This window comes from Rhizobium sp. R711, from assembly GCF_002211365.1.
Taxonomy (GTDB): Bacteria; Pseudomonadota; Alphaproteobacteria; order Rhizobiales; family Rhizobiaceae; genus Rhizobium.
Map to the genome: position 1 here is coordinate 111,143 of NZ_LOKZ01000003.1, position 54,640 is coordinate 165,782.

A 54,640-nucleotide genomic window follows, 5' to 3' on the forward strand; every position below is an offset into this window, starting at 1 on the left:
GTAAGGAGCAAGGCACATGAAAGCCGAAGAAGTACGCGGCCTCACGGCCGACCAGCTTAAGGACAAGCTCGCCGACCTGAAGAAGGAGCAGTTCAACCTGCGCTTCCAGAAGGCTACCGGTCAGCTGGAAAAGTCCTCGCGCATCAACGAAGTCCGCAAGGACATTGCCCGCGTGAAAACCATTGCCCGCCAGAAGGCGGCAGAAGCAAAGGCGTAAAGGAAGAATAACATGCCGAAGCGCATTCTGCAGGGCGTTGTCGTTGGCGACAAGAACGAGAAGACTGTCGTAGTTCGCGTTGAGCGTCGTTTCGCTCACCCGCTGCTTCAGAAGACTGTTCGTCGGTCCAAGAAGTACAAGGCCCACGACGAAAACAACCAGTACAAGATCGGCGATGTCGTATCCATCGAGGAATGCGCGCCGATCTCGAAGGACAAGCGCTGGACGGTCGTTTCCGCCCAGGCAAAGTAAGAATTTCTCGCGAGGCCTTGCGTCTCGCGAAAATTTCTGTATGAAGCAGCGTCAGAACGCTCGAAAGACGGGCGTTCTTTTGCTTTGAGCGCACGGAAGGTCCCCTTGGGGAAACCACCCTGGCACGATTTTCCCGCGCTATTCAAGCTATTGCCGTATCTGTGCCTGTCTTCGAGATGGGTTCGGTCGGCTGACAGATTTTCATATGCCGGGAAAGGGGGCTCAAAGCCCAACCATTCCGGTAAAACAAAAAGGCGACCTGATATGATTCAGATGCAAACAAACCTCGATGTGGCGGATAATTCCGGCGCACGTCGTGTCATGTGCATCAAGGTGCTGGGCGGCTCGAAGCGCAAGTATGCCGGGATCGGCGACGTTATCGTCGTTTCGATCAAGGAAGCGATCCCGCGCGGCCGCGTGAAGAAGGGTGACGTGATGAAGGCGGTGGTTGTTCGCACCGCCAAGGAAATCCGTCGCGTTGATGGTTCCATCATCCGCTTCGACACCAATGCAGCAGTCCTCATCGACAACAAGAAAGAGCCGATCGGCACCCGTATCTTCGGACCGGTTCCGCGCGAACTTCGCGCCAAGAACCACATGAAGATCATCTCGCTGGCTCCCGAAGTACTGTAAGGAGCGCGAACGATGCAAAAGATTCGTAAGGGCGACAAGGTCGTCATGCTCGCAGGCAAGGACAAGGGCCGCACTGGCGAAGTCCTCCAGGTTCTGCCTAAGGAAGATCGTGCCGTTGTTCGTGGCATCAACGTCGTAAAGCGCCACCAGCGCCAGACGCAGAGCCAGGAAGCCGGCATCATCAGCAAGGAAGCCGCTGTTCACCTCTCTAACGTTGCAATCGTCGACAAGGACGGCAAGCCGACCCGCGTCGGTTTCAAGGTTGTTGACGGCAAGAAGGTCCGTGTGGCCAAGCGTTCCGGTGAGGTGATCTGATGGCTGACGCAAAGTACGAGCCGCGGCTCAAGAAGGAATATGTCGAGCGCATTCGTGCGGCGATGCAGGAGAAGTTCTCCTACGCCAACGAAATGATGATCCCGAAGCTCGACAAGATCGTAATCAACATGGGTGTTGGTGAAGCGACGGCTGATTCGAAGAAGCCGACTGTTGCTGCAGCCGACTTGGCCGCTATCGCTGGTCAGAAGCCGGTCATCACCCGTGCCCGCAACTCTATCGCTGGCTTCAAGGTCCGCGAAAACATGCCGATCGGCGCGAAGGTCACCCTGCGCGGCGCTCGCATGTACGAGTTCCTGGACCGTCTCGTGAATATCGCGCTTCCGCGCGTTCGCGACTTCCGCGGCCTAAACCCGAAGAGCTTTGACGGCCGTGGCAACTTCGCCATGGGCATCAAGGAGCACATTGTGTTCCCTGAGATCAACTACGACAAGGTTGATCAGATGTGGGGCATGGACATCATCGTTTGCACGACGGCAACGAAGGACGACGAAGCACGGGCTCTGCTGACAGAGTTCAACTTCCCGTTCCGTCAGTAACCGTAACGACGAGCGTAGAAAAGGAACCGCACATGGCGAAGACAAGCGCAGTTGAAAAGAACAAGCGCCGCCGTACTACGGTCGCTAACCAGGCTGCCAAGCGCGCAGCTCTGAAGGCGATCATCATGAACCAGGCTCTTCCGATCGAAGAGCGGTTCAAGGCATCGATCAAGCTGGCATCCCTGCCGCGCGATGGATCCAAGACCCGCATTCGCAACCGTTGCGAAGTATCGGGCCGTCCGCGCGCATACTACCGCAAACTGCGCATGTCGCGTATCGCGCTGCGTGAACTCGGCAATCTCGGCAAGGTGCCGGGCATCGTCAAGTCGAGCTGGTAAGGAGCAGGTTAGATGACAATGACTGATCCGTTGGGCGATATGCTCACTCGCATCCGCAACGGCGCTTCTCGCCGCAAGTCGTCGGTTTCGACGCCTGCTTCGAAGCTCCGTGCACGTGTTCTCGATGTTCTGCAGTCTGAAGGCTACATCCGTGGCTATTCCGTTGTCGATTTCGGCAATGGCAAGTCTGAGCTCAACATCGAACTCAAGTACTACGAAGGCGCATCGGTGATCCGTGAGATCGGCCGTGTGTCCAAGCCGGGCCGCCGGGTTTATGTCTCGGTCAAGTCCATTCCGCAGGTCGCGAACGGCCTCGGCATCACCATCCTTTCGACCCCGAAGGGCGTGATGGCCGATCACCAGGCTCGCGAACAGAACGTTGGTGGCGAGGTTCTTTGCTCAGTCTTCTAAGACAGGGCAGGGATCTCCATAGCGAACAGACAGGATTGAAAAATGTCTCGTATCGGTAAAAAGCCCGTTCAGGTGCCTGCTGGGATCACGGCTACGGTCGATGGCCAGAAGGTTACCGCTAAGGGCCCGAAGGGTGAGCTGTTCTTCGTCGCAAACGACGAAGTCGGTGTGAAGCTCGAAAATAATGCGGTCGTCGTGACGCCGCTCAGCCAGACGAAGGATGCTCGTGCAAAGTGGGGCATGTCCCGCACGATGATCGAGAACATCTTCAAGGGCGTTAAGGACGGCTTTGAGCGCAAGCTCGAAATCAACGGCGTTGGTTACCGTGCGTCGCTTCAGGGCAAGAACCTGCAGCTGGCACTCGGCTTCAGCCATGACGTTGTTTATGAGCCGCCGCAGGGCATCACGATCGCTGTGCCGAAGCCGACGGAAATCGTCGTCACCGGCATCAACAAGCAGCAGGTCGGCCAGGTTGCCGCTGAAATCCGCGAATACCGCGGTCCTGAGCCTTACAAGGGCAAGGGCGTCAAGTATGCCGAAGAGCGGATCGTCCGCAAAGAAGGCAAGAAGAAGTAAGGATCACGCGAAATGGCTAGCAGGAAAGAAGCACTTGCACGTCGCGCCAACCGCGTGCGTCGTCACCTCAAGTCGGTGGCCAACGGCCGTCCGCGCCTGTCGGTTCATCGCTCGTCGAAGAACATCTATGCCCAGGTCATTGACGATGTCGCTGGTAAGACGCTTGCGTCTGCCTCGACCCTCGACAAGGATCTGCGCGGTTCTCTGAAGACCGGTGCTGACACGGCAGCAGCTGCCCTCGTAGGCAAGCTTGTTGCTGAGCGCGCCTCGAAGGCAGGCGTCAAGGACGTCGTATTCGACCGTGGCGCCTTCATCTACCATGGCCGCATCAAGGCCCTGGCAGAAGCAGCCCGCGAAGGCGGCCTGTCCTTCTAATAAAGTTTCCGGCCGGCGGCTCTAAAGGCACCGGCCGGATCTCACCGGACCGCAGGCGTCCCGAAAAAGGGAGGCCGATGCGGTCCTCGTTTGTTTGCCGATTGCACCCGGAAAAGAAAAAGGAAGAGGACAATGGCACAGGAAAGAAGGCCGCAGCGGGAAGACCGCCAGGCCCGTGAAGAGCGCGATAGCGAATTCGTCGACAAGCTGGTTGCGATTAACCGCGTTGCTAAGGTTGTTAAGGGTGGCCGCCGTTTCGGTTTCGCCGCTCTCGTCGTCGTTGGTGACCAGAAGGGCCGCGTTGGCTTCGGTCACGGCAAGGCACGCGAAGTGCCGGAAGCAATCCGCAAGGCGACTGAAGCTGCCAAGCGCGAACTGATCTTCGTACCGCTGCGTGACGGCCGTACGCTGCATCACGACGTTCATGGCCGCCATGGCGCCGGCAAGGTTTTGCTTCGTTCGGCCAAGGTCGGTACCGGTATCATCGCCGGTGGTCCGATGCGCGCCGTTTTCGAAACGCTCGGCGTTCACGACGTTGTCGCCAAGTCGACCGGTTCCTCGAACCCATACAACATGGTTCGCGCTACCTTCGACGCTCTGAAGCACCAGGTTCACCCGAAGGACATCGCAGCTCAGCGCGGCATCAAGTATGCAACGCTCCAGGCTCGCCGTGCCGCTTCTGGCAATGCCTCTGAAGAATAAGAGGAGTCTGACAGATGGCTAAGGCTACCAAGAAGACTGAAGCGAAGACGATTACTGTCGAACAGATCGGCAGCCCGATTCGCCGTCCGGACGTCCAGCAGCGCACGCTGATCGGCCTCGGACTCAACAAGATGCACCGTCGCCGCACACTGGAAGACACCCCTTCCGTTCGTGGCATGATCCGTGCTGTCCAGCATCTCGTTCGCGTCGTCGACGAGAAGTAAGCCGGGAGATTCGCTATGAAACTCAATGAAATCAAAGACAACGAAGGTTCGACCCATAGCCGCAAGCGCCTCGGCCGCGGTATTGGTTCGGGCTCGGGCAAGACCGGTGGTCGCGGTGTGAAGGGTCAGAAGTCCCGTTCCGGCGTCGCTATCAACGGTTTCGAAGGCGGCCAGATGCCAATCTACCGTCGTCTGCCGAAGCGCGGCTTCAACAACATCTTCAAGGCCGACTTCGTTGTCGTGTCGCTTGAGCGTGTTCAGGCTGCGATCGACGCTGGCAAGCTCGACGCCAAGTCCACGGTTGATGCAGCTGCTCTCAAGGCTGCCGGCGTTATCCGCCGCGTCAAGGACGGTGTACGCGTTCTCGCCGACGGCGAGCTGAAGGCAAAGGTCAAGTTCGAAGTTGCTGGCGCTTCCAAGCCGGCGATCGAAAAGATCGAAAAGGCTGGCGGTTCCGTCACGCTTCTTTCTGCCGCAGCTGCAGAATAATTAATCTTATGATAAGTCGCCCGGGGTGCTTCACACCGGGCGATTTTGCTCCCATATGTGAGCCTCACAAAAACCGGCTGGACGCACGTGCGTCATAAACGGTAGGAACGAACACAAGGGTGAGGCATAGGTTGCTCCCGCAATCCGTCCGAAGCCCGCTTTTGAATAATTCAGAATGCTGATTCCGGGTCCTGCACCTCGCTTGGCTTGTGCCCGAAATTGGTAGCGCGGAGAATCGCATGGCGTCTGCAGCGGAACAGTTGGCTTCCAACCTCAATTTCTCGACCTTCGCCAAAGCCGAGGATCTCAAGAAGCGCCTGTGGTTCACACTGGCAGCTCTCCTCGTGTACCGGCTCGGTACCCACATTCCGCTCCCAGGCCTTAATCCAGAAGCTTATGCGCAGGCCTTCCGCGGCCAGGCAGGTGGCATTCTCGGCCTCTTCAACATGTTCTCGGGCGGCGCCGTCCAGCGCATGGCAATCTTTGCGCTCGGCATCATGCCTTACATTTCCGCTTCGATCATCGTGCAGCTGATGACCTCGGTCGTCCCGGCGCTCGAGAACCTGAAGAAGGAAGGCGAGCAGGGCCGCAAGATCATCAACCAGTACACGCGCTATGGCACGGTGCTACTCGGTGCGCTTCAGGCCTACGGCATTTCCGTCGGTCTTGAGAGCGGCAACGGCCTTGTTGTCGATCCCGGCATATTCTTCCGTATTTCGACGGTCGTCACCTTGCTCGGCGGCACAATGTTCCTGATGTGGCTCGGCGAGCAGATCACCTCGCGGGGTATTGGCAACGGTATTTCGCTGATCATCTTCGCGGGTATCGCCGCCGGCCTTCCGCAGGCGCTCGCCGGCACGCTTGAACTCGGTCGTACGGGCGCTCTGTCGACGACGCTGATTCTCGCGGTTATCGTCATCGCCATCGCTGTCATCGCCATCATCGTTTTCGTTGAGCGTGCGCAGCGTCGCCTGCTGATCCAGTATCCGAAGCGTCAGGTCGGCAATCGGATGTTCCAGGGCGATACCTCGCATCTACCGCTGAAGCTCAATACCTCGGGCGTTATCCCTGCGATTTTCTCATCCTCGCTTCTGCTGCTGCCAGCGACGCTCGCGGGCTTCGCGAACACGACAGCGTTGCCGGCATGGGCGACCTCTGTTATTGCAGCCCTTGGCCATGGCCAGCCGCTCTACATGCTGCTGTACGGCCTGCTGATTGCCTTCTTCGCCTTCTTCTACACGGCGATCGTCTTCAATCCGAAGGACACAGCCGACAATCTGAAGAAGCATGGCGGCTTTATTCCGGGCATCCGTCCGGGCGAGCGGACCGCCGAATATATCGATTACGTGTTGACCCGCATTACGGTGATCGGCGCGATCTACCTCGTCTTCGTGTGCATCCTGCCGGAAATTCTTGTGTCGCAAACGGGCATTCCGTTGTCCCTGGGTGGCACTTCTCTCTTGATCGTGGTTAGCGTAACTCTCGATACGGTGGCGCAGATTCAGGGTCATCTGATCGCACAGCAGTACGAAGGCCTGATCAAGAAATCGAAGTTGCGCGGAGGAAAGAGGGGGCGATGAGACTCATACTGTTAGGGCCGCCGGGCGCGGGTAAGGGGACCCAGGCTCAGCGGATCGTGGAGAAGTACGGAATTCCGCAACTCTCCACGGGTGACATGCTCCGTGCTGCTGTTGCGGCTGGCACGGAGGTAGGCAAGCGGGCAAAGGCCGTCATGGACGCCGGCAAGCTTGTCTCCGATGAGATCGTCAATGCCATCGTCTCCGAGCGTCTGGATGCTCCAGATTGCGCCAAGGGTTTCATTCTCGACGGTTTCCCACGCACGCTGGTTCAGGCCGACGCCACGGAAGCCATGCTGAAGAGCAAGGGCCTGGAACTCTCGACCGTGATCGAGATCCAGGTTGACGACAAGGTTCTCGCGGACCGCGTTTCCGGTCGCTACACCTGCGCGAACTGCGGCGCGGGCTACCACGACACGAACGTCAAGCCGAAGGAGGAAGGTGTCTGTGACCGTTGCGGCTCGACTCACTTCAAGCGTCGGCCCGACGACAATCGCGAAACAGTCGTTACGCGCCTGCAGGCCTACTACAAGGAAACGTCTCCGTTGATCGGCTACTACTATGCCAAGGGCAAGCTGAAGTCGGTGGACGGCATGGCTGAGATCGATCACGTCACCGGCGAGATCGATAAGATACTTTCGAAGCTTTAGTCTTTGAAAATAAACTTGGCGGAAGCGGTTGCTTTTAAGCGCTGATTCCGCTAAACACCGCGCCAACTCGCGATATCTCATGCGATCGGCGCGGACTTCCCAAGGGAATTCCGGGTTCGATCGTTTTGACTTGTTGAGAACCTGAATTGTAATTGCGACCTCTCTGGGTCGTGTAACGAGACACCACTTGCCGGATGGCAACTGGAACGCAAGGAGAATAGGCGTGGCACGTATCGCTGGCGTCAACATCCCGACTGCAAAGCGCGTTGTAATCGCGCTGACGTATATCCACGGGATCGGTCCAAAATTCGCGCAGGAAATCATGGAAAAGGTTGGCCTGCCGGCCGACAAGCGCGTCCATCAGCTGACGGACTCCGAGGTTCTGCAGATCCGCGAAACCATCGACCGTGACTATCAGGTCGAAGGTGATCTGCGTCGCGAAACCTCGATGAACATCAAGCGTCTGATGGACCTCGGCTGCTACCGCGGCCTGCGTCACCGCCGTGGCCTTCCGGTTCGCGGTCAGCGCACGCACACCAATGCTCGTACCCGCAAGGGCCCGGCAAAGGCCATCGCTGGTAAGAAGAAGTAATTTCCGGGAAACCGGAGGTGAGGGGGCTGGCGGTCTGCGCCGGCCTCTTTTGAGTTTGGGGCAGGGCCGTAAGGTCTCGTTCCGGTGTAGCCGCTGGCATTACGGCGGTGCAGAGATCCAAGAAAGGGATTTAAATGGCCAAGGAAGCCGTCCGCGTTCGTCGTCGCGAACGTAAGAACATTTCGTCGGGTGTTGCCCACGTCAATTCGACCTTCAACAACACGATGATCACCATCACCGACGCTCAGGGCAACGCGATTGCCTGGTCGTCTGCTGGCGCGAAGGGCTTCAAGGGCTCGCGCAAGTCGACCCCCTTCGCTGCTCAGATCGCTGCTGAAGACTGCGCCAAGAAGGCCCAGGAACATGGCATGAAGTCGCTGGAAGTCGAAGTTTGCGGTCCAGGTTCGGGTCGCGAATCCGCTCTGCGCGCCCTCCAGGCTGCTGGTTTCATGATCACGTCCATCCGCGACGTGACGCCGATCCCGCACAATGGTTGCCGCCCGCGCAAGAAGCGCCGCGTCTGATCATCGCCATTCACAACACCGGTGGGCGGATCTTCGCTCCCGGTGCTTCTCAAGCTCGGTTGTCACGATTGGATGGTGGCAACGAACGGAAGGCAAAAATATGATTCAGAAAAACTGGCAGGAATTGATCAAGCCGAACAAGGTCGAGTTCTCTTCGAGCTCGCGCACCAAGGCGACGCTCGTAGCAGAGCCGCTGGAGCGCGGTTTCGGCCTCACCCTCGGCAACGCGCTGCGCCGCGTTCTATTGTCCTCGCTGCGCGGTGCCGCAGTGACGGCCGTGCAGATCGATGGTGTGCTGCATGAATTCTCGTCGATCCCGGGCGTCCGCGAAGACGTCACGGACATCGTCCTCAACATCAAGGAAATCGCCATCAAGATGGATGGCGATGACGCAAAGCGCATGGTCGTGCGCAAGCAGGGCCCGGGCGTTGTAACGGCTGGCGACATCCAGACGGTCGGTGATATCGAAATCCTCAACCCCGACCATGTCATCTGCACGCTCGACGAGGGCGCCGAAATCCGTATGGAATTCACCGTCAACAACGGCAAGGGCTATGTTCCGGCCGATCGCAATCGTGCGGAAGATGCTCCGATTGGTCTCATCCCGGTCGACAGCCTTTATTCGCCGGTCAAGAAGGTGTCCTACAAGGTGGAAAACACCCGCGAAGGACAGGTTCTCGACTACGACAAGCTGAACATGACGATCGAGACCGATGGTTCGATCTCCGGCGAAGATGCCGTCGCTTTCGCGGCTCGCATCCTCCAGGATCAGCTTGGCGTGTTCGTCAACTTCGACGAGCCGCAGAAGGAAACCGAAGAGGAAGCGGTTACCGAACTCGCTTTCAACCCGGCGCTCCTCAAGAAGGTGGACGAACTCGAACTGTCTGTTCGCTCGGCAAACTGCTTGAAGAACGACAACATCGTCTACATCGGCGACCTCATTCAGAAGACCGAAGCAGAAATGCTCCGCACACCGAATTTTGGTCGCAAGTCGCTGAACGAAATCAAGGAAGTTCTCGCTTCCATGGGCCTGCACCTCGGTATGGAAGTGCCGGCATGGCCGCCTGAGAACATCGAAGATCTCGCCAAGCGTTACGAAGACCAGTACTAACCATCAAACGGCGGGCAAGATGCCTGCATGTGAAGGAGAATAGCCATGCGCCACGGTAAAGCCGGCCGCAAGCTGAATAGAACCGCTAGCCACCGCAAGGCAATGTTTGCCAACATGGCGGCTTCGCTCATTACCCATGAGCAGATCGTGACCACCCTGCCGAAGGCAAAGGAAATCCGTCCGATCGTTGAAAAGCTCGTAACGCTCGGCAAGCGCGGCGACCTGCACGCTCGTCGTCAGGCGATCTCGCAGATCCGCGACGCTGCTGTTGTTTCGAAGCTGTTCGACACGATCGCTTCGCGCTACGCAACCCGCAACGGCGGCTACCTGCGTATCATGAAGGCAGGCTTCCGCCAGGGCGACAACGCTGCTCTCGCAGTCATCGAATTCGTTGACCGCGACACCTATGCGAAGGGCGCAGCCGACAAGGCTCGCGTTGAAGCCGAAGCTGCTGCAGCTGAAGCCGCTTAATCCTTTCCGGCTCGCCGGAAGCAAAACAGCCGGGCTGCAAAGCCCGGCTGTTTTCGTTTTAGGGATCAGCCTTTGGCTCGCCACGCTTCGGCCGTTCGCGTCGCTTGTTGAAATGGATCAGACGGGCAGGTGGCGGCTCCCCGATGACAACGATATCACCGACACTTCGCAGCGCTGCTCTGAAGCGTGCGGTGTTCCGTCTCCCCCATACGCCAAGGAAATACTGCCCGGTGCCTTCCTGCTTGAAGACGGTCGCTCGCCCGAACGCCCTACTGAGCCCGCCTTCGCCGACAAGGCCATCACCGCCATAGACGGAAACGACCTCCCTAGCGGTGCTGCTGCAGCGAAGGTGTCGCCTAACGCTGAAAAATTCGGGTCGCGGTAGAGATAGACTGGGCAGGGTGTTTCCATCGGCACACGGTGGCGGATTTTGCTATCGATGACAATTCGGTCAGCCGGGAACCCGCTGGCGAATGGCCGTTTGTTGTCCCTGTCTTCCGCAACCATTCTTGGCCTTCCTGCTGCGCGCGATAGGTCGGTAGGACCGGTAGAGGATCAGGAGGATCAGCAGACTGATATAGACGGATTGCTCGAGGCCAAGGACCTTCGTCGATAGCGCAAAGTGTACGGCGCCAGCAGCAGCGACGATATAGACGAGGCGGTGCAGCCGCACCCAATTCGGTCCGAGCCGCCGGATCGAGAGGTTGTTCGAGGTGAGAGCAAGCGGTACCAGTAGAGCTAGGCCGGCCATACCGAACATGATGAAGGGCCGCTTCAGCACGTCGCTTACGACCATCGAAATGTCGAGCGCCTGGTCCAGCACCATGTAGACCGTGAAGTGCATCAGGGCATAGTAGAAGGTCAGGAGCCCTAGCGCTCGGCGATAACGAAGATAGTTCCAGCCGAGAAGGTCCCGGGCAGGGGAGACGGCCAGCGTCAGGATGAGGAAGCGGATCGTCCAGAGGCCGAGGAACAACTCGAAGGTCTTTACCGGGTCGGCGCCGAGCTGATCCGTGGCGCCGAGATAAAAGGTCCAAGCAGCGGGCAGCAGCCCCACGGTATAGAGAGCCCAGATGGAGGCCGACTGCCAGCGCTTCGGGAGACTGAACGAGAGGGCCGCCATCAGAAGTTCTTCCGGAGATCCATGCCGCTGTAGAGGCCTGCCACCTCGTCGGCATAGCCGTTGAACGGCAGAGTGGGATGGCGGCTGGCGCCAAAGAAGCCGCTTTCGCCGATACGCCGCTCCGTCGCCTGGCTCCAGCGTGGGTGATCGACCTCCGGATTGACGTTAGCGTAGAACCCGTATTCCTGCGGATTGGTCACTTGCCAGGTGTTTTTCGGTTCCTTGTCAGTCAGCGTGATCCGAACGATCGACTTGATACCCTTGAAGCCATATTTCCACGGTACGGCCAGTCGGATCGGCGCACCATTCTGGTTCGGCAGAGTTTCGCCATAGAGGCCAACGGCAAGCAGCGTTAATGGGTGGCGCGCCTCATCGAGCCGAAGGCCTTCGACATAAGGCCAGTCGAGTGATTGGAAGATGCCCTTCTGGCCAGGCATCTGGTCTGGCCGCACGACCGTTTCAAAGGCAACGTACTTGGCGCTGCCAAGCGGCTCCACCTTGTTGAGGAGAGAGGCAAGCGGAAAACCATCCCACGGAATGACCATCGACCACGCCTCGACACAGCGCATGCGGTAGGTGCGGCTCTCGATCGGGAATTCCTTCATCAGCGCTTCGACATCGAACGTGCCGGGCTTGTTGACCATGCCGTCGACCTTGATCGTCCAGGGCAGCGGCTTGAAGTCGCCGGAGAGCGCGGCGGGGTCGCCCTTGTCCAGGCCGAATTCGTAGAAATTGTTGTAGGTCGTCACGTCCTTCAACGGCGTGGCCTTCTCGCCGACCGTGTATTTGCTGTCGATGACCGACAGTGCGGCGGCGCTGGCCTTGCTGGCTCCGTAGAGCGCCATGGCGCCCAGTGTCGCGACCCCGAGGAACTCGCGACGCCTGAGATAGAGCTGCTGCGGCGTGATCTCTGAAGATGCGATCTTGGGTGGACGATAGGCTGGCATCGGAAACCTCCTGAGCATCAGAGCTCGGTATAAACCTTCAACGCATCAAACACGTCTTTGGATCATTGTTTATGCCCACCGGCATGGCTGCGGAAAGCCAACTTTTTGTGTACGGTGTTTGATGGAATAGTCTGTAACAAAAACACTGCTGCGACCGTATATGGTCGACGCACCCAAGAGCCCAGGCGTACCGGTTTCGGCTTTCGCGGTAGTGACAGCCCACAGCGTTTGGATTAGGACAATTCCAAAAAACAGCGATAGCCCGGTCGCTTAGATCATTGCGCCCCCGCATCGCCGACAATTTCCGACACGCAAGGAATACACCAATGCCATCCTATCGTTCGAGAACCACGACTCACGGCCGCAATATGGCGGGTGCGCGCGGCCTTTGGCGCGCAACGGGCATGAAGGACTCGGATTTCGGCAAGCCGATTATTGCGGTGGTGAACTCCTTCACCCAGTTCGTGCCCGGTCACGTCCACCTCAAGGACCTCGGCCAGCTCGTTGCCCGCGAAATCGAAGCCGCCGGCGGCGTTGCCAAGGAATTCAATACGATCGCGGTCGACGACGGTATCGCCATGGGCCATGACGGTATGCTCTATTCGCTGCCCTCGCGCGAATTGATTGCCGACAGCGTCGAATACATGGTCAACGCTCACTGTGCCGACGCCATGGTCTGTATTTCCAACTGCGACAAGATCACTCCCGGTATGCTGATGGCGTCGCTCCGCCTCAACATTCCGACGATCTTCGTTTCCGGCGGCCCCATGGAAGCCGGAAAGGTGGTCCTGCACGGCAAGACACACGCGCTCGATCTCGTCGACGCGATGGTTGCCGCCGCCGACGACAAGATCAGCGACGAGGACGTCAAGGTCATCGAACGGTCCGCCTGTCCGACCTGCGGTTCGTGCTCGGGCATGTTCACCGCCAACTCCATGAACTGCCTGACGGAGGCGCTTGGTCTGTCGCTGCCTGGCAACGGCTCGACGCTCGCAACGCATGCCGACCGCAAGCGCCTGTTCGTCGAGGCTGGCCACCTGATCGTCGATCTCGCCCGTCGCTACTACGAACAGGACGACGTCAAGGCTCTACCCCGCACGATTGCCTCCAAGCAGGCATTCGAGAACGCCATGGCTCTCGATATCGCCATGGGTGGCTCGACGAACACCGTTCTGCATATCCTTGCAGCGGCGCATGAAGGCGAGGTCGATTTCACAATGGCCGACATCGACGCGCTGTCGCGTCGCGTTCCCTGCCTCTCCAAGGTCGCGCCGGCAAAGAACGACGTCCACATGGAAGACGTTCACCGGGCGGGCGGCATCATGTCGATCCTGGGCGAACTGGACAAGGGCGGTTTGCTCAACCGGGAATGCCCGACGGTCCATGCCGAAACCCTCGGCGACGCAATCGACCGTTGGGACATCACCCGCACCAACAGCGAGACCGTCCGCAATTTCTACCGGGCGGCTCCCGGCGGCATCCCGACCCAGGTTGCCTTCAGCCAGGAAGCGCGTTGGGACGAACTCGACACGGACCGCGAAAAGGGCGTTATCCGCTCGGTGGAGCACCCCTTCTCGAAAGATGGCGGTCTTGCTGTCCTCAAGGGCAATCTCGCGCTCGATGGCTGTATCGTGAAGACGGCAGGCGTCGATGAATCCATCCTGAAGTTCTCCGGTCCGGCCAAGGTTTATGAAAGCCAGGACGCGGCAGTGAAGGCCATCCTCTCGAACCAGGTTGTTGCCGGCGATGTTGTCGTCATTCGCTACGAAGGCCCGAAGGGCGGGCCCGGCATGCAGGAAATGCTCTATCCGACGAGCTACCTGAAGTCGAAGGGCCTCGGCAAAGCCTGCGCGCTGATCACGGACGGTCGCTTCTCCGGCGGCACCTCCGGCCTCTCCATCGGTCACGTTTCACCGGAAGCGGCAAACGGCGGCACGATCGGCCTGGTCCGTGAGGGCGACATGATCGACATCGACATCCCGAACCGCGTCATCAGCCTGCGCGTCGACGACAAGGAACTGGCAAACCGTCGCGCCGAGCAAGAGGAGAAGGGCTGGCATCCGTCCGAGCAACGCAAGCGCAATGTCACGACCGCGTTGAAGGCTTACGCCGCCTTCGCAACCAGCGCCGACCGCGGCGCCGTCCGGGATCTCGGCAACCGCTAAGTCTCAGATCAAAAACGAATGTGAAATGGACCGGTCGCTAAAGCGGCCGGTTTATTTTTTTGTAGGTTTCATCCAGCTGTTTCAAGCGCTCGTCATAGGCGGCCTTGATGCAGGCGGCATCTGAGCCGCATTCCTGGCGCTTCTTGAGCCAAGCCGTTTGTTCGTCTTGCAAGGTGCCGCGCGAACCCATCGCCATCAGCCCGGACAGCAGGTCGAACGTCGTTACCATCTTCACATCGGCATCGTTCAGCGCGCGGTTCTCGCAGATCACCTTTTCGTCCGGCTTCAACTCTTTGGCCTCGCAGTCGAAGCTGGCAGAATGGGAAGCGCCTGTCAGGCCTACAAAAAGGATAGATGTCGCGAAAATGCGAAGCGTGCGGCGGAAACGTCTCATGCGTGAGTTCCTGTTCGATTGGCGGTGGGTGCCCTTCGGTAGATGATGCACGCCACTGCTTCGGCAAGAACAGAGCCATCCGCGAAGCGCTAGGTCTTGCGCTGCCATCCGTAGAGTCAGGATGTCTCCCATAGGTGACTTTGATCTTCCTTTACCTTTAGATATCAGCCGCATGGAGCTTGTTTCTGAATCAGTTTGAGAGGCATGTTCAGCAGTTCGTGAGCTGCCCTATTCTTCCATGCTTCCGCCCTCTTTCCTTTCTAGCGTCCGACGCTACAACGTTTTCACAAGAGAATTTTAGAAGGACTCCCCATGCATGACCTGTTGAAGCGCACAGCCCTGCCTTTCGTGGCTTTGATGCTCGCGCTACCGGTTTCCGCCAACGCTCAGACGGCCAAGACTGTGCCGCAGAGCCAGATGGAAATGCAGCTTTCCTTCGCGCCGCTGGTCAAGCAGACGGCCGGCGCTGTCGTGAACGTCTATGCCGAGAAGACGGTCCGCAGGCAGTCTCCCTTCGCCGGCGATCCCTTCTTCGAAGAATTCTTCGGTCAGCAGATGCCGAATCGCAGCCAGAAGCAATCTTCGCTGGGATCCGGCGTCATCGTCGAATCGAACGGAACGATCGTCACCAACAACCACGTCGTGGAAGGCGCCGACGATATCAAGGTTGCGCTTTCGGACGGGCGTGAGTTTCCGTGCAAGGTCGTCCTGAGGGATGACCGCGTCGATCTCGCCGTTCTCAAGGTCGATACGAAGGAAAGCTTCCCGACGCTCGCGCTCGGCAATTCCGATGCGGTTGAAGTCGGCGATCTCGTGCTGGCGATCGGCAACCCCTTCGGTGTCGGCCAGACAGTGACGAGTGGCATCGTCTCGGCGCTGGCGCGCAATCAGGTGGTCAAGAACGAGTTCGGTTTCTTCATCCAGACGGACGCATCGATCAACCCGGGCAATTCCGGCGGTGCGCTGATGAATATGAAGGGCGAACTGATCGGCATCAACACGGCGATCTTCTCGCGCGGCGGCGGCTCGAACGGTATCGGCTTTGCGATCCCTGCGAATCTGGTGAAGGTGTTCCTCGCCTCGGCCGATGCCGGCGTGAAATCTTTCGAGCGGCCTTATGTCGGGGCAACGTTCGATGCGGTAACATCGGAGGTTGCCGAAGCGCTCGGGCTCAACAAGGCGCGTGGCGCTCTCATCGTCAAGGTGACTGACGGTGCTCCAGCCGCAAAGGCCGGATTGAAGGCAGGTCAAATCGTGACCGCCGTCGATGGCATTCCGGTCGAGCATCCGGATGCGCTTCTCTATCGCCTGACAACGGCTGGGCTTGGCAAATCGGTCCAGTTGACTGTGCTCGAGAACGGCCACGAGCAGCAGATCGCGCTCGCACTCGCCAGAGCGCCCGAGACGGCGCCACGTGATCAGCGCACGATCGGAGGCCGCACACCCTTTACCGGTGCCGTCGTCGAAAACCTGTCGCCTCGCGTCGCCGACGAGCTTCGTATGCCCTCCGAATCCACCGGCGTCGTTGTTTCCGAGGTGAAGGAGGATTCTCTTGCCGCTCGCCTTGGCTTTGAGCCGAAGGACATCATCGTTTCGATCAATGGCACGGAAGTGAAGACGACTAAGGAACTTGCCGGGATCGCCGACGAGGATCCCAGCTTCTGGCGTGTCGAGATCGAGCGCGACGGCCAACGCATTAGACAGTTCTTCCGATGAGTGACGATCTATTTGCACCGCGTATTCCCGAGGAGGTCGCCAATCGGCGGCCTCTTGCCGATCGCCTGCGGCCACGCACGCTTTCGGAAGTGACCGGTCAGGACCATCTTACCGGTGAAGACGGCGTGTTGCGGCGCATGATCGACAGTGGCTCGCTCGGCTCGATGATTTTCTGGGGTCCGCCAGGAACCGGCAAGACGACCGTTGCCCGATTGTTGTCGGGTGAAGCCGGTCTCGCGTTCGAACAGATATCAGCGATTTTCTCGGGCGTGGCCGATCTCAAGAAAGTCTTCGAGGCAGCCCGTCTGCGCCGGATGGACGGCCGGCAGACGTTGCTTTTCGTCGACGAAATTCACCGTTTCAACAGGGCGCAGCAGGATAGCTTTCTCCCTGTTATGGAAGACGGCACTGTTATTCTCGTCGGCGCCACGACCGAAAATCCGTCCTTCGAACTGAATGCGGCTTTGTTGTCACGCGCGCGCGTCTTGACCTTCAAGTCGCACGACGATGAGAGCCTTGAAGAGTTGTTGAAGCGTGCGGAGACGACCGAAGGCAAAGTGCTGCCGCTGACCGACGATGCGCGTGCAAGCCTGTTGCGAATGGCGGACGGCGATGGCCGTGCCGTGTTGACCCTGGCGGAAGAGGTTTGGCGTGCCGCGCGGGAAGGGGAAACCTTCGACACTGAGGGGCTGACACGGATCGTGCAGCGCCGGGCGCCTGTCTATGACAAGGCTCAGGACGGGCATTACAACCTTATCTCGGCACTGCATAAATCCGTCCGCGGCTCGGATCCCGATGCTGCGCTCTACTATCTCGCCCGCATGTTCGACGCTGGCGAAGATCCGCTCTACCTGGGCAGGCGCCTTGTCCGCATGGCCGTGGAAGACATCGGCTTGGCCGACCCGCAGGCGCTCGTGATCTGCAATGCCGCAAAAGACGCCTATGACTACCTCGGTTCTCCCGAAGGCGAACTGGCATTGGCGCAAGCCTGCGTCTATCTCGCGACCGCGCCGAAATCGAACGCCGTCTATACCGCCTTCAAGGCCGCGACGATGGCCGCCAAGCAGAATGGCTCTCTACTGCCGCCGAAGCACATCCTGAACGCGCCGACGAAGCTGATGAAGGGCGAGGGTTACGGCGAAGGCTATCGCTACGACCACGACGAGCCGGACGCCTTTTCCGGCCAGGATTATTTCCCGGAGAAGATGGGTCGCCAGACTTTCTACGATCCGCCGGAGCGCGGCTTCGAGCGGGATATTCGCAAACGTCTTGAATGGTGGGTGAAGCTCAGAAAAGAACGCAACCAGCGCTGATCAGGATGCGCGCATCTGTCCCGCGGGTGCGACGAGCTTGACGGCAGATTCCGCAAGTCCGTGATGGCCTTCCATATCCACGACGAGATGCCAGTGGCCGCTCTCGGGAATGGAAAGACGGATAGGAGATTTCCGCGCGACGCCGCCGACGTACTTGAAGTCGAGGACCTCGGTGAAGCGCTGATAGTTCGGCGCCGTCATCAGGCGCACATTCGCCACCGCGTTCAACGTCACCTCGATGATCGTCCCGGCGCGCTGCTCGTTGAGATCGTAGTGGGTAAAACGAAAATTCGGTTTTGGCATCGGTCTTCGGCGTGGCTGGTCTCGTGCCGCACCATAGGCGCATTCCAGTTAAGGAAGCGTTTGCCATTGGCGGCAGGCAGCGGGTCCGTCGCCGACGGCGTCGACGTGAGTGCATTTCGCTGTCGCCGCCGAGCACGCTGAATTGCAAGATGATGCCATCCGGCACAAAATGGCGTGACAAGCGCTGTCGTCACGGCGCCAAGCCGCAATACTTTGTCTGCGGGCATCCTTGCGTCTTAAATGCCGCCGAGAACGACTAGAATTCAACTGCGGCAAGTACGATGCCGAAGAGAATGAGCGCCTGGGCCGTACGTCGCTCACGCATCTGTCGTTTCGGTGCGGGGCGGCGAGGGCGGGTGACCGAAGCGTTCGGTCGTATGAAGTATCGCATGTTTTCAGCCTTCACATTTCAAGGGAAGGCTAACGCCGCTTCCGGTAGGAAATCCGTTCGTGCGCAAGCGCAAAGATATAGAAATGGTATAAAGGGCCAAGATCCGACAAAAGCGGTGGCGCGGCAGAAATGCTATTACCTTCAGGATATTGGCGGCGAACCCGGATTCATCTCATCAAGGCCTTGATTCAAAACTTGAACGGTCGAAGACGAACCCAGAGTTGATCTCTTCTTGGAAACGCAGACATTATGCCGGCGCATCTGGGGAGGAATGCCAGAACGATGGATGGCCCAGTAATCGATACAACGCTCGTGCGTCGGCTGATTAGCACGCAGTTTCCAAAGTGGTCAGGTCTGCCGATCCGACCCGTCGAGTTCGGCGGATGGGACAACAGGACATTCCACCTTGGCGCCGGCATGACAGTTCGGTTGCCAAGCGCTGCTCACTATGCCGATCAGGTCGCCAAGGAACAGCGGTGGCTGCCGATCCTCGCACCGCAGCTGCCCCTGCCCATACCCGTGCCTCTGGCCATGGGACGGCCGGACGAAACCTATCCGTGGCCGTGGTCCGTCTATGAATGGCGTGACGGTGAGACGGCGCTGGTGGAACGTATCGACGATCTCAGCCAGTTTGCCACCGCGCTGGCGGGGTTCCTCGATGCGTTGCAGGCAGTTGACGCAACGGGAGGACCTCTGCCCGGCTCTCACAATTTCTTTCGCGGTGGATCGCTGAAAGTCTACGACCCGCAAACGCGCGAGGCGCTGACGCGCCTGGACGGGCGGGTCGACACGAAACTGGCCGGGGAGACCTGGGAAGCAGCGCTTGCGACCGCGTGGCAAGGTGCACCCGTCTGGTTCCACGGTGATGTCGCTCACGGCAATCTTCTGGTTAAGAACGGTCGACTCGATGCCGTCATCGATTTCGGAACGTCGGGCGTCGGCGATCCTGCCTGTGATCTTGCAATCGCCTGGCACCTGTTCGAAGGGCAGAGCCGTGAGGTGTTTCGCAAGGCACGCCCGCTGGACGCGGAAACGTGGGCGCGAGGCCGCGGATGGACGTTATGGAAGGCCTTGATCGTTGCGGCCGGTATGGCAGGCGCAAATCCCGCAGACGTCAAGAAGTCGTGGCAGGTCATCGATGATGTGGTGGCCGATCATGTGGCATGGACGTGAGGCCGGGATCGCTCGGTCGAAAATAATGGTGGTTGCCTGTCGGGAGAGAAGGTTGCGCGGCGTCCTTTGGTGGAAGCTAACGGCATCGCAACCGCAGATGCGGGAAGCCGGAAGTCTGGACAATGATTGCTGAGCGGCTTCGGCCGAGGGAGAGATGATATGAGCAAGACGATTGCAATTCTGTTGGCGCGACTGATCTTTGGCGCCGTTTTCGCGATGGCCATGAGCTTCAAGTTCATGGATATACAATCGACCGCAAGCTATATCGCCGCGGCAGGCTTTCCATTCCCGCTCTTCCTGGCTTGGGTAGCGGCGTTCTTCGAACTTGGCCTGACCCTGGCATTCCTGACGGGAGCTTTCTTCTCAGAAGCCTCGGTCTTGGCTGGCATCTACGTGGTATTCCTGGCCTTCGCCTTCCATGGCTCCAGCCACTGGAGCAGCAGTCAAGCGGAGTTCGGCTTCTTTGTCGATCATTTCACCTTCCTCGCCGGCCTGCTTTTCGCGGCCGTGCATGGTCCGGGAGACACGCTGGTCCTGAGGACGCGTTCGCCACTGATGGCTCGATAGAAGTCTGGGTCCCTATCCGGAGGGGGTGCCAATTCATCGAGCAGGCGTTCGAACGCCGTCGGGCTTCCGGCAGTGGCGAATATGATCAACGCCGGTTGCGCTGCGCCTCATTCAGCAGTTTGGCGGGGAAATATGCTCAGCGGAGGATCCCGTCGAGTGCCGGCATTCCCAGGATGGCGGAGGCTGCGATCAGCAGATAGCAGATCGTTCGGAACGTGCTCTCCTTGGCCAGCCCGAACAGCTTCGAGCCGGCATAAAGGCCGATGGCGTAACTCGGCAAGATGACGATCGTCAGAGCGACGACGGCTTGAACGAAGAGCCCACCGAAATAGTAGCTGACGACGCTGAAGCAGGTTGAAATCGCGAAATAGAGAATAATGTTTGCCCGCACCCGGGTAAAATCGGTCTTGCCGCCGAGCCAGTAGGCAACGACCGGAGGCCCGCCGAGCTGCGCGGCGCCACTGAAAAGGCCGGCAATGACACCTGTCAGAGAGGTGAGTGGCATGCGTGGTTCGCCGTGGTAGCGCCAACCGGAAACAAGCAGTGCGAGCAGACAGATGGCAATTGCCGTAATCGCCCAGCGCAACGCAAGCGGATCCATCAGCGCGAGCACTGCGGTCCCCGCCGGTACGCCGAGGAGCGCACCTGCGGCCATCGTGAAGACCTCACGCCGGTTCGCGTTGCGCCAAGCAGGCGGAATCATCCCGAGTGTCGCAAGGCCATCGATGACAAGCAGGACCGGCGATATCAGCTTCGGACCGATGATTGCGCCGCCAAGCGGAATGAAGATCAGCGCTGCCCCGAACCCCGAGAAGCCACGTGCCAATCCTGCAATGAAAGCGATGACGACAAGCGATGGAATGCCGTGATCCGGCAAGGCAGCGACAAACCAAGCGCTCGTGTCCGCCAGCAGCGTATCAGGCGACATCAATCGGCTCCGGGGATTACGAGGCGAGCATCAGGTCCATGTTCTGGACAGCGGCGCCCGAAGCTCCCTTGCCGAGGTTGTCAAGCAGCGCCACGAGGTTGACCTGCGAGGCGCCCGGCGTGCCGAACACGAAGAGTTTCATCGTGTCCTTACCAGCGAGCTCGACGGCATCGATGCGGGGTACCTTGCTGCTCTCTTCCAGCGGTACGACTGTCACGATGTCCTGACCCGCGTAGTGGGCCACGAGAGCAGCGTGGATGCTTTCATGCGTCGTCCCTTCGGCAAGATCATCGAGATACAGCGGCACCTGAACGATCATGCCCTGCGGGAACTTTCCGACCGACGGCGAGAAGATTGGTGCCCGATCGAGCAGGCCGTGAATCTTCATCTCGGGCACGTGCTTATGAGTGAGCGTCAGGCCGTAGAGGAAGTGAGGTGCGCTGATCGCATCGTCGCGGCTCTGGTCTTCCATCTGCGCGATCATCTGCTTGCCGCCGCCGGTATAGCCGGAGACTGCATTGACCGTGACCGGATAGCCGTCCGGCAGGATGCCGGCAGCGCGCAGCGGCCGAATGAGGCCGATCGCACCGGTGGGGTAGCAGCCCGGATTGGCAACGAAGCGTGCCGACTTGATCTTGTCCGCCTGCCCCTTGTCCATCTCCGCAAAGCCATAGGCCCAGCTAGGATTGACGCGGAACGCCGTGGAGGTGTCGATCACCCGTACGCTGTTGTTGCCGGAGACCATCTGCACCGCTTCCTTCGAAGCGTCGTCCGGCAGGCAGAGGATGGCGATATCGGCGCCGTTCAACATGTCCTCGCGCATTGCCGCGTTGCGACGCTCCGCTTCCGGAATCGACAAAAGCTCGACATCGCGACGGCCGGCCATGCGCGTCCGGATCTGCAAGCCCGTCGTGCCGTGTTCGCCATCGATGAAGATCTTCGGTGCCATTGTCTTGCTCACACTTTCAATAGGTTAGAAAGAAGTCCGGAATCACTTTGTAAGAGAGATAAGTCAGCCCTGTGACACGCTCGCGCGGCGCTCGGCATGCAAGCCAAGCATATACATCGCGACCGTCGCCCCCGCAATGGCGGTGATATCGGCATGGTCGTAGGCCGGTGAGACCTCGACGACGTCGGCACCCCTGATATCGAGCTGATGCAGACGCTGCAGCACGGAGAGGATCTTCGCGCTCGAGGGACCGCCGGATACGGGCGTACCGGTGCCGGGCGCATAGGCGGGGTCAAGGCAATCGATATCGAAGGTCAGATAGGCTGGCGCGCCGCGGGTATGCGAAATGATTGTCGAGGCAATATCGCCTGCACTCATCTCTTCAAGCTGATGACCATAGAGAATCTGAATACCGAAATCCTCGGGGGCGTGGGTGCGGATGCCGATCTGGATCGACCGATCCGGATCGATGATGCCGTCTCGCGCAGCCCGTGCCACGAAGGAGCCATGGTCGATCCGCCTGTTGTCGTCGAACCAGGTGTCTTGGTGGGCGTCGAACTGGACGAGTGCAAGCGGTCCATGCATAGCCGCATGCGCCTTGAGGACTGGCCAGGTGACGAAGTGGTCGCCTCCAAGGGTCAGCATGAAGGCGCCGCTGTCGATAATGGTCTTGGCCTGCCGCTCGATTGCCGCGGGCGTCTCGTGGTGATTGCCATAGTCGAGCAGGCAGTCGCCGTAGTCGATGACGGCCATCTCTGCAAAGAGATCGCGGTTGAAGGGGTACTGCGGGTCGTTGTCGAAGATCGCCGACGCGCGCCGTATCGCCTGCGGCCCGAACCGTGTTCCCGGCCGATTGGATGTCGCGGCATCGAAGGGGATGCCCCAAACGACCGCATCGGCGCCGGTCAGGACCTTCGTGAAGCGGCGACGCATGAACGACAGCGCTCCGGCGAAGGTCGGATCGCTGGCTGCTGATGTAAGGCTCGCTGCCGTGAAAGCGTGGTCGATCGACTTGTTGGCCAAGTGATGCTCCTCGAGAGTGTTGGTCCGCTATGCCTACCAGAAACGAATTTCAAACCGAAAGGGCAAAGTGGTGCCGGTCGCTTGGCCAAGTTGGTTTAGCCCGGCAATTTGTCGGCCAGCACTTCTGGAGTCCTCAGTTGCGGGGCCTCGGCAAGCAGTTCTTCTGCTCGGGCCATCAACGCTGCGGCCACCTTGCCGTTCAAATGCGCCTGTCGGCCTGCCTCGTCATCGAAAGCATCGAAGATGGCGAATGTGCTCTGGTCATAGCGAATGGCAAACCACGCCACCGTACCGGGTTCCTGTTCAACAAGTGACTTTGCACTTTTCAAGAACGCCGCCACTTCTTCTGCCTTGCCGGACCTTGCTTTCAGTTCGACGTAAATTGCCCGCTTGGTCATTCCCGCCTCCCTTGGCATGCGCGTGAAGCGCGTGGAATGCGGTAGAACTGGCAACGGAACGAGCCGCTTCAAGCGCTCGCCAAAAGAAAAGGCCGGGCAAAAGCCCGGCCTTCGCAATTCCGTATTCCGGTAGCGATTAACGCTTGGAGAACTGGAACGAACGGCGGGCCTTGGCCTTACCGTACTTCTTACGTTCAACAACGCGGCTGTCGCGGGTCAGGAAGCCACCCTTCTTCAGGACCGAGCGCAGGCCCGGCTCGAAGTAGGTGAGAGCCTTGGAAAGACCGTGACGAACGGCACCGGCCTGGCCGGAGAGGCCGCCGCCAGCAACCGTTGCAACGATGTCGAACTGGCCGTCACGGGCAGCAGCGACGATCGGCTGACGCAGAATCATCTGCAGAACCGGGCGTGCGAAGTATTCCGCGAATTCCTTGCCGTTGACGATGATCTTGCCGGAACCCGGCTTGACCCATACGCGGGCAACAGCGTTCTTGCGCTTGCCGGTCGCGTAGGAACGGCCAAGCGAGTCGACCTTGCGGACGTGAACCGGAGCAGCAGCTGCTTCGGACGAGCCGAGATCCTTTAGGGAGGAGAGGTCAGCCATTCTTAGGCGCTCCTTACGTTCTTCTTGTTCAGCTTGGCGACGTCGAGAACGACAGGCTGCTGTGCTTCATGAGGATGGTTGGAACCAGCGTAGACGCGGAGGTTCTTCATCTGACGACGGCCGAGCGGGCCGCGCGGAACCATGCGCTCAACAGCCTTCTCGAGAACGCGCTCCGGGAAGCGGCCTTCGATGATCTGGCGAGCGGTACGCTCCTTGATGCCGCCGGCATAACCGGTGTGCCAGTAGTAAACCTTGTCGGAGTACTTCTTGCCGGTGAATACGACCTTGTCGGCGTTGATGACGATGACGTTGTCGCCGTCGTCAACGTGGGGCGTGAAGGTTGCCTTGTGCTTGCCGCGCAGGCGCATAGCGATGATGGAAGCGAGACGACCAACGACGAGCCCTTCGGCGTCGATGATGACCCACTTCTTCTCCACCTCTGCAGGCTTCTGGGAGAAGGTTGCCATAGTTGTTACTCTCTTTTGGATCCCTCGACCCGAAGGCGAGAGGGCGTTTCTTGTTGCTTGGTTTGGCTGCCCGAAGACACACCAAAAAGAAAGCAGCCCGGAAAGGCTGCGTTTCTGGCGGTGTGTATAAAGACAAAGGGCGGCTTGGTCAACAATATCAGATTGCCGACATGCAAAAATACGTGTGCAAAATCAATGTGTTGTATATGTGGTATTTGGATACCTCATATTTCGCGCGGCGGAATGGAGTAAGTCGCGGTCGCGTGGGCGATCAACTCGTCTGCATTCTCCTGAAAAATCGAGGCGTCGATGACGGCGAGCCGCTTGCCAAGCTTCAGAATCCTACAGGTACAGGTAGTTGGCCTAAGCTTCGGCAGGCGCAGGAAGTTGATGTTGAGATTGGTGGTTACGGCCAACGCGACAGGCCCGATATGGGCGAGTACCGCCGCGTAGGCCGTTACATCAGCCAAGGCAAAGAGGGCAGGGCCGGAGACGGTGCCCCCAGGACGCAAATGCCTCTCGCTTGGGTCGAGCCGCATCGAGACGCTGCCGGGTCTGATCTCGGTAATCGTGAACACCCGCCCATCCGTATGAATCTGCGGAAAGTCCGTATCCAGAAAACGGTGGAGCTCGTCGATCGTCATGATCGGCTGCATGAGTTCGCCTCGAAATTGCTTGTCGTCTGTGGCAGAACAATTAGCACGGAAAAGCAATGCTGGGAGTTAGACCATGGCCGAAGTCGTATCCTTTCGAAAGGACCCAAACAAAGCGGGCGAGGGCGCGCTCGTCATCCCGCAATTGAGCGACGGCATCCTGCGGCTGACGCTCAGCAATTCGCCTGCAAATGCGCTCTCGATCGCCGTCATGGAAACCCTGATCGGCGAACTCCAAAGCGCTGCTGAAGACGCAGCCGTTCGCGTGGTCATCATCGCATCGACCGGCAATGTCTTTTCTGCCGGCCACGACCTCAAGGAATTGACCGCGCATCGCGCCGATGAGGACGGCGGCGAGGCATTCTTCGAAGAAGCCTTCGCGTTGGCCGCTGATCTCATGCTCGAGATCACGCGCCTGCCGAAGCCCGTTATCGCTGAGATCGATGGGCTCGCAACGGCTGCCGGCTGCCAGCTCGTCGCTTCCTGCGACCTTGCGATCTGCACCGATACGGCAACCTTCTGCACACCAGGCGTCAATATTGGCCTGTTCTGTTCGACGCCGATGGTGGCGGTTTCGCGAGCGGCGCATCGCAAACAGGCGATGGAAATGTTGCTCACCGGCGAGACGATCGACGCCTCTACCGCCAAGGATTTCGGTTTGGTGAACCGCATCGTCCCGAAGCAGTATCTGACGCAGGTCGTCACCAAATATGCGTCCGTCATCGCAAGTAAATCGCCGCTGACGCTGAAGATCGGCAAGGAGGCTTTCTACCGTCAGCTCGAAATGCCGATCGAGGAAGCCTACAGTTACGCGGCTCAGGTCATGGTCGATAATATGCTGACGGCCGATGCCGAAGAGGGGATCGGCGCCTTCCTTTCGAAGCGCATGCCGCAGTGGACGGGCGAATAGCTAGCCGAGTTTGAGGATCAGCCCGCCGAGCGCGATGATTGCGCCGGCGAGATAGCGCCACGGGCTGGCCTTTTCCTTCAAAACGATGACCGAGATCAGCAGGGCGAAGAGGATCGACGTCTCGCGCAGCGCGGCAACGGTCGCGACCGGCGCCTTGGTCATCGCCCAAAGTGCGAGGCCGTAGGACGCGATCGATCCGCCGCCACCAATCAGACCGCGCCACCAATTGTAGCGGACATGCGCGGCGGCGGCGACCGCGCCCCGCTTGGAGATCGCCCATGTGAAGAGCAATACCGGCGGCAGCAGCGACATCCACAGCGTATACGACACCGCATTGCCGGAGATGCGGGCGCCGACGCCGTCGACATAGGTGTAGGTCGCAATCACACACGCATTGGCGAGCGCCAACCGGATCGCATGGCCACCGCCTTTTCGCGCCTCGAAGGCTAGAGTGAGAATACCGGAGCAGATCGTCATCGTGCCAACGAGCGCGCCCACTGACAGCGTTTCGTTCAGGATGAAACTGCTGGTGGCGGCAATCAGGAGCGGCGCGCACCCGCGCATCAGGGGGTAAACGAGGCCGATGTCTCCCGCGCGATACGCGCCGGCAACAAGCTGGAAATACGCGAACTGGAGGACTGCCGAAGCGCCGATGAACGGCCACGCCGCCGAGTTCGGCAATGGCAGGAATATCAGGAACGGAAGGGCGCAAACGGCGCCACCTGCCGATATCAAGCTGGCATCCAGCGACTTGTCAGTGCCCGCCTTGATCATGGCGTTCCATGTCGCGTGCAGTAGCGCACCAAACAGAACGAGCAGAATGACGTGGATCGGCAAAAAGACCACCGGACGGTGTGAAAATAGCGGGCGAAATGCTTGTTACGCCGCTGCCGACAAAAAGCAATCCCGTTTGACGAGGCAGCGGAGCTTAATCATACCCTATGGCAACCTAAGGATGCTTGCTTTCCCAAGCCTATAAAAAGAGGAACGTACACCAGAAGTGTTTATTTGGTGGCCGCTTATTCAACTATGAGGAGTTGCTAACATGATCGAGAACAGATGTGGACATATACAGGATATACATAGAACTTTGATGGTGGGTAGCGGCTCTGTCGCATCGAATTTTACAGGAGTGTGACAAAGCCGTCACTGAATCCACCGCTCAGGCGGATCTCCGCGGCGCGCGCGGTTGCGTCGGCAAGGCCCGTGGGTCACGATTTGGTATGGCAGGAGTGCGCTTTTACAGCGAGTAATATGGAATGATAAACATCCTGTCCAGGTTGTCTATATTCTGACAATTCAGAACACGGCACCTTGGATTGTCCTTTGTCGGGATGGTTGTCCATTCGGCGTATTTGTTGGGGTCGCAATAATTGCTGTTGCGAATGTAGCGGTCGAATAGTGTCATCCCGCTCACCCGCGTCGACGGATACCGGAGAATTACGGCGCCCTCGTTGTGAATCGCTGCGCGTGCAGCCTGGCAGCTCATCGAGAGCGAGTTGTATCGCGAAATAGCCAGCGCCGGGGAGGCGGTCATAACGAAGGCGATCACGACGACCAATTTTTTCATGGCAACATCCTCCTTCGGCGTCCTAATTCCTATATACGCCGAAACTAACTGCAGGTTTCAATGAACTGCGAAATAAATGCGATTGTTATCGGAGGCGAAGCCCTTGAATCACGACAGGTATGAGGATGACTACATCCTCGATATTTTGCGTTCCGTGAAAACTATTGCGCTGACCGGAGCGTCGCCGAATCCCGCGCGACCGAGCAATGGCGTCATGGGTTATCTGTTGTCGCGCGGATACAAGGTCATCCCGGTGAATCCAGGCCAGGCTGGCAAGCAGATTCAGGGCCAAACGGTTTACGCCCGGCTTGCCGACGTGCCTGGACCGGTCGACATGGTCGAGGTCTTCCGGGCCTCGGAATATCTGTCTGGCGTCGTCGAGGAGGCGTTGGCGATGAACCCGCAACCCAAGGTGATATGGGCGCAGCTCGGTGTGCGCGATGATGCGGCTGCCGCAAGAGCAGAGGTGGCCGGCATCAAGGTCGTCATGGATCGCTGCCCGGCAATCGAGTATCCACGGCTTGTCGGCTGACAGGTTGGATTTTCCAAATAACGTGCCTGGGTTGAAATGGAACGCGATTAACTTTTCACGGTTGTTCGTTATGCTCGCCGCCGTTCGATCACGCTGAATGGGAGGGCTTCATGGCCAAGAACGGTCCGGGTTTCAATACATTGGCAGTCCATGCGGGAGCGCAGCCTGATCCCGCGACTGGCGCGCGCGTCACGCCAATCTATCAGACGACGGCTTATGTCTTTAATGATTCGGATCATGCGGCCGCACTGTTCGGTCTGCAGCAGTTCGGCAACATCTACACCCGCATCATGAACCCGACCCAAGCTGTGCTCGAAGAGCGCGTCGCGGCACTTGAGGGCGGCACTGCAGCGCTTGCCGTTGCGTCCGGCCATGCGGCGCAGGTGATCGTCTTCCACACGCTCATGCGCCCCGGCGAAAACTTCGTGGCCGCGAAACGGCTCTACGGAGGCTCGATCAACCAGTTCGGCCACGCCTTCGATAATTTCGGCTGGCAGGTCCGCTGGGCAGACTCCGCCGACCCTGCGAGCTTCGAAAGCCAGATCGATGACAAGACGCGTGCGATTTTCATCGAAAGCCTCGCCAATCCGGGCGGCACCTTCGTCGACATTGCCGCGATCGCCGCGGTTGCGCACAGGCACGGCCTGCCGCTGATCGTCGACAACACCATGGCCAGCCCCTATCTCATCCGTCCGATCGAACACGGTGCCGATATCGTCGTGCATTCGCTGACGAAATTCCTCGGCGGCCATGGCAATTCGATGGGCGGCATTATTGTCGATGGTGGAACCTTCGATTGGTCGAAGTCCGGCAACTATCCGATGCTGTCCAGCCCGCGGCCCGAATATAACGGCGTGGTCCTGCATTCGACCTTCGGCAATTTTGCTTTCGCCATCGCTTGCCGCGTGCTCGGCCTGCGCGATCTCGGTCCGGCGATCTCGCCCTTCAATGCGTTCCTGATTTTGACGGGAATCGAAACGCTGCCGCTCCGCATACAGCGCCACAGCGACAACGCGATTGCTGTCGCAAAGTGGTTGAGGATGCACAGCAAGATCGCCTGGGTGAACTATGCGGGCCTCGAGGATGACCCGAACCATGCGCTGCAGCAGCGCTATTCGCCGAAGGGGGCGGGTTCCGTCTTCACCTTCGGCGTCAAGGGCGGCTACGAGGCGGGCAAGACGCTGGTCGAGGGACTGGAGCTGTTCTCGCATCTCGCCAACATCGGCGATACGCGTTCGCTCGTGATCCATCCCGCGTCGACCACGCACCGGCAATTGACGGACGAACAAAGGATCGCCGCCGGTGCAGGCCCCGACGTCGTTCGCCTTTCGGTCGGCATCGAGGACGTAAGGGATATCATCGCCGATCTTGAGCAGTCGCTGGCGAAGATCTGAGGGGACATGGCAAACTATCTGACCTTTGACGTCAACGACGTCGAACCCGAGTTCGGCGCCCCGTCAGCCGACCGCGTGCTTGCCGGCGACCCGCAGTTCACGACCTGGAACTTGGAGGAGGCCGATGGCGGCCTCTATTCCGGCATATGGGAGGCCTCGCCCGGCAAGTGGCGCATCGTCTATGAAGAGTGGGAGTATTTCAGCGTGCTTTCGGGATACTCGATCGTGACGGAAGATGGCGGTGATGTCGTACATCTTCGGGCGGGCGATCGCATGATCCTCAAACCTGGCTTCAAGGGAACTTGGGAAGTCATTGAAACGACTCGGAAGGACTATGTCATCAGACTCTGATTTCAGCGCAGCACAAGGCTGAGAAGTGGTGCTGAAAGATCGTTGGCGCTCGCCCTGGCCCGCTTTGCGCTAAACCTAACTCCTGTCGGAAGAAGACGCGAAATCGCTGCGGACGATGCCATGGCGCTGCAGCTTGTCGTAGAATGTCTTCCTGGGAATGCCGAGCTCCGCGATGGTACGACGCACGTCGCCGTCATTAGCGTTCAGCGCTTCGCGAATAATGTGGGCCTCGTATCGCTCCAGCCGGTCCGGCAGCGACAGGGTTTCGTCCGTCACAGGTGCTGCTGCAGCAGTTTGGTCCGAGATGTGGCCAACGCCGAGGACAAACCGCTCTGCAAAATGTGACAGTTCGCGAACGTTGCCCGGCCAGTCATATTCCCGCAGGTGGCGATGGACGGACGAGGGGATAGCAGGCACGTCGCGCTTGAAGCGGCTCGCGGCGCGCTCGGCGAAGTAGCCGAAAAGAAGCGGAACGTCGTCCCGGCGCTCCTTGAGTGGTGGGATCGAGATCGTCACGACGTTGAGCCGATAGTATAGATCCTCGCGGAAGTCGCCACGTTGGCGGGGATCGCTGAGATCGATCTTGGAGGCGGCAACGACGCGCAGATCGACCGGCCGGACCTCGTTCGTGCCAAGCGGCGTCACCTCGCGCATTTCGAGCACGCGCAACATCTGTACCTGCGTTGCCGGCGGCATGCTCTCGATCTCGTCCAGAAAGAGCGTGCCGCCGCTGGCATGTTCGATGCGCCCGACGCGCTTCTTCTGAGCGCCGGTAAAGGCGCCAGGCTCGTGACCGAACAGCTCGCTTTCAACGACGCTTTCAGGCAGCGCTCCGCAGTTGAGCGCGACGAAATTGCCCGCTGCGCGTCGGCTCCAGCGGTGCAATAGGCTTGCCACCACCTCCTTGCCGCTGCCGGTCTCACCCGTCAGGAGAACATCGACATCCGTATCGGCAATCTGCCGCAAGGTGTGCCGCAGCCGTTCCATCGCCGGTGTCTGTCCGATCAGCGGCAGGTCGTCACGCGCCTGTTCGGTCGCTTTCCGCAAAAACCGGTTCTCCATCACGAGACGACGCTTTTCGGCAGCGCGGCGCACGCTCTGGATGAGCCGGTCTGTCGCAAAGGGTTTCGTGATGAAGTCGTAAACGCCATCCTGCATGGCTTTCACTGCCATCGGAATGTCGCCGTGGCCGGTGACCAGAATGACCGGCAGGTCCTCGTCTTGCTGTCGCACGCGGCTGAAGAGCTGCAAGCCATCGATCTCAGGCATCCGGATGTCGGAAACGAGAACGCCTGCGAAATCCGAGTTCAATGCCGCCAACGCTTCGCCGGCGTGGGAAAAGGCGGAAACGGCGAAGCCGGCGAGTTCGAGCGTCTGCTTGGTTGCCCGCAGCAGGCCTCTGTCGTCGTCGACGAGGAAGATCGGCGTCACGTCGTTCATGCCCTGGCCTTCCGTAAATGCACTGTAAAGCAGGTTCCTGTTTCATCGCTGGTTACGTCGATGCGACCGCCGTAGTCTGCCACGATGTCCTTGGAAATCACGAGGCCAAGGCCCAGGCCTCTTTCCTTAGAGGTGTTGAACGGGGTGAAAAGTGACTTCAGGATAACGGGCGAAATACCCGGACCATTGTCGGCGACCTCGATCGCAGCCTCGTCGTCCGTCTCGCTCACCGAGACGTCGACCCTGGCATCGGCCCGTCCATCAAGGGCTTCCAAGGCGTTTTGGAACAGGTTGATCAGAATCTGCTCAAGCCTGATCCGGTTGCCAAGCACACATAGCCCTGCAGGGGGCGGGCGGATGTGGAGCGCCTCCAGCTGGCCGGCAAATCGGCTTTTCAGCAGAACCACCGCCCCATCGATAACGCCACGCAATTCAACGGGCTCCGGTGCTACACGGCCTTTGCGCGCGAACGCCTTCAATTCGTCGGTAATCGCGCCAATCCGCTCGGTGAGGCCGGCGATCGCTTCGAGGTTTTCATCGACGGGAGTCGTTTGCTTGCGCTCCAGGAAGACGCGGGCATTGTCCGCGTAAGCGCGTATGGTTGCGACGGGTTGGTTGATCTCATGCGCGACGCCTGCCGCGACCTGACCCAGGATCGCAAGCCGGTTCGCCTGCACCAGCTCTTGCTGGACGATCTGAAGTCTCGCTTCAGTTTCTCTGTGATCGGAAATTTCGGCCTGCAAACGGTCGCGTGCCCGGCTGAGATCGTCGGTTCGCGCGATGACCCGTCGTTCTAGCTCCTCACGCATGGCCTGTTCTTCCGCGATCTTTGTGGCAGCCGCCTTACGTCTCCACAAAAGAAAGGCCGCGATCGCAAGAAGCGGCAGAAGGACGGCCAGCGACAGCAGTCGCATTTCACGAACCGACGCCGCGACCGGCGCGTCGGTCGGCACAAGGTACTCGAGATGCCACGGAGTGGTCGGGACGGGTGTCAAAAGGCGCAAATACTGGCCCTCGCCACTGCCGGGAAGAACAGCGGCGACAAGCGAAGCCTCGGCGTCGATCGGCTGAGGGCGCATGATCGGCAAAGTCGCAAGCGGCGCGCCGCCGAACTGCAGACTGTTGCGGATGGCGGCAAGGTCGGCCTCCGGCACGGGCCTGTTCATCATGAAACGCCAGGAGGGAATGCTGGTAATCAGAACCACGCCGCGATCGTCGGTGACATAAACAGGGCGGTGCGTATCGCGCCAATCGCTTTCAAGCTGATCAAATTCAAACTTGACAACCACGACGCCGAGAGGTGCCGCTGCGCTGCCCACACGGCGCGAAATGTAGAGGCCAGGCCGCTTGCTCACGCTGCCGAGGGCAAAGTGCTCGGCAGTTCCGTCGTCCATCGCCTTTGTGAAGTAGTCGCGGAAGGTGTAGTCGTTGCCGACAAAGCTGATCGGCTCCCGCCAATTGCTCGAGGAGACGGCGATGCCGTTGGGACCGATGACGTACAGCACGGCGGCCTGCGTTCCCGTGACGAGCCGCTCGAGCTTCCGGTTCAATATGTCGATCGCATCGCTGCTTTTGGAGGACAGGGCATCGAAAACCTGTTGGTCCTCGGCAAGAAGCAGAGGCAAAGCGCGCGGCCTTTCCAAAACTGCGTTGAGGAGCGCGACCTTGAGGCTGGCGTCGGTTCGGCTTTGGCTCGCAATCGTGTCAATGGCGGAGCGGCGCCCATAGACCGTGGCGCCAAACAACGCGGTAAGGATCAGTACCGCCGAAACGGAGGCAAACAGAATCCACGCCCGCCGTATACGCCGGCTGACGCGGTAAACAGAGCTGAAACCTGATGTCGAAGGAGACTGCAGCATCATTCACTTTGTGCGTAATTTCGGACTTCCGTCAAATCAATTTGTGCGAAAATACGCGCAAATCCTCCAATGTGCGATGAGGTGAATTCGATAAAGATATTATTAATCAAAGGCTTAATTTGAATACCGCAACTTGGCACGCATGTTGCAATGCCTTCTCAAACAGCCGCGTGAGCTGTTGACTTGGTAACGCAATCGCCCCGGGAGGCCACCTTTGGTTTTGGGGCACATGGAGGACATCATGGGTGCAGCAATTCCAGTCGCGCGGCCGCGCGACAAGGTTCCCTTCTATCGGCTTCTCTACGTGCAGGTTCTTGCCGCCATCTGTGCTGGCATCCTGCTCGGTCATTTCTATCCCGACATCGGCACTTCTCTGAAGCCACTTGGCGACGCTTTCATCAAGCTCGTCAAGATGATCATCGCCCCGGTCATCTTCTTGACCGTCGCGACCGGCGTCGCCGGCATGTCGGATCTGCAGAAGGTCGGACGCGTTGCCGGCAAGGCAATGCTATACTTCCTCGTCTTTTCAACGCTGGCACTGGCGGTCGGTCTGCTGATCGCCAACGTCATCCAGCCGGGTGCCGGCATGCATATCGATCCGGCGACGCTGGATGCCAAGGCCGTGGAAAGTTACGCGGCGAAGGCTCATGACGCGACGGTCACCGGCTTCCTGATGAACATTATTCCGAACACGATCGTGGGAGCCTTTGCCGACGGCGACATTCTTCAGGTGTTGTTCTTCTCCGTCCTGTTCGGCATCGCGCTTGCCATGGTTGGTGATCGCGGACGCCCGGTCGTGGATTTTCTGCAGGCCCTGACGGCACCCGTCTTCAAGCTGGTGGCGGTCCTGATGAAAGCTGCTCCAATCGGCGCTTTCGGTGCCATGGCTTTCACGATCGGCAAATACGGCATCGGCTCGATTGCAAACCTGGCAATGCTGATCGGGACGTTCTACCTGACATCGCTGCTCTTCGTTCTAGTCGTTCTCGGCGCCGTCGCCCGCTACAACGGTTTCTCGATCCTGGCGCTGATCCGCTACATCAAGGAAGAACTGCTGCTGGTGCTCGGCACCTCTTCTTCGGAAGCAGCACTTCCCGGTCTCATGGCCAAGATGGAACAGGCGGGCTGCAAGCGCTCTGTCGTCGGTCTCGTCATTCCGACGGGCTATTCCTTCAACTTGGACGGCACGAACATCTATATGACGCTCGCGGCACTCTTCATCGCGCAGGCGACGGACACGCCGCTGACGCTGGCAGATCAGATCCTGCTTCTGCTGGTTGCGATGTTGAGCTCCAAGGGCGCTGCCGGCATCACCGGTGCCGGCTTTATCACGCTCGCCGCAACGCTCTCGGTCGTGCCTTCGGTTCCCGTTGCCGGCATGGCGCTGATCCTCGGCATCGATCGCTTTATGTCGGAATGCCGCGCACTGACGAATTTTGTCGGCAACGCGGTTGCGACGGTCGTCGTCGCCCGCTGGGAAAATGAGCTTGACCAGACGAAGTTTGCTGCTGCGATGGCCGGCAAGTTGCCGCAGGAACCGGCAGACGGCGTGCTGGCTCTGCAGGCTGCGGAATAACGCTTCGCCGCAAGACACAGGAAATGTGACAGAAAGGTCCGCGCTCGCTGGGGCGCGGACGTTTTCATTGACGGCTTACCAAGCGAGATCCAGTCGATCCAATCCGTGGAAGTGATAAACGTCTTTCACGACGGGTGTCCGGGCAAGCCTCAACCCCGGCAGCCGCTCGAAGAGAATTGGGAGGACGACGTTTAGCTCAAGCCGGGCCAGCGGTGCCCCAATGCAGAAGTGGATGCCAGCGCCAAAGGAGAGATTTGGAGCCTCGTTGCGATCAGGCCTGAAGGCGAGCGGATCGCTGAACTTTGCCGGGTCGAGATTGGCGGCGGCCAGAATGAGGCTGACCTTGTCGCCTCGCTTGAATGAAATGCCATCGATCTCAACCGGCTCCAACGCCCAGCGCTGGAAAATGTGAACCGGTGCGCAGATGCGCAGGGACTCTTCAACGGTTCGTTCGGTCGTGGCCTCGTCCTTGAAAAGATCGGCCGGATCGCGCCCGCTGTCCAGGATGATGCGCACCGAATTGCCGATCTGGTGGACCGTCGCCTCATGACCGGCATTGAGCAGGACGATCGTCGTCGAAACGAGTTCGTCCTCGGTCAAATACTGGCCCTTGTGTTCGGTATGGATCATGTGCGTCAGGAGGTCGTCACGCGGGTCGGCACGGCGCTCGGCAATGACAGTTTTTACATAGTCGGAAAACTCCTTCGCAGCCCGCTCGGCACCATCCTCATCCTCGCGGGTGCGACCGAAGAGATACATGCGGATGTAGGCATGGGACCACTTCAGGAGCTGCGGTCCCATTTCCTCCGGAATGCCGATCATGCGGGCAATCATCGTCACCGGAATGATGTCGGAAAATGCTGAAAGCAACTCGACTTCGTTGTCTTTCTCAAAGCCGTCAATGAGCTTGTTGGCAAGCTCGGCAAGCTCTGGCTTCATCCTCTCCACGTGGCGGGAGACAAAAGCGCGATTGACGAGCGTTCGCAGGCGCGTGTGCTCAGGCGGCTCCAGCTCAAGCAAGGAGTATCGTTCAGCGAGGTCGAAGTTCGCGACGTGCTTGTCCGGCTCGGGAAGGTCGAGTTCTTCGCGGCTTGCGATGTGCAGGATCTGGCGGCCGAAACGACGATCGCGCAGCAGGCTGTTGACGTGGTCGTAGCCTGTGAAGAACCACTGCTTCTGCTGCTCCCAATAGAATGTGGGGCAGTGCGCGTGCAAAGCGGCGTAGACGGTGTTCGGATCGCTGTAAAAGGCTGGATTGCTTGCGTCCAGGGAGACGTGGCGTGTCGTGGTGTCAATGGAAAGGAAAGGTGGGATCATCATGTTTCGAGGCTTAGCGGATTTGCCAAGCCTCGAAAAGATGGGTCAACCTCTGGACAGTGATCCGACGCGGCGAAGCGCGTGAATCTGGTCGTCGAGTGTTGGGACAAGCTCGCCACTTGTTTGATCCGGCTGCGGAGGTGGCGGAGCCGCGGCTTCGGCTTCACCGAAGATGACCGTGCAGTTGCGGCCGGCTGCCTTGGCAGCATACAATGCGCGATCGGCCGCCGAAACCAGCTTGTCCCTGTTGGCTTCGATGGCGGAGGCGAGAGCAACACCGGTGCTAACTGTGACCGGAATGATCGCGTCGCCGGTGCTCACCGGAACCCGGCAGAATTCGGCGCGAATTGATTCCGCGAGGGCTTCAGCCTCGGTCTGGTCGGCCACCGTCGCGAAAGCTGCAAACTCCTCGCCGCCCATGCGGCCGAAGGCTCCGGCGGGTACGAATTGCCGGGCCATACGTGCAAAAACCGTCAGTACGATGTCGCCAGCCTGGTGTCCGAACCGATCGTTGACGCGCTTGAAGTGGTCGAGATCGAAGAGCAGCACGGCGATCTGGCGGTTATTGTTGAATGCGCTCTCCTGAATGGTATCGAACCGTCCGAAAAGGCCACGCCGGTTCAAGACGCTCGTCAGGGAATCGGTGAGGCTGAGCATGCGAAGATGCTTCTCCGAGCGTTCCATGATGACGAGGCAGGTGAGGGCGCACGCCAAGGTCAGCAGGAAGCCCGTAGCCATTGCCGCGGCGCCCGCGAGGTTGGCGGCTTCCGCGTCGGTGACGCCGATGGCCGCCATTGCCATCGCCGTACCGAAGCACAGGAGGCTCTGGATCACAAAGATAGCGCCCAGTTTGCTTCTCGAGGCCTCGTTGCGCTGGCCGGCCATGCAGACTGCCATTGCTAGCGCCGTCGCGCCGGTGGCTGAGGCCAGGTTGTAGAGAATGACGCGATTGGTGTAGTCGTCGTTGACCCACGGCAGGAAGACGCCGCCCAGCCACACGAGGGGCGGCAGCAATGCCCACCATTCGAGTCTGCGACGATCAAGCGCGAGATACCCGGCAACCCACGCGCTTTGCCCAGATAGCGCGATCATGTTGCCGATCTCGATGGAGAGAATGCTGGGTATCTGCCCGCGCAGCGCAACCATCGCAAAGCCCACGCCACTGAGAAGAAAACCCATTCCCCAATAGAAATAGGCCTTGTTTCGGACATCGTGGCGCCAGGCCATGAACGCTACCAGCGCGAGCGTCATTGCTTCCGAGCACCAAATGGCTAATCCTGTCGTAACATTGAACACGGCAATACCCCTTGCATTGCGCGTATTCTTTCGGAAGAAACTGGCAACTTCATTAATTGCGCCTGGCCCGTCGGTGCATTTTTGTGCCGAATTGTCGTTAGGCTTTCTGGCCTGTAAACGCAGCGCAGTCGCAACCGGATTCAGAATTCGTTCATCCTGGCATTGACAAAAGCTGTGCGGGAGCGCGATCGCCGCTCGCTCTTCGAAGCTATTTGCAGGAATGAGCCCATATCGGACGAAAAGTTGTTCGCCTTGCGCCTGCCCCTCTTAACGTTATCCATCAGCGCGTCTTGAAGAGGAGGGCAGGGAAGCTCTATGTAGGGATAAGGCATTTTCTTTGATTCCCGGCCATAGCCGGCAGACGTTGACAAAGGACGCACATGAGAAACCCAGTCGATACCGCTATGGCACTCGTGCCGATGGTCGTGGAACAGACCAATCGCGGTGAACGCTCCTACGACATCTATTCGCGCCTGCTCAAGGAACGCATCATCTTCCTGACTGGCCCGGTCGAGGATCACATGGCGACGCTTGTCTGCGCCCAGCTCCTCTTCCTCGAGGCCGAGAACCCGAAGAAGGAAATCGCGCTCTACATCAACTCGCCGGGTGGCGTCGTTACTGCCGGTATGGCGATCTACGACACGATGCAGTTCATCAAGCCTGCGGTCTCGACGCTCTGCATCGGACAGGCCGCCTCCATGGGCTCGCTACTTCTGGCCGCCGGTCACAAGGACATGCGCTTTGCCACCCCGAATTCCCGTATCATGGTGCATCAGCCATCGGGCGGATTCCAGGGCCAGGCATCGGACATCGAGCGTCACGCCCGCGATATTCTGAAGATGAAGCGCCGCCTCAATGAAGTTTACGTCAAGCATACCGGCCGCACCTACGAGGAGGTCGAAAAGACCCTCGACCGCGACCACTTCATGGATGCGGACGAGGCTCAGACCTGGGGTGTCATCGACAAGGTCCTGACATCTCGCGTCGAGATGGAAGGCGATGCCGCCTAGTGATAAGCAGGGATGGTGTTGTATCCGCCACAGTTCTATCTCATTTGTGATCGAACAAGGGAAGAAACCCGGTGGCGGGTGCGGCAATCTCAAGTATTAATGCTATGTTGAATTTTTATGACATAGCATCGGCAGTCGAAGGGGAATTCGTTGCCGCCGGAGCCAGGACAGCTTAGTTTGGACCGGTTCGTACCCCTTAAAGGCCTTGGCCGGCTGGGGCTCCAAACGTGGAGCAGGCCAATGAGTGGACCGTATTTTCACCTTGAAATGCGGCGTGCTGGAAGGAAAGTGATATGAGCAAGGTCAGCGGCAGCAACGGCGGCGACTCTAAAAACACCCTGTACTGCTCCTTCTGCGGAAAGAGCCAGCACGAAGTCCGGAAGCTGATTGCCGGACCGACGGTTTTCATTTGCGATGAATGCGTCGAATTGTGCATGGACATCATTCGCGAAGAGAACAAGTCCTCGATGGTCAAGTCCCGTGATGGCGTTCCTACGCCCCAGGACATCATCAAGGTTCTCGACGAATACGTCATTGGCCAGCGCCAGGCGAAGAAGATCCTGTCGGTCGCCGTTCACAACCATTACAAGCGCCTCGCGCATGCCACGAAGAACAGCGAAGTCGAACTGGCGAAGTCGAACATCATGCTGGTCGGCCCGACCGGTTGCGGCAAGACGTATCTTGCCCAGACGCTCGCTCGCATCATCGACGTTCCCTTCACCATGGCCGATGCGACGACGCTGACGGAAGCCGGCTATGTCGGTGAAGACGTCGAAAACATCATCCTGAAGCTGCTGCAGGCCGCCGACTACAACGTCGAGCGTGCTCAGCGCGGCATCGTCTACATCGACGAAGTCGACAAGATTTCGCGTAAGTCCGACAACCCGTCGATCACGCGCGATGTGTCGGGTGAGGGCGTTCAGCAGGCGCTTCTGAAGATCATGGAAGGCACGGTCGCTTCGGTGCCGCCGCAGGGAGGCCGCAAGCATCCGCAGCAGGAATTCCTGCAGGTCGATACCACGAATATCCTGTTCATCTGCGGCGGCGCATTCGCGGGCCTCGACAAGATCATCTCCGCCCGTGGCGAGAAGACCTCGATTGGCTTCGGCGCGACCGTCAAGGCTCCGGACGACCGCCGCGTCGGCGAAGTCCTGCGCGAGCTGGAGCCGGAAGATCTGGTCAAGTTCGGCCTCATTCCCGAGTTCATTGGTCGTCTGCCGGTTCTGGCGACGCTCGAGGATCTCGACGAGGATGCGCTGATCCAGATCTTGTCCGAGCCGAAGAACGCCCTGATCAAGCAGTACCAGCGCCTGTTCGAGATGGAAGACGTGGAACTGACCTTCCACGAGGACGCTCTTCGCGAGATCGCCCGCAAGGCGATTGTTCGCAAGACGGGTGCTCGCGGCCTTCGTTCGATCATGGAAAAGATCCTGCTCGACACGATGTTCGAACTGCCGGCGCTGGAAGGTGTCCGCGAGGTCGTCATCTCCGAGGAAGTGGCACGCGGCTCCGCCCGTCCGCTTTACATCTATGCCGATCGTCAGGATGAGAAGGCCAACGCTTCGGCGTGAGGCATTAGAGATATCCTTACGATACGAACCGTGAATTTAAGGGGCTTGCCGTTGGCAGGCCCCTTTCTATTTCAAAACCAGTGCACGAGCCTGATAAATCTTGCTAAAGAGGTCTGAAAGCGCCTCTGCTACGGTTGCGGATTCCCACGTCCGTGGCAATTATGGAATGATTCCGTTGGTGTGTTTCGGCCTTGTGTGTTAGCCGGCGCGGAAGTGGTAAGCGCCGGCCAAGCCAGGCGCTCCAGAGTGAAGGTGTTCCGTTGTCGCATAGCTGTCATGTCCAGGGGGGCACCGGCCATGGCGCAGCTTGAAAAGCATAGTCAGAACCTCCACTTGTTGTTTCAAGTGGAGTGCGGCCGGTTCTAGTGGCCGCGCCAGAAGAGCCCGGAAACGGGACGATGGAAAGGAAATAAAATGACGAAGAAAACGTCAGTTGCGAGCATTGCATATCCGGTTTTGCCCCTGCGCGACATCGTCGTCTTCCCGCATATGATCGTGCCGCTATTCGTCGGCCGCGAGAAGTCGATCCGTGCGCTTGAGGAGGTCATGGGATCGGACAAGCAGATTATGCTCGTCACGCAGATCAATGCGAGCGATGACGATCCGGAGCCGTCTGCCATTCACAATGTCGGTACGGTCGCCAACGTATTGCAGCTGCTGAAGCTGCCTGATGGCACCGTCAAGGTTCTGGTCGAAGGTCGCGCACGCGCCGAGATCGATGCTTACACCGATCGTGAGGACTTTTACGAAGCCCTTGGTCACGTTCTCGAAGAGCCGCATGACGATCCGGTCGAACTCGAAGCGCTCAGCCGCTCGGTCGTGTCTGAATTCGAGAGCTACGTAAAGCTCAACAAGAAAATCTCTCCCGAGGTCGTTGGCGCCGCCAGTCAGATCGACGACTACTCGAAGCTCGCCGACACGGTCGCTTCCCACCTGTCGATCAAGATCACCGAGAAGCAGGAGATGCTGGAGACCACCAGCGTCAAGGCACGCCTCGAAAAGGCGCTCGGCTTCATGGAAGGCGAAATCTCGGTCCTTCAGGTCGAGAAGCGCATCCGCTCGCGCGTCAAGCGCCAGATGGAAAAGACCCAGCGCGAGTACTACCTGAACGAACAGATGAAGGCGATCCAGAAGGAGCTCGGCGACGGCGAGGAAGGCCGCGACGAGATGGCCGAACTGGAAGAGCGCATCTCCAAGACCAAGCTGTCGAAGGAAGCCCGCGAAAAGGCCGATGCCGAGCTGAAGAAGCTGCGGCAGATGAGCCCGATGTCGGCCGAGGCGACTGTTGTCCGCAACTATCTCGACTGGCTGCTCGGCATTCCGTGGGGCAAGAAGTCGAAGATCAAGTCGGATCTCAACAACGCCGAAAAGATCCTCGAAGCCGATCACTTCGGTCTCGACAAGGTCAAGGAGCGCATCGTCGAGTACCTGGCTGTTCAGGCTCGTGCGACCAAGATCAAGGGTCCGATCCTGTGCCTCGTCGGCCCTCCGGGTGTCGGCAAGACCTCGCTCGCCCAGTCGATCGCCAAGGCGACCGGCCGTGAGTATGTCCGTATGGCTCTCGGTGGCGTTCGCGACGAAGCTGAAATCCGCGGTCACCGCCGCACCTACATAGGCTCGATGCCCGGCAAGGTCATCCAGTCGATGAAGAAGGCGAAGAAGTCCAACCCGCTCTTCCTGCTCGATGAAATCGACAAGATGGGCCAGGATTTCCGCGGCGATCCGTCGTCGGCACTGCTCGAGGTGCTGGATCCGGCTCAGAACTCGACCTTCATGGATCACTACCTGGAAGTCGAATACGACCTGTCGGACGTGATGTTCATCACGACGGCGAACACGCTGAACATCCCTGCGCCTTTGATGGATCGCATGGAAGTCATCCGTATTGCCGGCTACACCGAAGACGAAAAGCGCGAGATCGCCAAGCGGCACCTGCTGCCGAAGGCCATCAAGGAACATGCGCTGCAGCCGAGTGAATTCTCGGTCAGCGACGATGCCCTGATGGCGATCAGCCAGCAGTACACCCGGGAAGCCGGTGTTCGTAACTTCGAACGCGAACTGATGAAACTCGCCCGCAAGGCGGTCACCGAGATCATCAAGGGCAAGACGAAGTCGGTTCATGTGACCGCCGAAAACATCGACGACTATCTGGGCGTTCCGCGCTTCCGCCACGGCGAAGCCGAACGCGAGGATCAGGTCGGTGTCGTCACCGGTCTGGCCTGGACGGAAGTCGGCGGCGAACTGCTGACGATCGAAGGCGTCATGATGCCGGGCAAGGGTCGGATGACCGTGACCGGCAACCTGAAGGAAGTCATGAAGGAATCGATCTCGGCGGCGGCGTCTTATGTCCGCTCGCGCGCTGTCGATTTCGGTATCGAGCCGCCGCGCTTCGACAAGAGCGACATCCACGTGCACGTGCCGGAAGGTGCTACACCGAAGGATGGTCCGTCGGCCGGTGTCGCGATGGCAACCGCGATCGTCTCGATCATGACCGGTATTCCGGTCGACAAGAACGTGGCGATGACGGGTGAAATCACCCTTCGCGGTCGCGTTCTGCCGATCGGTGGTCTGAAGGAAAAGCTGCTCGCAGCGCTTCGCGGCGGCATCAAGAAGGTGCTGATTCCGGAAGAAAACGCCAAGGATCTGGCGGAGATTCCGGATAACGTGAAGAACAACATGGAGATCATCCCGGTGTCCCGCATGGGCGAGGTGATCAAGCATGCGCTGATCCGTAGACCGGAAGCGATCGAGTGGGATGGCACGGTGGAAACGCCGGTCATTGCAACGGTCGAAGGGCTCGACGAAACGGGTGCAACCATAGCTCACTGAGCCTTGTTTGCCACATTCGCGCCCAATTGCTTAAAAACCCTGAAAAGGCTGGCGTTTTCGCCAGCCTTTTTTTGTGAAATTGGCACGCAGACTCTTGCATTTCCTTGATTTGCAGGGTCTTTGGGGTGCGGCGGGCCTGATGAACTCTATTCTGCGCCTGGCTTATAGATTTGAGTCGTTTCGAACCATTTAGAAAGGGGTGGAAACATGAACAAGAATGAACTCGTGTCCGCAGTTGCCGAAAAGGCAGGACTCTCGAAGACCGACGCTGCTTCCGCAGTTGATGCTGTTTTTGAAGTCGTCCAGGCTGAACTGAAGGGCAAGGGCGACGTTCGCCTCGCTGGTTTCGGTAGCTTCACCGTTTCCCATCGCGCTGCCACGAAGGGCCGCAACCCGTCCACCGGCGCAGAAGTCGATATTCCGGCTCGCAACGTGCCGAAGTTCACGCCCGGCAAGGGCCTGAAGGACGCCGTCAACGGCTGATATGAATTTGCTTGGCGGCCGGGCAACGAGGCCGGCGGTGCAAGTTTCGAAGGGTTCGGCCATGGCCGAACCCTTTTTGCATTTCGCGGACTTGTCGGCACGCGAGGTATGTCTTACGAAATGGTTGTTCTCAGGGCGGGGTGAAAGTCCCCACCGGCGGTAAGAGTCTCGGCTCAAGCCCGCGAGCGCCTTTTGGCCGGTGCCGAAAGGGTCAGCAGATCCGGTGCAATTCCGGAGCCGACGGTTACAGTCCGGATGAAAGAGAATGAGCGGTGCGGGCGAGGGCGGAATCCGTCCTGGCTGCGGTTCGCGCTCATGCGTCCTGATTTGTGTTGGTTTCGGAAAGAAAGACATGAATCAGACTTCCCCTACATTTTCTGCCCCGCGCGCTATGGTCGGTGCTGCGTGGATGATCGCTGCGGGCATCGCCTTCTCGATTCTCAATGTCGTCACGCAATGGCTGACGATGACGCTCGCTTTTCCCTCCGCTTCGGCAGCCTTCTGGCAATATGCTTTTGCTCTGCTCTTCTCGCTGCCCTTTCTTCGGCGCGTCGGCCTTGGAGCCATGAGGACGCGCTATGCCTGGCGTCACATCGTGCGTGTCGCCTTGGCCGCATTTGGCGTGACGACCTGGGTCGCTGGGCTGGCGTCCGTGCCGATCTGGCAGGCAATCGCTCTGGTTATGACGTCTCCGTTCTTCATCATCATGGGTGCCCGCATCTTCCTTGGGGAATATATCGGCGCCGCGCGATGGGCGGCGAGCGCCACCGGCTTCCTGGGAGCGGTGATCATTCTGCAGCCCTGGTCGGATAGCTTCAGTTGGGCCGCGCTGTTGCCGATCCTCTCGGCCCTTCTCTGGGGCGCCTCATCGTTAATCACCAAGAGCCTTACTGGCGTCGAGCGACCGGAGACCATCACCGTCTGGTTGCTCGCCCTCCTGACACCCATCAACGGTGGACTGGCGGTGGCGGCGGGCTTCAGCATCCCATCCGGTATGACGCTCGTGCTTTTTGTTGCGGCGGGCCTCCTGACCGTGATGGCGCAGTATTTCTTGACACTCGCCTATTCGACGGCCGATGCCGCCTACATCCAGCCCTTCGACGATCTCAAGCTGCCGCTCAATGTTGTCGCCGGCTGGTTGGTCTTTGGCTATGCCCCAACAGGTTATCTCTGGTTGGGAGCGATACTGATCCTTGGAGCGTCGCTATTCATCATGAGGAATGAAATGAAGAAGGAACGCGGAGCCGCCTAGCCTCATCCGATTCGCCATTGTCATTCCGCTGTCATGCCCGTCCCGCAAAACGCCCTCTGTATGAACTCATGGGGGATTTCATGATAGCTTTTTCTCGTAAGACAGCGATTGTTGCAGCACTTCTGACGACGGTCGCGTTTCCGGCCGCCGCTGAGGCCGTTTTCAACCGCATCGCAACCTTTCCGGTGGCATCCAACCTGCCCGAGGGGAAAGACAAGCTTTCGACCACTTCGGCGGAAATCATCGCGGCCACCGACGACGGCATGACGCTGATCTATAGCGACAGTCCGCTCGGTGCGATCGGTTTTGTCGATATCTCAGACGCCAAGGCGCCGAAGGCCGGTGGGGCGCTGATGATGGATGGCGAGCCAACTTCCGTGACCTCGGCCGCAGGCAAGGCGCTGGTTGCCGTCAACACGTCGGAGAGCAAGGCGAAGCCGTCCGGGCGCCTCGCGATCGTCGACATTGCCACCAAGAAGATCGAGAACACCTGTGATCTCGGTGGCCAGCCGGATTCCATCGCGCTCAACAAGGACATGACCCTCGGCGCGATCGCGATCGAGAACGAGCGCGACGAAGACGTCAACGATGGCAAGATCCCGCAGATGCCGGCAGGTGATCTCGCGCTGTTCCAGGTCAAGAACGGAACGGTCGATTGCGGCTCGATCAAACACGTCACGCTGACCGGCCTCGCAGGCATTGGACCCGAAGATCCGGAGCCCGAATTCGTCTCGTTCAATGATCAGAACGAGATCGCCCTGACCCTGCAGGAAAACAACGAGATCGTCATAATCGACGCAGCGACCGCAGCGGTGAAGGCACACTTCTCGGCCGGCAGCGTCGATCTGACCGGCATCGACACGAAGCGCGACGGCGCGCTGAAGTTCACCGGTGAACTCAAGGGCGTCTTGCGTGAGCCCGACGCCGTTAAGTGGCTGGACGATAATCGCTTGGTCGTTGCCAACGAAGGCGATTATCAAGGCGGTTCACGCGGTTTCACGATTTTCGAAAAGACCGGCAATGTCCTCTATGAATCCGGTGCCTCCTTCGAGCGCGCCGTCGCCAATATCGGTCACTACCCGGACAAGCGCTCTTCCGCCAAGGGTGTCGAGCCGGAAGGCCTGGAGGTCGCGACCTTCGGCGGCCAGAAATATATTTTCCTGCTTTCGGAGCGCGCTTCGGTCGTCGGTGTCTACAAGGATACCGGTGCAGAACCGCAACTCGTCCAGATCCTGCCGTCCGGTGTCTCGCCTGAGGGAGGCGTGGCGGTACCGTCACGCAATCTGCTCGCCACTGCCAACGAAGTCGATCTTGGCAAGGATGGCGGCCCGCGGTCCCACGTAATGATCTATGAACTTGGTGAAGGCGAGATGGCCTATCCGCAGATCGTTGCGGCCGAAAAGGACGGCAATCCGGTCGGCTTTGCGGCACTCTCCGGTCTTGCCGCGGTTCCGGAAAAGCCGGGCCGGCTGTTTGCCGTCAGCGACAGCGTTCTCGGCATGCAGCCGACGATCTACACCATTGACGCAACCAAGAAACCGGCCGTCATCACAGAGACGCTGACAGTGAAACGCGAGGGGCAGCAGGCACAGAAGCTCGACATCGAGGGTGTGGCTGTCGATGAGAAGGGCTGGTTCTGGCTGGCGTCGGAAGGCAACAGCGAGAAGCTCGTGCCGCACGCTCTCTATCACGTCAACCCGAAGGGCGAGATCAAGGAAGAGATTGCGCTTCCGAAGGAGCTCTTGGTGAACGAAATCCGCTATGGCTTCGAAGGCGTGACGATCGTCGGCTCAGGCGACGATGCGACGCTTTGGATGGCGGTCCAGCGTGAGTGGAAGGATGATGAAAAGGGCATTGTCAAACTCGTCTCCTACAATCCGAAGAACAAGGAGTGGGGCGCCGTCCGCTATCCGCTCGACAAGTCCGAAGCGGGCTGGGTCGGTCTTTCCGAAATTTCCACTCATGGCGATAGCGTCTACATCATCGAACGCGACAACCTCGTCGGCGACGCAGCGAGGCTGAAGAAGCTCTACAAGGTTGCGGTATCGGAGCTGAAGCCCGCGAAGCTCGGCAGCGAACTGCCGGTCGTCAAGAAGGTTGAAGCCCACGACTTCCTTCCAGAGCTGAAGACCGCCACCAACGGCTATGTCCTCGACAAGCTCGAAGGTTTCGCCTTCGACGGTTCCGGTAAGGCCTATGCCGTCACGGACAATGATGGCGTGGATGATTCCTCGGGCGAAACTCTGTTCTTCCAGGTCAATCTCGTCGGCACGAACTGAGGTTCGCTGAGCCATGAAACAGAATGGCCGGGTCTATGCCCGGCCTTTTTTGTTATTGCCTACTACCAGCGCTGGTGGACATAAGGAGCGACCAATCGTTCGTAGATGTCGCGTGTGGCGTCCATTACGTCGTGTGAGAGCGGCGCGAGACTTGCAGCTGCCGCGTTTGCACGCGCTTGCTCGGCGTTGCGTGCGCCGGGAATGACAACAGTGACGGCATCGCTCATCAGGATCCAGCGGAGCGCGAAGGCCGCCATCGTCGCACCCGATGGCACGAGCTTGCGCACTTCGTCCACAGCCTGCAGGCCGACCTCGAAGGGAACGCCTGCGAACGTCTCGCCAACATCGAAGGCCTCGCCGTGGCGATTGAAATTGCGGTGGTCATCGTTTGCGAATTTGGTCTCGCGGGTGATCTTGCCGGACAACAAGCCGCTGGCGAGCGGCACGCGGGCGATGACGGCGATATTTTTCCGGCGTGCCTCCTGGAAAAACAGGTGGTCGGGTCTCTGACGGAAGATGTTGTAGATGATCTGGATGCTGACAACACCAGGATACTCGATCGCCTTCAGCGCTTCCTCGACCTTCTCCACGCTCACGCCGTAACCCCTGATCTTACCGGCCTTCTGCAACTCGTTCAGACCGTCGAAGACCTCCGGGCGATAAAGCACCTCGGTCGGAGGGCAGTGCAGTTGCACGAGATCGAGGCTGTCGACTCGCAGGTTTTTCAGACTGCGATCGATGAAGCCCTCAAGGTTGGCCTTGGTGTAGCCATCGACGACATGCGGGTTGAGCCGGCGACCTGCCTTCGTCGCAACCATCGGCCGTTCGCCGCCGCGGCTCTCTAGAACGTCGGCAATGATCTTTTCCGACCGGCCGTCGCCATAGACATCGGCGGTATCGATGAAGGTCATGCCGGCGTCGAGCGCCGCGTTCAGCGCGTCGCGCCCGTTGGCTTCGCTGACATCGCCCCAGGCGCCGCCGATCTGCCATGCGCCGAAGCCGATATTCGTGACGGTGTGGGGCAGGTGGCCGAAAGAATGCTGTTTCATGGAAATCCTCCGCGTGATGAAATGCCTCGCCCTAGCAGTCGCTCAGGCGAGGAGCAAGCGCCTGTAGCGGAGATAGGGCGGCATCGCCGGAGCGTCGCCATTTCTTCCAGGGTGGCTTGAAAGGCGTGATTGGGCGCGATCTGCCGCCTCTCGCGGTTGTCGATGGATACGTTTCGGTCTCCGATTGGTGACAAGAGTCGGTGGCCAGAACCAGATGGGCCTGCGATCGAGCTACGCGCCGCTTGGACAATGAAGTCGCTTGGCTTACGGTCGCCTCTTAGACCGATCGTCAGGCACGAAAAGGAAACGTCGATGGAGATCAAACCTTGCGGATCGCGGCCCTCTATGAAGGCCCCGGCAGAATATTTCACAGGGTCGGTCCGCCAGGACCCATTGATGGATGCGCCAACCCCGGCACGGGTGAGGGTGGTCAGCGTCACGTTCGAGCCAGGCGCCCGAACCGCCTGGCATACGCATCCGTTGGGGCAGACTCTCGTTGTGACGGCCGGAAAAGGTCTGACACAGAGCAAAGGCGGTCCCCTTCGTGAGATTCGCGCCGGCGACACGGTTTGGTTCGCGCCCGGTGAAAAACACTGGCATGGCGCCGCCCCCGATACCGCAATGACCCACATTGCGATCCACGAAGCGCTGGACGGCAGCGCCGCTGACTGGATGGAACACGTCAGCGACGAGCAATATGCAGGAAAGGCCTGACGCGGTTCACAGGCGCTTCAGGCAGTAGGAAAAGTGCGCATGCGATTCGACCGTCAGGAATTCGAATTGCCAGCCGTAGTCCTTGCAGAACTTGGTGACCGCTTCGACGACGCCGTAGACGATCGGCTTGACCGTGTTACCGGTGCAGAAATCGTGCCCGGCGATTCGTCCCGTCCGCTTGACCTTCTTCTCGCAAAGCAGCAGTTCCTGCCAGGTGAGCTCGAAGGAATGATCGGTATCGATGTAAGCCCAGTCGAGAAAGTCATCTTCGAATTCGGCGAGCTTTTCGAGCGATGTGCCCTGCATCAGGTGCAACTGCCCACTCTCGATCCGGTCCTTGAACTGATTGTGAATTTGATCGAGCCCCGAACTATAGCGGTCCATGGTCCAGGGATCGATCAGGTAGAGCTGCGCCGGTCGGTTCTTTTCAAGGATCTCCGCCGTGTATTCCCCAAAGGCAGCTCCTGCTTCGACACCGATGCCGCCGTTTGGGATACGATAGAGCAACTCGCCGCGATCCGGCAGCAATCTGGCGTTCTCCATGTGATGGGCGGCAAGCTGGGTCCTCGGCATGCTCGCTCTTTGTGCCTGCCGTTCCTCGCGTGTTTTCATGATGATGTCTCGGATGATGCTTCAGTGACTGGACCGTGCGGCCCGCGAGAACCATCTTATAGCCAGCGCGATGCAATGTTGGCTAGGCTTCTTCCGGAGTAAAGCCAAACCGCTGCGATCTGACTCTACCGATAGATCAGCCAGTCCTTGGGCACATGTGAGACATTCGCGACGCCATGGATGGAGACATTGTCGCCGCCCGATGCTTTTGCCATGCCGAGCGCCTTTTCGGCGAACGCGATAAGGGCGTCGGCCGTTCGGGCTTCCTTCGACATACATATCCCGATTGAGAATGAAAGCGGCGCTGCCCGTTTTCCCGATACCGGATGCACCACCGGCAATCCCTTCAGCCGATCACGGAGCCTGTCGACAAGCCGCATGATCTCCGTCTCATCTGCTGTTCGGAAAATGAAACCGAAGCGCCCCCGATCGAAGCGGCAGGCCAGATCCTCTTCACCGAACATCGCTTGGATCAACTCGCCGACTTTCTTGAGGACGGGCTCAAGAAGATTTGGAATGGCCGCAATGGTCTCGTAGCCATCGATATCCGCAAAGGCGATTCCGCACAGATCGGGCAGACCTGATTTTTCATAGACGTTGGCGAGTTCCTTGTTGAAGACCCGACGGTTCCCCAGGCCGGTCACGATATCGACAAACCTGGCAGCATTTGCCGCAGCGGCCTCGCGTTGTACCTCCTCGAGCTTCTGCGATTTCTCCATCACCTTGGAAGCGAGCATTGCACTTTGCGCCTCGCGAGTATGTGTTGCGGAGCTTACCGATTGCAGCGATCGCGATAGCGCGTCCTTGTCTGTCACATCGTTGGCTTCAAAGACCCGGGCAGCCTGGCTGATGACGCTTCCGTAGCGCGATAGAGCAGACTTTTCCTCGTCGAGCAGGGAGAGAATGCTCTGTAGTTCCTGCTGCACCTGGCCCGAACGCGCCTCGAGCTGGCTGCCTTCGAAGTGGTGGGGCAGGTAACGGCGTCCGATCCCATCCAGAGCCCCCTGCGTCTTGACCGGGCCGAGCGATCTGAGTTCGCGTGCGAGATCCGGACTGTTACCGGTCAGCGCCTCGAATATGAGCTCATAGTTACGCGGCAGTCCTTCGATTCCGAGTTGTTGCAAGACCGTTGCAATGCGAAAGGCTAGACTCGTGTGCGTGTTGAACTGCACCTGATGCTCTCTCCGACGTGACTTCTGACTACCACTGGCGCGGTGGGTGACATGAACGGCGGCCATGGCCCGCTGATAACTATTGCAGGCAAGCTGTGCTGAAGGCTTTCCAGCAACGGCCTGGGGTATCATGCTCCCTGTGACAAACAACTTATGAGGACAATATTGAGCGCGCTCAATTAAGGCGAAGTAAATGAGCGCTCTGCGCAGTGACGCACGAATCATGTGCCAGGCTCGGCATTTTCTTCCTTGCTCGGGAGCGAGGTACGCAGTGCACGCCACCGGCTCGAGCGGCTCGCGAATACGTCGCCATCATCAGTAAACTATGAGGATAGTGGGAGGAAATGGTGGGCGATGAGAGACTCGAACTCCCGACATCCTCGGTGTAAACGAGGCGCTCTACCAACTGAGCTAATCGCCCTCGCGAGATCGGTCCGTTTCGGCCCGCCGCGTCGGTGGCCGTGATCTATGCGGATCGCGGACAAACCGCAAGAGTGTTTGTGAAGATTTTTTGATTTTTTTGAGCGGAGGCGCTCATGCCCCCGTAGTCTCGGTGATTTTTGAGCTGTGGAAAACCGTCGGCGGTGCAGGCGAGGGCTCGGGGAATTGATTGTCTATGTGCGCTCGACAAATACTCCTCTGATAATACACTGAATTTGCGAAGCGAATTTCGTTCTCCAAAAACAATTCGCAGACTGTCATCGTTTTGTCTCCAAAGCTGCTTGACACTCAAATGCGAACCCCTTAGTTAGCCGCTCATCGAAGCGGTAAAGCTGCTTTGACGCGGACGCGAAAGCCTCCGGATCGCTTGAAATGAATGCGGGTGTAGCTCAGTCGGTTAGAGTGCCGGCCTGTCACGCCGGAGGTCGCGGGTTCGAGCCCCGTCACTCGCGCCATTTCAAAATGGAGTGTCGCAAGGCGCTTGATCCGGTTATTCTGTCCACGATGCGCGGGTGTAGCTCAGTCGGTTAGAGTGCCGGCCTGTCACGCCGGAGGTCGCGGGTTCGAGCCCCGTCACTCGCGCCATTCTCTCCTTTCCTCTGTTACATTCTCTGCCAACGCGATCGCCGATTTCGGTGTTCTCTCTTGGCTCGGACGTTCTCTGTTGCTGCGAGCCATGCAATATCCGACGGGCTGACATGCAGACTGAATCGACTTGTGTGGATTTGTCGCGACATCATTGCATCTGCTTGATAATGTCGCGCCTCGACAGTCGAATTGGTGCTCTAAAAGTCTTGCGCCGTGGCGCTGGCTGCGCTAACCACGGCTCTGTTGCAACGCACGTTCGCTTGCCGGGCAATTGCCCACTTGCGCCTTCCTGGCGCAGCCCGCAAGCAGGGATGAACCTGATGACTGGACTGCTCAGTTCCTATATTCCGATCGCTATTTTCATTGGTATCGCCCTTGTAATCGGCCTGGCGCTTCTGATCGCGCCGTTTGCCGTTGCCTTCAAGGCGCCTGACGCGGAAAAGCTTTCGGCTTTCGAATGCGGTTTCAACGCATTCGACGACGCCCGCATGAAGTTCGATATCCGTTTCTATCTGGTGTCGATCCTCTTCATCATCTTCGACCTCGAAGTCGCCTTCCTCTTTCCGTGGGCAGTTTCGTTCGGCGCAATTGGCTGGTTTGGCTTCTGGTCCATGATGGTTTTCCTCGGCGTGCTGACCATCGGCTTTATCTATGAATGGAAAAAGGGAGCCCTGGAATGGGAGTAGCCCCAAGCGATAGGGCGCTCGTCGCGCCGCACCCGAAAGGCATCATCGATCCCGCAACGGGCAAGCCGATCGGCAGCGACAGCGCCTTCTTCGGCGAAATCAACGATGAGTTGGCTGATAAGGGCTTTCTCGTTACCTCAACCCGAGATCTCATCACCTGGGCCCGTACCGGCTCGCTGATGTGGATGCAGTTCGGTCTAGCCTGCTGTGCTGTCGAAGGCCTGATGCAGGTTTCCGGTCCTCGCTACGACATGGAGCGCTTCGGCGTTGCTCCGCGCGCTTCGCCGCGCCAGTCGGACGTCATGATCGTTGCCGGCACGCTGACCAACAAGATGGCGCCAGCGCTCCGCAAGGTTTACGACCAGATGCCTGAGCCGCGCTATGTGATCTCGATGGGGTCCTGCGCTAATGGTGGCGGTTACTATCACTATTCCTATTCGGTCGTGCGTGGCTGCGACCGTGTCGTTCCTGTCGATATCTACGTGCCGGGCTGTCCCCCCACGGCGGAAGCGCTGCTCTACGGGGTGCTGCTTCTGCAGAAGAAGATCCGTCGAACCGGAACGATCGAGCGCTAAGGGCGGAGGACTGTCATGAGTGAAGCCTTGAGCGAACTGTCCTCGTATCTCCGTGAGATGCGCGGCGATCTCTTTCTCGATGCATCCATCAGCTACGGTGAGCTGAACCTAACTGCGACGCCGGAGACGATTCTGGCGCTGCTGACGTTCCTGCGCGACGATGCGCGCTGCGGTTTCATCAGCATGATTGATATTTGCGGTGTCGACTGGCCGCAGCGCGAGAAGCGTTTCGACGTCGTCTATCACCTGCTGTCGCCGAAGCAGAACTTGCGCATCCGCATCAAGGTCGCCGTGGCCGATGGTGAGTCGGTTCCGTCGGCAACTGCTGTCTACAAGGGTGCTGAGTGGTTCGAGCGTGAAGCTTGGGACATGTACGGCATTCCGTTCTCAGGTCACGCCGACCTGCGCCGTCTGCTGACGGACTATGGCTTTGAAGGCCACCCGCTACGCAAGGACTTCCCGACGACCGGTTACGTCGAGGTGCGTTATGACGATGATGCCAAGCGCGTCGTCTACGAACCTGTCGAGCTGAAGCAGGAATTCCGCAATTTCGACTTCCTGTCCCCTTGGGAAGGCACCGAATACGTGCTGCCGGGAGACGAGAAGGCGGCGAAGTGAAGATGAGGCTCGGATTTCTTGAAGCGTCTCTGTTCGCCGTCTCATGCCAATTGCCAGCGCGGAGCGCGTCGCTATGACTGAACATAACGTTCGCAATTTTACGATCAATTTCGGACCGGAACACCCGTCCGCGCACGGTGTTCTGCGTCTCGTGCTCGAGCTCGATGGCGAAATCATCGAGCGCGTCGATCCGCATATCGGCCTGCTGCACCGCGGCACCGAGAAACTGATCGAGACGAAGACCTACCTTCAGGCCGTGCCTTATTTCGATCGTCTCGACTACGTCGCGCCGATGAATCAGGAACACGCTTTCGCGCTCGCGGTCGAAAAGATGCTGAAGCTCGAAATTCCGATTCGTGGTCAGCTGATTCGAGTTCTGTACTCCGAAATTGGCCGAATCTTGTCGCACATCATGAACGTGACGACGCAGGCCATGGACGTCGGCGCGATGACGCCGCCGGTCTGGGGCTTCGAAGAGCGCGAAAAGCTCATGGTGTTCTACGAGCGCGCCTGTGGCGCCCGTATGCACTCGGCCTATTTCCGTCCGGGTGGCGTCCACCAGGATATCCCGCCGGAGCTGGTCGAGGATATCGGCAAGTGGTGCGACCCGTTCCTCAAGATCCTCGACGATATCGAAGGTCTTCTGACTGACAACCGCATCTTCAAGCAGCGTAACGTCGACATTGGCGTGGTATCGCTGGAAGATGCATGGTCCTGGGGCTTCTCGGGTGTGATGGTTCGCGGTTCTGGCGCTGCCTGGGACCTGCGTCGCTCGCAGCCCTACGAGTGCTACAACGATATGGAATTCGATATTCCGATCGGCAAGAACGGCGACTGCTACGACCGCTACCTGATCCGCATGATCGAGATGCGTCAGTCTGTTCGCATCATGAAGCAGTGCGTCGAGCGTCTGATGGGCAGCGCCAAGACCGGTCCGGTGTCGTCGATCGACGGCAAGGTCGTTCCGCCGAAGCGCGGTGAGATGAAGCGGTCCATGGAAGCGCTCATTCACCACTTCAAGCTTTACACCGAAGGCTACCACGTTCCTGCTGGCGAAGTGTACGCAGCTGTCGAAGCGCCGAAGGGCGAGTTCGGCGTCTATGTCGTCGCCGATGGCAGCAACAAGCCGTACCGCTGCAAGATCCGTGCACCGGGCTACGCCCACCTGCAGGCGATGGACTTCCTCTGCAAGGGCCACATGCTCGCTGACGTGACGGCCGTGCTCGGTTCGCTCGACATCGTGTTCGGTGAGGTAGACCGCTGATGAAGCTGTTGCCGCTCGCCGCTCTCGTTCTTTTCGCTTCTTCCGGAGCCTTCGCTCAGGAAGTCGGCGGAATGGGCCCGAAATTGGGTCAGGACGAGGTGCAGCCGCCGGCAGCCAAGGCTTC

The 54,640-nt window shown here is 59.1% G+C and carries 62 protein-coding genes, 3 tRNA genes and 1 riboswitch (2 of these 66 cut by a window edge); of the genes, 44 read left to right on the top strand and 21 right to left on the bottom strand.

Annotated features, from left to right (window positions below; all coding sequences use genetic code 11):
• The 20 genes from rplP to ATY80_RS07345 form a co-directional block, all read left to right on the top strand.
• On the top strand, positions 1–4 hold the 3' end of the coding sequence (gene rplP / locus ATY80_RS07250; protein WP_003573792.1) for a 50S ribosomal protein L16. The gene continues 410 nt to the left of window position 1, outside the view; 4 of the gene's 414 nt are visible here — the last part of the coding sequence; its start codon lies beyond the left edge, outside the window; the stop codon is at positions 2–4.
• A 12-nt stretch (positions 5–16) separates the two neighbouring features.
• On the top strand, positions 17–217 hold the full coding sequence (rpmC, locus tag ATY80_RS07255; protein WP_007531673.1) for a 50S ribosomal protein L29: 201 nt from the start codon (positions 17–19) through the stop codon (positions 215–217).
• 12 nt (positions 218–229) lie between these two features.
• On the top strand, positions 230–469 hold the full coding sequence (gene rpsQ / locus ATY80_RS07260; protein ID WP_007531674.1) for a 30S ribosomal protein S17: 240 nt from the start codon (positions 230–232) through the stop codon (positions 467–469).
• Between the two features lie 264 nt (positions 470–733).
• Positions 734–1,102, top strand: coding sequence for a 50S ribosomal protein L14 (gene rplN, locus ATY80_RS07265; protein WP_007787738.1), 369 nt, complete (start codon positions 734–736; stop codon positions 1,100–1,102).
• A 12-nt stretch (positions 1,103–1,114) separates the two neighbouring features.
• The gene (rplX, locus tag ATY80_RS07270; RefSeq protein WP_037127218.1) at positions 1,115–1,417 is read left to right on the top strand and encodes a 50S ribosomal protein L24; all 303 of its coding nucleotides are present in this window, start codon (positions 1,115–1,117) and stop codon (positions 1,415–1,417) included.
• Entirely contained in the window at positions 1,417–1,974 is a 558-nt protein-coding gene (rplE, locus tag ATY80_RS07275; protein ID WP_088691789.1) for a 50S ribosomal protein L5, read from the top strand. The genes rplX and rplE overlap by 1 nt, the downstream gene beginning before the upstream one ends.
• Positions 1,975–2,006: 32 nt before the next feature.
• The gene (gene rpsN, locus ATY80_RS07280; protein WP_003573787.1) at positions 2,007–2,312 is read left to right on the top strand and encodes a 30S ribosomal protein S14; all 306 of its coding nucleotides are present in this window, start codon (positions 2,007–2,009) and stop codon (positions 2,310–2,312) included.
• Positions 2,313–2,324: 12 nt separating this feature from the next.
• A complete protein-coding gene (gene rpsH, locus ATY80_RS07285) occupies positions 2,325–2,723 on the top strand; it encodes a 30S ribosomal protein S8 (RefSeq protein ID WP_004674934.1) in 399 nt (132 codons plus the stop codon).
• A 42-nt stretch (positions 2,724–2,765) separates the two neighbouring features.
• Positions 2,766–3,299: a 50S ribosomal protein L6 gene (gene rplF / locus ATY80_RS07290; protein WP_088691790.1), complete on the top strand. Its 534-nt coding sequence runs from the start codon at positions 2,766–2,768 to the stop codon at positions 3,297–3,299.
• A 12-nt stretch (positions 3,300–3,311) separates the two neighbouring features.
• Positions 3,312–3,674 carry a 50S ribosomal protein L18 gene (rplR, locus tag ATY80_RS07295; protein WP_018857106.1) on the top strand — a complete coding sequence of 121 codons (363 nt, stop codon included), beginning with the start codon at positions 3,312–3,314 and terminating at the stop codon, positions 3,672–3,674.
• Between the two features lie 132 nt (positions 3,675–3,806).
• On the top strand, positions 3,807–4,376 hold the full coding sequence (rpsE, locus tag ATY80_RS07300) for a 30S ribosomal protein S5 (RefSeq protein WP_007531680.1): 570 nt from the start codon (positions 3,807–3,809) through the stop codon (positions 4,374–4,376).
• A gap of 14 nt (positions 4,377–4,390) precedes the next feature.
• Positions 4,391–4,600, top strand: coding sequence for a 50S ribosomal protein L30 (gene rpmD, locus ATY80_RS07305; protein WP_088691791.1), 210 nt, complete (start codon positions 4,391–4,393; stop codon positions 4,598–4,600).
• 15 nt (positions 4,601–4,615) lie between these two features.
• A complete protein-coding gene (gene rplO, locus ATY80_RS07310) occupies positions 4,616–5,089 on the top strand; it encodes a 50S ribosomal protein L15 (RefSeq protein WP_007531682.1) in 474 nt (157 codons plus the stop codon).
• A gap of 239 nt (positions 5,090–5,328) precedes the next feature.
• Positions 5,329–6,669 (top strand): preprotein translocase subunit SecY, encoded by a 1,341-nt coding sequence (secY, locus tag ATY80_RS07315; protein WP_088691792.1) that lies wholly within the window; start codon positions 5,329–5,331, stop codon positions 6,667–6,669.
• Positions 6,666–7,316 carry an adenylate kinase gene (locus ATY80_RS07320; protein ID WP_088691793.1) on the top strand — a complete coding sequence of 217 codons (651 nt, stop codon included), beginning with the start codon at positions 6,666–6,668 and terminating at the stop codon, positions 7,314–7,316. Before secY ends, ATY80_RS07320 begins: the two co-directional genes overlap by 4 nt.
• Before the next feature lie 223 nt (positions 7,317–7,539).
• Entirely contained in the window at positions 7,540–7,908 is a 369-nt protein-coding gene (gene rpsM, locus ATY80_RS07325; RefSeq protein WP_007531685.1) for a 30S ribosomal protein S13, read from the top strand.
• Between the two features lie 134 nt (positions 7,909–8,042).
• Positions 8,043–8,432 carry a 30S ribosomal protein S11 gene (rpsK, locus tag ATY80_RS07330; protein ID WP_003547577.1) on the top strand — a complete coding sequence of 130 codons (390 nt, stop codon included), beginning with the start codon at positions 8,043–8,045 and terminating at the stop codon, positions 8,430–8,432.
• Between the two features lie 100 nt (positions 8,433–8,532).
• Entirely contained in the window at positions 8,533–9,543 is a 1,011-nt protein-coding gene (locus ATY80_RS07335) for a DNA-directed RNA polymerase subunit alpha (protein WP_088691794.1), read from the top strand.
• Between the two features lie 45 nt (positions 9,544–9,588).
• Positions 9,589–10,014 (top strand): 50S ribosomal protein L17, encoded by a 426-nt coding sequence (gene rplQ, locus ATY80_RS07340; RefSeq protein ID WP_007531696.1) that lies wholly within the window; start codon positions 9,589–9,591, stop codon positions 10,012–10,014.
• A complete protein-coding gene (locus ATY80_RS07345) occupies positions 9,980–10,399 on the top strand; it encodes a hypothetical protein (protein WP_088691795.1) in 420 nt (139 codons plus the stop codon). The genes rplQ and ATY80_RS07345 overlap by 35 nt, the downstream gene beginning before the upstream one ends.
• Before the next feature lie 66 nt (positions 10,400–10,465).
• Here the strand turns inward: ATY80_RS07345 and msrQ are convergent, their stop codons facing one another.
• The gene (gene msrQ, locus ATY80_RS07350) at positions 10,466–11,137 is read right to left on the bottom strand and encodes a protein-methionine-sulfoxide reductase heme-binding subunit MsrQ (RefSeq protein WP_088691796.1); all 672 of its coding nucleotides are present in this window, start codon (positions 11,135–11,137) and stop codon (positions 10,466–10,468) included.
• Positions 11,137–12,084, bottom strand: coding sequence for a protein-methionine-sulfoxide reductase catalytic subunit MsrP (gene msrP / locus ATY80_RS07355; RefSeq protein ID WP_088691797.1), 948 nt, complete (start codon positions 12,082–12,084; stop codon positions 11,137–11,139). The genes msrQ and msrP overlap by 1 nt, the downstream gene beginning before the upstream one ends.
• A gap of 326 nt (positions 12,085–12,410) precedes the next feature.
• On the opposite strand from msrP, the gene ilvD reads away from it, so the two are divergent.
• Positions 12,411–14,249, top strand: coding sequence for a dihydroxy-acid dehydratase (gene ilvD / locus ATY80_RS07360; RefSeq protein WP_088691798.1), 1,839 nt, complete (start codon positions 12,411–12,413; stop codon positions 14,247–14,249).
• Between the two features lie 37 nt (positions 14,250–14,286).
• On the opposite strand, the gene ATY80_RS07365 is transcribed toward ilvD, so the two are convergent.
• Positions 14,287–14,643 (bottom strand): hypothetical protein, encoded by a 357-nt coding sequence (locus ATY80_RS07365; protein ID WP_088691799.1) that lies wholly within the window; start codon positions 14,641–14,643, stop codon positions 14,287–14,289.
• 312 nt (positions 14,644–14,955) lie between these two features.
• Here ATY80_RS07365 and ATY80_RS07370 point away from each other — a divergent pair, with 312 nt between their 5' ends.
• Both ATY80_RS07370 and ATY80_RS07375 read left to right on the top strand, forming a co-directional pair.
• The gene (locus tag ATY80_RS07370) at positions 14,956–16,359 is read left to right on the top strand and encodes a DegQ family serine endoprotease (RefSeq protein ID WP_088691800.1); all 1,404 of its coding nucleotides are present in this window, start codon (positions 14,956–14,958) and stop codon (positions 16,357–16,359) included.
• Entirely contained in the window at positions 16,356–17,672 is a 1,317-nt protein-coding gene (locus ATY80_RS07375; protein WP_088691801.1) for a replication-associated recombination protein A, read from the top strand. Before ATY80_RS07370 ends, ATY80_RS07375 begins: the two co-directional genes overlap by 4 nt.
• On the opposite strand, the gene ATY80_RS07380 is transcribed toward ATY80_RS07375, so the two are convergent.
• On the bottom strand, positions 17,673–17,975 hold the full coding sequence (locus tag ATY80_RS07380) for a DUF1883 domain-containing protein (protein WP_088691802.1): 303 nt from the start codon (positions 17,973–17,975) through the stop codon (positions 17,673–17,675).
• 673 nt (positions 17,976–18,648) lie between these two features.
• On the opposite strand from ATY80_RS07380, the gene ATY80_RS07385 reads away from it, so the two are divergent.
• Positions 18,649–19,539, top strand: a complete 891-nt coding sequence (locus tag ATY80_RS07385; protein ID WP_088691803.1) for an aminoglycoside phosphotransferase family protein — start codon at positions 18,649–18,651, stop codon at positions 19,537–19,539.
• A 159-nt stretch (positions 19,540–19,698) separates the two neighbouring features.
• The gene (locus ATY80_RS07390) at positions 19,699–20,106 is read left to right on the top strand and encodes a DoxX family protein (RefSeq protein ID WP_088691804.1); all 408 of its coding nucleotides are present in this window, start codon (positions 19,699–19,701) and stop codon (positions 20,104–20,106) included.
• 136 nt (positions 20,107–20,242) lie between these two features.
• Here ATY80_RS07390 and ATY80_RS07395 read toward each other — a convergent pair whose 3' ends face one another.
• From ATY80_RS07395 to ATY80_RS07425, 7 genes are all read right to left on the bottom strand, one after another.
• Entirely contained in the window at positions 20,243–21,034 is a 792-nt protein-coding gene (locus ATY80_RS07395) for a sulfite exporter TauE/SafE family protein (RefSeq protein ID WP_088691805.1), read from the bottom strand.
• Between the two features lie 16 nt (positions 21,035–21,050).
• A complete protein-coding gene (argC, locus tag ATY80_RS07400; protein WP_088691806.1) occupies positions 21,051–21,983 on the bottom strand; it encodes an N-acetyl-gamma-glutamyl-phosphate reductase in 933 nt (310 codons plus the stop codon).
• Positions 21,984–22,046: 63 nt separating this feature from the next.
• A complete protein-coding gene (gene speB, locus ATY80_RS07405; protein WP_088691807.1) occupies positions 22,047–23,006 on the bottom strand; it encodes an agmatinase in 960 nt (319 codons plus the stop codon).
• Positions 23,007–23,101: 95 nt separating this feature from the next.
• On the bottom strand, positions 23,102–23,404 hold the full coding sequence (locus tag ATY80_RS07410) for an antibiotic biosynthesis monooxygenase (protein ID WP_088691808.1): 303 nt from the start codon (positions 23,402–23,404) through the stop codon (positions 23,102–23,104).
• 136 nt (positions 23,405–23,540) lie between these two features.
• The gene (gene rpsI / locus ATY80_RS07415; protein WP_088691809.1) at positions 23,541–24,008 is read right to left on the bottom strand and encodes a 30S ribosomal protein S9; all 468 of its coding nucleotides are present in this window, start codon (positions 24,006–24,008) and stop codon (positions 23,541–23,543) included.
• A gap of 2 nt (positions 24,009–24,010) precedes the next feature.
• On the bottom strand, positions 24,011–24,475 hold the full coding sequence (gene rplM / locus ATY80_RS07420) for a 50S ribosomal protein L13 (RefSeq protein ID WP_007531725.1): 465 nt from the start codon (positions 24,473–24,475) through the stop codon (positions 24,011–24,013).
• A gap of 224 nt (positions 24,476–24,699) precedes the next feature.
• Positions 24,700–25,131 (bottom strand): PaaI family thioesterase, encoded by a 432-nt coding sequence (locus tag ATY80_RS07425; RefSeq protein ID WP_088691810.1) that lies wholly within the window; start codon positions 25,129–25,131, stop codon positions 24,700–24,702.
• A 73-nt stretch (positions 25,132–25,204) separates the two neighbouring features.
• Here ATY80_RS07425 and ATY80_RS07430 point away from each other — a divergent pair, with 73 nt between their 5' ends.
• Positions 25,205–26,038 (top strand): enoyl-CoA hydratase, encoded by an 834-nt coding sequence (locus ATY80_RS07430; protein ID WP_088691811.1) that lies wholly within the window; start codon positions 25,205–25,207, stop codon positions 26,036–26,038.
• Here ATY80_RS07430 and ATY80_RS07435 read toward each other — a convergent pair whose 3' ends face one another.
• Both ATY80_RS07435 and ATY80_RS07440 read right to left on the bottom strand, forming a co-directional pair.
• Complete coding sequence (locus tag ATY80_RS07435) at positions 26,039–26,875, bottom strand: EamA family transporter (protein ID WP_088691870.1); 837 nt, start codon at positions 26,873–26,875, stop codon at positions 26,039–26,041. It abuts the gene before it with no gap.
• Between the two features lie 403 nt (positions 26,876–27,278).
• Positions 27,279–27,608 carry a hypothetical protein gene (locus ATY80_RS07440; protein WP_088691812.1) on the bottom strand — a complete coding sequence of 110 codons (330 nt, stop codon included), beginning with the start codon at positions 27,606–27,608 and terminating at the stop codon, positions 27,279–27,281.
• A gap of 103 nt (positions 27,609–27,711) precedes the next feature.
• Between ATY80_RS07440 and ATY80_RS07445 the strand changes: the two genes are divergently transcribed.
• The 3 genes from ATY80_RS07445 to ATY80_RS07455 all read left to right on the top strand — a co-directional run bounded on the left by ATY80_RS07445 (position 27,712) and on the right by ATY80_RS07455 (position 29,885).
• The gene (locus ATY80_RS07445) at positions 27,712–28,140 is read left to right on the top strand and encodes a CoA-binding protein (protein ID WP_088691871.1); all 429 of its coding nucleotides are present in this window, start codon (positions 27,712–27,714) and stop codon (positions 28,138–28,140) included.
• A gap of 110 nt (positions 28,141–28,250) precedes the next feature.
• Positions 28,251–29,534 carry an O-acetylhomoserine aminocarboxypropyltransferase gene (locus tag ATY80_RS07450; protein WP_088691813.1) on the top strand — a complete coding sequence of 428 codons (1,284 nt, stop codon included), beginning with the start codon at positions 28,251–28,253 and terminating at the stop codon, positions 29,532–29,534.
• A gap of 6 nt (positions 29,535–29,540) precedes the next feature.
• Positions 29,541–29,885: a cupin domain-containing protein gene (locus ATY80_RS07455; protein ID WP_088691814.1), complete on the top strand. Its 345-nt coding sequence runs from the start codon at positions 29,541–29,543 to the stop codon at positions 29,883–29,885.
• A gap of 75 nt (positions 29,886–29,960) precedes the next feature.
• Here the strand turns inward: ATY80_RS07455 and ATY80_RS07460 are convergent, their stop codons facing one another.
• Together ATY80_RS07460 and ATY80_RS07465 are read right to left on the bottom strand one after the other, a co-directional pair.
• Positions 29,961–31,325 (bottom strand): sigma-54 dependent transcriptional regulator, encoded by a 1,365-nt coding sequence (locus ATY80_RS07460; RefSeq protein WP_088691815.1) that lies wholly within the window; start codon positions 31,323–31,325, stop codon positions 29,961–29,963.
• Positions 31,322–33,184 (bottom strand): ATP-binding protein, encoded by a 1,863-nt coding sequence (locus ATY80_RS07465; RefSeq protein WP_088691872.1) that lies wholly within the window; start codon positions 33,182–33,184, stop codon positions 31,322–31,324. The genes ATY80_RS07460 and ATY80_RS07465 overlap by 4 nt, the downstream gene beginning before the upstream one ends.
• A 241-nt stretch (positions 33,185–33,425) precedes the next feature.
• Between ATY80_RS07465 and ATY80_RS07470 the strand changes: the two genes are divergently transcribed.
• Positions 33,426–34,760, top strand: a complete 1,335-nt coding sequence (locus ATY80_RS07470; protein ID WP_189637099.1) for a dicarboxylate/amino acid:cation symporter — start codon at positions 33,426–33,428, stop codon at positions 34,758–34,760.
• A gap of 75 nt (positions 34,761–34,835) precedes the next feature.
• Here the strand turns inward: ATY80_RS07470 and ATY80_RS07475 are convergent, their stop codons facing one another.
• Positions 34,836–36,080 carry a cytochrome P450 gene (locus ATY80_RS07475; RefSeq protein ID WP_088691817.1) on the bottom strand — a complete coding sequence of 415 codons (1,245 nt, stop codon included), beginning with the start codon at positions 36,078–36,080 and terminating at the stop codon, positions 34,836–34,838.
• A gap of 42 nt (positions 36,081–36,122) precedes the next feature.
• On the bottom strand, positions 36,123–37,328 hold the full coding sequence (locus tag ATY80_RS07480; protein ID WP_088691818.1) for a GGDEF domain-containing protein: 1,206 nt from the start codon (positions 37,326–37,328) through the stop codon (positions 36,123–36,125).
• A 425-nt stretch (positions 37,329–37,753) separates the two neighbouring features.
• Between ATY80_RS07480 and clpP the strand changes: the two genes are divergently transcribed.
• The 6 genes from clpP (at position 37,754) to ATY80_RS07510 (ending at position 46,797) form a co-directional block, all read left to right on the top strand.
• Positions 37,754–38,383, top strand: coding sequence for an ATP-dependent Clp endopeptidase proteolytic subunit ClpP (clpP, locus tag ATY80_RS07485; protein WP_007792131.1), 630 nt, complete (start codon positions 37,754–37,756; stop codon positions 38,381–38,383).
• 293 nt (positions 38,384–38,676) lie between these two features.
• Complete coding sequence (gene clpX / locus ATY80_RS07490) at positions 38,677–39,954, top strand: ATP-dependent Clp protease ATP-binding subunit ClpX (protein WP_007792128.1); 1,278 nt, start codon at positions 38,677–38,679, stop codon at positions 39,952–39,954.
• A gap of 414 nt (positions 39,955–40,368) precedes the next feature.
• Positions 40,369–42,783, top strand: a complete 2,415-nt coding sequence (lon, locus tag ATY80_RS07495) for an endopeptidase La (protein ID WP_088691819.1) — start codon at positions 40,369–40,371, stop codon at positions 42,781–42,783.
• A gap of 207 nt (positions 42,784–42,990) precedes the next feature.
• Positions 42,991–43,266, top strand: coding sequence for a DNA-binding protein HupB (gene hupB / locus ATY80_RS07500; RefSeq protein ID WP_007531759.1), 276 nt, complete (start codon positions 42,991–42,993; stop codon positions 43,264–43,266).
• Positions 43,267–43,388: 122 nt separating this feature from the next.
• A riboswitch (FMN riboswitch) is annotated at positions 43,389–43,537 on the top strand.
• An 81-nt stretch (positions 43,538–43,618) separates the two neighbouring features.
• A complete protein-coding gene (locus tag ATY80_RS07505) occupies positions 43,619–44,518 on the top strand; it encodes a DMT family transporter (protein ID WP_088691873.1) in 900 nt (299 codons plus the stop codon).
• An 80-nt stretch (positions 44,519–44,598) separates the two neighbouring features.
• Complete coding sequence (locus ATY80_RS07510) at positions 44,599–46,797, top strand: esterase-like activity of phytase family protein (RefSeq protein WP_088691874.1); 2,199 nt, start codon at positions 44,599–44,601, stop codon at positions 46,795–46,797.
• Between the two features lie 62 nt (positions 46,798–46,859).
• Here ATY80_RS07510 and ATY80_RS07515 read toward each other — a convergent pair whose 3' ends face one another.
• Positions 46,860–47,846: an aldo/keto reductase gene (locus ATY80_RS07515; protein ID WP_088691820.1), complete on the bottom strand. Its 987-nt coding sequence runs from the start codon at positions 47,844–47,846 to the stop codon at positions 46,860–46,862.
• Between the two features lie 312 nt (positions 47,847–48,158).
• Here ATY80_RS07515 and ATY80_RS07520 point away from each other — a divergent pair, with 312 nt between their 5' ends.
• On the top strand, positions 48,159–48,560 hold the full coding sequence (locus ATY80_RS07520; protein ID WP_088691821.1) for a cupin domain-containing protein: 402 nt from the start codon (positions 48,159–48,161) through the stop codon (positions 48,558–48,560).
• Between the two features lie 6 nt (positions 48,561–48,566).
• On the opposite strand, the gene ATY80_RS07525 is transcribed toward ATY80_RS07520, so the two are convergent.
• From ATY80_RS07525 to ATY80_RS07535, 3 genes are all read right to left on the bottom strand, one after another.
• A complete protein-coding gene (locus ATY80_RS07525; protein ID WP_088691822.1) occupies positions 48,567–49,172 on the bottom strand; it encodes a class I SAM-dependent methyltransferase in 606 nt (201 codons plus the stop codon).
• A gap of 125 nt (positions 49,173–49,297) precedes the next feature.
• Positions 49,298–50,476, bottom strand: coding sequence for a GGDEF domain-containing protein (locus ATY80_RS07530; RefSeq protein WP_245306777.1), 1,179 nt, complete (start codon positions 50,474–50,476; stop codon positions 49,298–49,300).
• Positions 50,477–50,689: 213 nt separating this feature from the next.
• Positions 50,690–50,765, bottom strand: a tRNA-Val gene (locus ATY80_RS07535).
• Positions 50,766–51,163: 398 nt separating this feature from the next.
• On the opposite strand from ATY80_RS07535, the gene ATY80_RS07540 reads away from it, so the two are divergent.
• From ATY80_RS07540 to ATY80_RS07570, 7 genes are all read left to right on the top strand, one after another.
• A tRNA-Asp gene (locus ATY80_RS07540) sits at positions 51,164–51,240 on the top strand.
• Positions 51,241–51,293: 53 nt separating this feature from the next.
• Positions 51,294–51,370 (top strand) — tRNA-Asp (locus tag ATY80_RS07545).
• A 323-nt stretch (positions 51,371–51,693) separates the two neighbouring features.
• Positions 51,694–52,059 carry an NADH-quinone oxidoreductase subunit A gene (locus ATY80_RS07550; RefSeq protein WP_088691875.1) on the top strand — a complete coding sequence of 122 codons (366 nt, stop codon included), beginning with the start codon at positions 51,694–51,696 and terminating at the stop codon, positions 52,057–52,059.
• Positions 52,050–52,634, top strand: a complete 585-nt coding sequence (locus ATY80_RS07555; RefSeq protein WP_088691824.1) for an NADH-quinone oxidoreductase subunit B — start codon at positions 52,050–52,052, stop codon at positions 52,632–52,634. Before ATY80_RS07550 ends, ATY80_RS07555 begins: the two co-directional genes overlap by 10 nt.
• Before the next feature lie 15 nt (positions 52,635–52,649).
• Entirely contained in the window at positions 52,650–53,252 is a 603-nt protein-coding gene (locus ATY80_RS07560; protein ID WP_088691825.1) for an NADH-quinone oxidoreductase subunit C, read from the top strand.
• Positions 53,253–53,325: 73 nt separating this feature from the next.
• Positions 53,326–54,516: an NADH-quinone oxidoreductase subunit D gene (locus ATY80_RS07565; protein ID WP_088691826.1), complete on the top strand. Its 1,191-nt coding sequence runs from the start codon at positions 53,326–53,328 to the stop codon at positions 54,514–54,516.
• Positions 54,516–54,640 carry the 5' end (the start) of a hypothetical protein gene (locus ATY80_RS07570; RefSeq protein WP_088691827.1) on the top strand. It continues 148 nt past the right edge of the window, so only the first 125 of its 273 coding nucleotides appear in the window; the start codon lies at positions 54,516–54,518; its stop codon lies beyond the right edge, outside the window. Before ATY80_RS07565 ends, ATY80_RS07570 begins: the two co-directional genes overlap by 1 nt.

Coding starts and splice junctions, on each gene's coding strand:
- rpmC (WP_007531673.1), top strand. CDS start 17: ATGAAAGCCGAAGAAGTACGCGGCCTCACGGCCGACCAGCTTAAGGAC.
- rpsQ (WP_007531674.1), top strand. CDS start 230: ATGCCGAAGCGCATTCTGCAGGGCGTTGTCGTTGGCGACAAGAACGAG.
- rplN (WP_007787738.1), top strand. CDS start 734: ATGATTCAGATGCAAACAAACCTCGATGTGGCGGATAATTCCGGCGCA.
- rplX (WP_037127218.1), top strand. CDS start 1,115: ATGCAAAAGATTCGTAAGGGCGACAAGGTCGTCATGCTCGCAGGCAAG.
- rplE (WP_088691789.1), top strand. CDS start 1,417: ATGGCTGACGCAAAGTACGAGCCGCGGCTCAAGAAGGAATATGTCGAG.
- rpsN (WP_003573787.1), top strand. CDS start 2,007: ATGGCGAAGACAAGCGCAGTTGAAAAGAACAAGCGCCGCCGTACTACG.
- rpsH (WP_004674934.1), top strand. CDS start 2,325: ATGACAATGACTGATCCGTTGGGCGATATGCTCACTCGCATCCGCAAC.
- rplF (WP_088691790.1), top strand. CDS start 2,766: ATGTCTCGTATCGGTAAAAAGCCCGTTCAGGTGCCTGCTGGGATCACG.
- rplR (WP_018857106.1), top strand. CDS start 3,312: ATGGCTAGCAGGAAAGAAGCACTTGCACGTCGCGCCAACCGCGTGCGT.
- rpsE (WP_007531680.1), top strand. CDS start 3,807: ATGGCACAGGAAAGAAGGCCGCAGCGGGAAGACCGCCAGGCCCGTGAA.
- rpmD (WP_088691791.1), top strand. CDS start 4,391: ATGGCTAAGGCTACCAAGAAGACTGAAGCGAAGACGATTACTGTCGAA.
- rplO (WP_007531682.1), top strand. CDS start 4,616: ATGAAACTCAATGAAATCAAAGACAACGAAGGTTCGACCCATAGCCGC.
- secY (WP_088691792.1), top strand. CDS start 5,329: ATGGCGTCTGCAGCGGAACAGTTGGCTTCCAACCTCAATTTCTCGACC.
- ATY80_RS07320 (WP_088691793.1), top strand. CDS start 6,666: ATGAGACTCATACTGTTAGGGCCGCCGGGCGCGGGTAAGGGGACCCAG.
- rpsK (WP_003547577.1), top strand. CDS start 8,043: ATGGCCAAGGAAGCCGTCCGCGTTCGTCGTCGCGAACGTAAGAACATT.
- ATY80_RS07335 (WP_088691794.1), top strand. CDS start 8,533: ATGATTCAGAAAAACTGGCAGGAATTGATCAAGCCGAACAAGGTCGAG.
- rplQ (WP_007531696.1), top strand. CDS start 9,589: ATGCGCCACGGTAAAGCCGGCCGCAAGCTGAATAGAACCGCTAGCCAC.
- msrQ (WP_088691796.1), bottom strand. CDS start 11,137: ATGGCGGCCCTCTCGTTCAGTCTCCCGAAGCGCTGGCAGTCGGCCTCC.
- msrP (WP_088691797.1), bottom strand. CDS start 12,084: ATGCCAGCCTATCGTCCACCCAAGATCGCATCTTCAGAGATCACGCCG.
- ilvD (WP_088691798.1), top strand. CDS start 12,411: ATGCCATCCTATCGTTCGAGAACCACGACTCACGGCCGCAATATGGCG.
- ATY80_RS07365 (WP_088691799.1), bottom strand. CDS start 14,643: ATGAGACGTTTCCGCCGCACGCTTCGCATTTTCGCGACATCTATCCTT.
- ATY80_RS07370 (WP_088691800.1), top strand. CDS start 14,956: ATGCATGACCTGTTGAAGCGCACAGCCCTGCCTTTCGTGGCTTTGATG.
- ATY80_RS07375 (WP_088691801.1), top strand. CDS start 16,356: ATGAGTGACGATCTATTTGCACCGCGTATTCCCGAGGAGGTCGCCAAT.
- ATY80_RS07380 (WP_088691802.1), bottom strand. CDS start 17,975: ATGCCAAAACCGAATTTTCGTTTTACCCACTACGATCTCAACGAGCAG.
- ATY80_RS07385 (WP_088691803.1), top strand. CDS start 18,649: ATGGATGGCCCAGTAATCGATACAACGCTCGTGCGTCGGCTGATTAGC.
- ATY80_RS07390 (WP_088691804.1), top strand. CDS start 19,699: ATGAGCAAGACGATTGCAATTCTGTTGGCGCGACTGATCTTTGGCGCC.
- ATY80_RS07395 (WP_088691805.1), bottom strand. CDS start 21,034: ATGTCGCCTGATACGCTGCTGGCGGACACGAGCGCTTGGTTTGTCGCT.
- argC (WP_088691806.1), bottom strand. CDS start 21,983: ATGGCACCGAAGATCTTCATCGATGGCGAACACGGCACGACGGGCTTG.
- ATY80_RS07410 (WP_088691808.1), bottom strand. CDS start 23,404: ATGACCAAGCGGGCAATTTACGTCGAACTGAAAGCAAGGTCCGGCAAG.
- rpsI (WP_088691809.1), bottom strand. CDS start 24,008: ATGGCTGACCTCTCCTCCCTAAAGGATCTCGGCTCGTCCGAAGCAGCT.
- rplM (WP_007531725.1), bottom strand. CDS start 24,475: ATGGCAACCTTCTCCCAGAAGCCTGCAGAGGTGGAGAAGAAGTGGGTC.
- ATY80_RS07425 (WP_088691810.1), bottom strand. CDS start 25,131: ATGCAGCCGATCATGACGATCGACGAGCTCCACCGTTTTCTGGATACG.
- ATY80_RS07430 (WP_088691811.1), top strand. CDS start 25,205: ATGGCCGAAGTCGTATCCTTTCGAAAGGACCCAAACAAAGCGGGCGAG.
- ATY80_RS07440 (WP_088691812.1), bottom strand. CDS start 27,608: ATGAAAAAATTGGTCGTCGTGATCGCCTTCGTTATGACCGCCTCCCCG.
- ATY80_RS07450 (WP_088691813.1), top strand. CDS start 28,251: ATGGCCAAGAACGGTCCGGGTTTCAATACATTGGCAGTCCATGCGGGA.
- ATY80_RS07455 (WP_088691814.1), top strand. CDS start 29,541: ATGGCAAACTATCTGACCTTTGACGTCAACGACGTCGAACCCGAGTTC.
- ATY80_RS07460 (WP_088691815.1), bottom strand. CDS start 31,325: ATGAACGACGTGACGCCGATCTTCCTCGTCGACGACGACAGAGGCCTG.
- ATY80_RS07465 (WP_088691872.1), bottom strand. CDS start 33,184: ATGCTGCAGTCTCCTTCGACATCAGGTTTCAGCTCTGTTTACCGCGTC.
- ATY80_RS07470 (WP_189637099.1), top strand. CDS start 33,426: ATGGGTGCAGCAATTCCAGTCGCGCGGCCGCGCGACAAGGTTCCCTTC.
- ATY80_RS07475 (WP_088691817.1), bottom strand. CDS start 36,080: ATGATGATCCCACCTTTCCTTTCCATTGACACCACGACACGCCACGTC.
- ATY80_RS07480 (WP_088691818.1), bottom strand. CDS start 37,328: ATGACGCTCGCGCTGGTAGCGTTCATGGCCTGGCGCCACGATGTCCGA.
- clpP (WP_007792131.1), top strand. CDS start 37,754: ATGAGAAACCCAGTCGATACCGCTATGGCACTCGTGCCGATGGTCGTG.
- clpX (WP_007792128.1), top strand. CDS start 38,677: ATGAGCAAGGTCAGCGGCAGCAACGGCGGCGACTCTAAAAACACCCTG.
- lon (WP_088691819.1), top strand. CDS start 40,369: ATGACGAAGAAAACGTCAGTTGCGAGCATTGCATATCCGGTTTTGCCC.
- hupB (WP_007531759.1), top strand. CDS start 42,991: ATGAACAAGAATGAACTCGTGTCCGCAGTTGCCGAAAAGGCAGGACTC.
- ATY80_RS07505 (WP_088691873.1), top strand. CDS start 43,619: ATGAATCAGACTTCCCCTACATTTTCTGCCCCGCGCGCTATGGTCGGT.
- ATY80_RS07510 (WP_088691874.1), top strand. CDS start 44,599: ATGATAGCTTTTTCTCGTAAGACAGCGATTGTTGCAGCACTTCTGACG.
- ATY80_RS07515 (WP_088691820.1), bottom strand. CDS start 47,846: ATGAAACAGCATTCTTTCGGCCACCTGCCCCACACCGTCACGAATATC.
- ATY80_RS07520 (WP_088691821.1), top strand. CDS start 48,159: ATGGAGATCAAACCTTGCGGATCGCGGCCCTCTATGAAGGCCCCGGCA.
- ATY80_RS07525 (WP_088691822.1), bottom strand. CDS start 49,172: ATGAAAACACGCGAGGAACGGCAGGCACAAAGAGCGAGCATGCCGAGG.
- ATY80_RS07530 (WP_245306777.1), bottom strand. CDS start 50,476: ATGATACCCCAGGCCGTTGCTGGAAAGCCTTCAGCACAGCTTGCCTGC.
- ATY80_RS07550 (WP_088691875.1), top strand. CDS start 51,694: ATGACTGGACTGCTCAGTTCCTATATTCCGATCGCTATTTTCATTGGT.
- ATY80_RS07555 (WP_088691824.1), top strand. CDS start 52,050: ATGGGAGTAGCCCCAAGCGATAGGGCGCTCGTCGCGCCGCACCCGAAA.
- ATY80_RS07560 (WP_088691825.1), top strand. CDS start 52,650: ATGAGTGAAGCCTTGAGCGAACTGTCCTCGTATCTCCGTGAGATGCGC.
- ATY80_RS07565 (WP_088691826.1), top strand. CDS start 53,326: ATGACTGAACATAACGTTCGCAATTTTACGATCAATTTCGGACCGGAA.